This is a genomic window from Alphaproteobacteria bacterium (assembly GCA_016722515.1).
GTDB lineage: Bacteria > Pseudomonadota > Alphaproteobacteria > Rickettsiales > JADKJE01 > JADKJE01.
In genome coordinates, this window is the sequence record JADKJE010000008.1 from 1 (window position 1) to 43,141 (window position 43,141).

General features: G+C 40.1%; 50 protein-coding genes. All 50 read right to left on the reverse strand.

Features of this window, described 5'->3' with window-relative positions:
• Positions 1 to 1,064: hypothetical protein (locus tag IPP74_13420; protein MBL0320270.1), on the reverse strand; the 1,064-nt coding region annotated here is incomplete at its 3' end.
• Positions 1,065 to 1,425: 361 nt separating this feature from the next.
• The gene (locus IPP74_13425) at positions 1,426 to 1,713 is read right to left on the reverse strand and encodes a hypothetical protein (protein MBL0320271.1); all 288 of its coding nucleotides are present in this window, start codon (positions 1,711 to 1,713) and stop codon (positions 1,426 to 1,428) included.
• Entirely contained in the window at positions 1,713 to 2,663 is a 951-nt protein-coding gene (locus IPP74_13430) for a hypothetical protein (protein ID MBL0320272.1), read from the reverse strand. The genes IPP74_13425 and IPP74_13430 overlap by 1 nt, the downstream gene beginning before the upstream one ends.
• Positions 2,664 to 2,675: 12 nt before the next feature.
• Positions 2,676 to 3,482, reverse strand: a complete 807-nt coding sequence (locus IPP74_13435; protein MBL0320273.1) for a LamG domain-containing protein — start codon at positions 3,480 to 3,482, stop codon at positions 2,676 to 2,678.
• On the reverse strand, positions 3,479 to 3,904 hold the full coding sequence (locus tag IPP74_13440) for a hypothetical protein (protein ID MBL0320274.1): 426 nt from the start codon (positions 3,902 to 3,904) through the stop codon (positions 3,479 to 3,481). The genes IPP74_13435 and IPP74_13440 overlap by 4 nt, the downstream gene beginning before the upstream one ends.
• Entirely contained in the window at positions 3,904 to 6,786 is a 2,883-nt protein-coding gene (locus IPP74_13445) for a hypothetical protein (protein ID MBL0320275.1), read from the reverse strand. Before IPP74_13445 ends, IPP74_13440 begins: the two co-directional genes overlap by 1 nt.
• A complete protein-coding gene (locus tag IPP74_13450) occupies positions 6,783 to 7,283 on the reverse strand; it encodes a hypothetical protein (protein MBL0320276.1) in 501 nt (166 codons plus the stop codon). Before IPP74_13450 ends, IPP74_13445 begins: the two co-directional genes overlap by 4 nt.
• 10 nt (positions 7,284 to 7,293) lie before the next feature.
• The gene (locus tag IPP74_13455; GenBank protein MBL0320277.1) at positions 7,294 to 8,700 is read right to left on the reverse strand and encodes a hypothetical protein; all 1,407 of its coding nucleotides are present in this window, start codon (positions 8,698 to 8,700) and stop codon (positions 7,294 to 7,296) included.
• Positions 8,701 to 8,729: 29 nt separating this feature from the next.
• Positions 8,730 to 10,760 (reverse strand): hypothetical protein, encoded by a 2,031-nt coding sequence (locus IPP74_13460; GenBank protein MBL0320278.1) that lies wholly within the window; start codon positions 10,758 to 10,760, stop codon positions 8,730 to 8,732.
• Between the two features lie 56 nt (positions 10,761 to 10,816).
• Positions 10,817 to 17,938: a JAB domain-containing protein gene (locus tag IPP74_13465; GenBank protein MBL0320279.1), complete on the reverse strand. Its 7,122-nt coding sequence runs from the start codon at positions 17,936 to 17,938 to the stop codon at positions 10,817 to 10,819.
• Positions 17,935 to 19,533, reverse strand: a complete 1,599-nt coding sequence (locus IPP74_13470) for a hypothetical protein (protein MBL0320280.1) — start codon at positions 19,531 to 19,533, stop codon at positions 17,935 to 17,937. The genes IPP74_13465 and IPP74_13470 overlap by 4 nt, the downstream gene beginning before the upstream one ends.
• A gap of 11 nt (positions 19,534 to 19,544) precedes the next feature.
• Positions 19,545 to 20,096, reverse strand: coding sequence for a hypothetical protein (locus tag IPP74_13475; protein MBL0320281.1), 552 nt, complete (start codon positions 20,094 to 20,096; stop codon positions 19,545 to 19,547).
• Positions 20,097 to 20,099: 3 nt separating this feature from the next.
• Positions 20,100 to 20,582 carry a DUF2833 domain-containing protein gene (locus IPP74_13480; protein MBL0320282.1) on the reverse strand — a complete coding sequence of 161 codons (483 nt, stop codon included), beginning with the start codon at positions 20,580 to 20,582 and terminating at the stop codon, positions 20,100 to 20,102.
• The gene (locus tag IPP74_13485; GenBank protein ID MBL0320283.1) at positions 20,579 to 23,014 is read right to left on the reverse strand and encodes a hypothetical protein; all 2,436 of its coding nucleotides are present in this window, start codon (positions 23,012 to 23,014) and stop codon (positions 20,579 to 20,581) included. The genes IPP74_13480 and IPP74_13485 overlap by 4 nt, the downstream gene beginning before the upstream one ends.
• A 2-nt stretch (positions 23,015 to 23,016) precedes the next feature.
• Positions 23,017 to 23,649 (reverse strand): hypothetical protein, encoded by a 633-nt coding sequence (locus IPP74_13490; protein MBL0320284.1) that lies wholly within the window; start codon positions 23,647 to 23,649, stop codon positions 23,017 to 23,019.
• A 55-nt stretch (positions 23,650 to 23,704) separates the two neighbouring features.
• A complete protein-coding gene (locus IPP74_13495) occupies positions 23,705 to 23,929 on the reverse strand; it encodes a hypothetical protein (protein MBL0320285.1) in 225 nt (74 codons plus the stop codon).
• Between the two features lie 2 nt (positions 23,930 to 23,931).
• Positions 23,932 to 24,327 (reverse strand): hypothetical protein, encoded by a 396-nt coding sequence (locus IPP74_13500; GenBank protein ID MBL0320286.1) that lies wholly within the window; start codon positions 24,325 to 24,327, stop codon positions 23,932 to 23,934.
• Positions 24,328 to 24,343: 16 nt separating this feature from the next.
• Entirely contained in the window at positions 24,344 to 25,366 is a 1,023-nt protein-coding gene (locus IPP74_13505) for a hypothetical protein (GenBank protein ID MBL0320287.1), read from the reverse strand.
• 17 nt (positions 25,367 to 25,383) lie between these two features.
• Complete coding sequence (locus IPP74_13510; protein ID MBL0320288.1) at positions 25,384 to 26,061, reverse strand: hypothetical protein; 678 nt, start codon at positions 26,059 to 26,061, stop codon at positions 25,384 to 25,386.
• A 122-nt stretch (positions 26,062 to 26,183) separates the two neighbouring features.
• Positions 26,184 to 26,528 (reverse strand): hypothetical protein, encoded by a 345-nt coding sequence (locus IPP74_13515; protein ID MBL0320289.1) that lies wholly within the window; start codon positions 26,526 to 26,528, stop codon positions 26,184 to 26,186.
• Positions 26,525 to 28,180, reverse strand: a complete 1,656-nt coding sequence (locus IPP74_13520; GenBank protein ID MBL0320290.1) for a hypothetical protein — start codon at positions 28,178 to 28,180, stop codon at positions 26,525 to 26,527. The genes IPP74_13515 and IPP74_13520 overlap by 4 nt, the downstream gene beginning before the upstream one ends.
• Positions 28,177 to 28,497: a hypothetical protein gene (locus IPP74_13525; protein MBL0320291.1), complete on the reverse strand. Its 321-nt coding sequence runs from the start codon at positions 28,495 to 28,497 to the stop codon at positions 28,177 to 28,179. Before IPP74_13525 ends, IPP74_13520 begins: the two co-directional genes overlap by 4 nt.
• A 68-nt stretch (positions 28,498 to 28,565) precedes the next feature.
• Complete coding sequence (locus IPP74_13530) at positions 28,566 to 29,810, reverse strand: hypothetical protein (GenBank protein ID MBL0320292.1); 1,245 nt, start codon at positions 29,808 to 29,810, stop codon at positions 28,566 to 28,568.
• A 37-nt stretch (positions 29,811 to 29,847) separates the two neighbouring features.
• Positions 29,848 to 30,258 carry a hypothetical protein gene (locus IPP74_13535; GenBank protein ID MBL0320293.1) on the reverse strand — a complete coding sequence of 137 codons (411 nt, stop codon included), beginning with the start codon at positions 30,256 to 30,258 and terminating at the stop codon, positions 29,848 to 29,850.
• 40 nt (positions 30,259 to 30,298) lie between these two features.
• Positions 30,299 to 30,826 carry a hypothetical protein gene (locus IPP74_13540; protein ID MBL0320294.1) on the reverse strand — a complete coding sequence of 176 codons (528 nt, stop codon included), beginning with the start codon at positions 30,824 to 30,826 and terminating at the stop codon, positions 30,299 to 30,301.
• On the reverse strand, positions 30,801 to 31,523 hold the full coding sequence (locus IPP74_13545) for a hypothetical protein (GenBank protein MBL0320295.1): 723 nt from the start codon (positions 31,521 to 31,523) through the stop codon (positions 30,801 to 30,803). The genes IPP74_13540 and IPP74_13545 overlap by 26 nt, the downstream gene beginning before the upstream one ends.
• Before the next feature lie 128 nt (positions 31,524 to 31,651).
• Entirely contained in the window at positions 31,652 to 31,900 is a 249-nt protein-coding gene (locus tag IPP74_13550; protein ID MBL0320296.1) for a hypothetical protein, read from the reverse strand.
• Entirely contained in the window at positions 31,897 to 32,199 is a 303-nt protein-coding gene (locus IPP74_13555; GenBank protein MBL0320297.1) for a hypothetical protein, read from the reverse strand. Before IPP74_13555 ends, IPP74_13550 begins: the two co-directional genes overlap by 4 nt.
• 131 nt (positions 32,200 to 32,330) lie before the next feature.
• The gene (locus IPP74_13560; GenBank protein MBL0320298.1) at positions 32,331 to 32,657 is read right to left on the reverse strand and encodes a hypothetical protein; all 327 of its coding nucleotides are present in this window, start codon (positions 32,655 to 32,657) and stop codon (positions 32,331 to 32,333) included.
• Positions 32,647 to 32,940 carry a hypothetical protein gene (locus IPP74_13565; GenBank protein ID MBL0320299.1) on the reverse strand — a complete coding sequence of 98 codons (294 nt, stop codon included), beginning with the start codon at positions 32,938 to 32,940 and terminating at the stop codon, positions 32,647 to 32,649. The genes IPP74_13560 and IPP74_13565 overlap by 11 nt, the downstream gene beginning before the upstream one ends.
• A gap of 217 nt (positions 32,941 to 33,157) precedes the next feature.
• Positions 33,158 to 33,349: a hypothetical protein gene (locus IPP74_13570; GenBank protein MBL0320300.1), complete on the reverse strand. Its 192-nt coding sequence runs from the start codon at positions 33,347 to 33,349 to the stop codon at positions 33,158 to 33,160.
• On the reverse strand, positions 33,327 to 33,554 hold the full coding sequence (locus IPP74_13575; protein MBL0320301.1) for a hypothetical protein: 228 nt from the start codon (positions 33,552 to 33,554) through the stop codon (positions 33,327 to 33,329). The genes IPP74_13570 and IPP74_13575 overlap by 23 nt, the downstream gene beginning before the upstream one ends.
• A gap of 11 nt (positions 33,555 to 33,565) precedes the next feature.
• The gene (locus IPP74_13580; GenBank protein MBL0320302.1) at positions 33,566 to 34,333 is read right to left on the reverse strand and encodes a MucR family transcriptional regulator; all 768 of its coding nucleotides are present in this window, start codon (positions 34,331 to 34,333) and stop codon (positions 33,566 to 33,568) included.
• Between the two features lie 234 nt (positions 34,334 to 34,567).
• On the reverse strand, positions 34,568 to 35,137 hold the full coding sequence (locus IPP74_13585) for a hypothetical protein (protein MBL0320303.1): 570 nt from the start codon (positions 35,135 to 35,137) through the stop codon (positions 34,568 to 34,570).
• Between the two features lie 23 nt (positions 35,138 to 35,160).
• The gene (locus IPP74_13590; protein ID MBL0320304.1) at positions 35,161 to 35,403 is read right to left on the reverse strand and encodes a hypothetical protein; all 243 of its coding nucleotides are present in this window, start codon (positions 35,401 to 35,403) and stop codon (positions 35,161 to 35,163) included.
• 138 nt (positions 35,404 to 35,541) lie between these two features.
• The gene (locus IPP74_13595; protein MBL0320305.1) at positions 35,542 to 35,766 is read right to left on the reverse strand and encodes a hypothetical protein; all 225 of its coding nucleotides are present in this window, start codon (positions 35,764 to 35,766) and stop codon (positions 35,542 to 35,544) included.
• 31 nt (positions 35,767 to 35,797) lie between these two features.
• A complete protein-coding gene (locus IPP74_13600) occupies positions 35,798 to 35,980 on the reverse strand; it encodes a hypothetical protein (protein MBL0320306.1) in 183 nt (60 codons plus the stop codon).
• 35 nt (positions 35,981 to 36,015) lie between these two features.
• Positions 36,016 to 36,309 carry a hypothetical protein gene (locus IPP74_13605; protein MBL0320307.1) on the reverse strand — a complete coding sequence of 98 codons (294 nt, stop codon included), beginning with the start codon at positions 36,307 to 36,309 and terminating at the stop codon, positions 36,016 to 36,018.
• Positions 36,306 to 37,214, reverse strand: coding sequence for a recombinase RecT (locus IPP74_13610; protein MBL0320308.1), 909 nt, complete (start codon positions 37,212 to 37,214; stop codon positions 36,306 to 36,308). The genes IPP74_13605 and IPP74_13610 overlap by 4 nt, the downstream gene beginning before the upstream one ends.
• Positions 37,215 to 37,218: 4 nt before the next feature.
• Positions 37,219 to 37,428, reverse strand: a complete 210-nt coding sequence (locus IPP74_13615) for a hypothetical protein (GenBank protein ID MBL0320309.1) — start codon at positions 37,426 to 37,428, stop codon at positions 37,219 to 37,221.
• Positions 37,425 to 38,336 carry a YqaJ viral recombinase family protein gene (locus IPP74_13620; protein MBL0320310.1) on the reverse strand — a complete coding sequence of 304 codons (912 nt, stop codon included), beginning with the start codon at positions 38,334 to 38,336 and terminating at the stop codon, positions 37,425 to 37,427. Before IPP74_13620 ends, IPP74_13615 begins: the two co-directional genes overlap by 4 nt.
• A gap of 413 nt (positions 38,337 to 38,749) precedes the next feature.
• Positions 38,750 to 39,106 carry a hypothetical protein gene (locus IPP74_13625; protein MBL0320311.1) on the reverse strand — a complete coding sequence of 119 codons (357 nt, stop codon included), beginning with the start codon at positions 39,104 to 39,106 and terminating at the stop codon, positions 38,750 to 38,752.
• 1 nt (position 39,107) lies between these two features.
• Positions 39,108 to 39,515 (reverse strand): DUF1353 domain-containing protein, encoded by a 408-nt coding sequence (locus tag IPP74_13630; GenBank protein MBL0320312.1) that lies wholly within the window; start codon positions 39,513 to 39,515, stop codon positions 39,108 to 39,110.
• Positions 39,516 to 39,526: 11 nt separating this feature from the next.
• On the reverse strand, positions 39,527 to 40,012 hold the full coding sequence (locus tag IPP74_13635; protein ID MBL0320313.1) for a hypothetical protein: 486 nt from the start codon (positions 40,010 to 40,012) through the stop codon (positions 39,527 to 39,529).
• A 134-nt stretch (positions 40,013 to 40,146) separates the two neighbouring features.
• Positions 40,147 to 40,407 (reverse strand): hypothetical protein, encoded by a 261-nt coding sequence (locus IPP74_13640; protein MBL0320314.1) that lies wholly within the window; start codon positions 40,405 to 40,407, stop codon positions 40,147 to 40,149.
• Positions 40,408 to 40,444: 37 nt separating this feature from the next.
• Positions 40,445 to 40,789, reverse strand: coding sequence for a hypothetical protein (locus IPP74_13645; protein MBL0320315.1), 345 nt, complete (start codon positions 40,787 to 40,789; stop codon positions 40,445 to 40,447).
• A 34-nt stretch (positions 40,790 to 40,823) separates the two neighbouring features.
• Complete coding sequence (locus tag IPP74_13650) at positions 40,824 to 41,249, reverse strand: hypothetical protein (protein ID MBL0320316.1); 426 nt, start codon at positions 41,247 to 41,249, stop codon at positions 40,824 to 40,826.
• Positions 41,246 to 41,671 (reverse strand): hypothetical protein, encoded by a 426-nt coding sequence (locus tag IPP74_13655; GenBank protein ID MBL0320317.1) that lies wholly within the window; start codon positions 41,669 to 41,671, stop codon positions 41,246 to 41,248. The genes IPP74_13650 and IPP74_13655 overlap by 4 nt, the downstream gene beginning before the upstream one ends.
• 106 nt (positions 41,672 to 41,777) lie before the next feature.
• Positions 41,778 to 42,038, reverse strand: coding sequence for a hypothetical protein (locus IPP74_13660; GenBank protein MBL0320318.1), 261 nt, complete (start codon positions 42,036 to 42,038; stop codon positions 41,778 to 41,780).
• Positions 42,028 to 42,450 carry a hypothetical protein gene (locus IPP74_13665; GenBank protein MBL0320319.1) on the reverse strand — a complete coding sequence of 141 codons (423 nt, stop codon included), beginning with the start codon at positions 42,448 to 42,450 and terminating at the stop codon, positions 42,028 to 42,030. Before IPP74_13665 ends, IPP74_13660 begins: the two co-directional genes overlap by 11 nt.
• Positions 42,451 to 43,141: the final 691 nt, after the last annotated feature.

Sequence of the window (43,141 nt, forward strand, 5' to 3'; positions counted from 1 at the left end):
ACTTCATAGGGAATAATAGAATCCTCTGCGAAAACAGCGGTATCAAAGACGGCTTCGTCGAATGTCGCACCACTACCAGAAACATCGATTGTTTTGTCAGTTTTTCTTACGCCGTCAACCCATATTCTTACCGTCAATGTCGAGTTGGCTTGTGATGAAACCTTCAAGCCCATGGATCTAAAATGCTTCCACATCCGAGACGCGCCCATATTAATCTTTCGTGTTTTTACGCTAGACTCATAGGATAAAGCATTATCCGATTTTGTGCTTTGTTCTAAATTCCAAATCTCACCAGAAAAGTCACCTGTTGAAACAATATAAGTCCCCGTAGCTGTTCTTATCTCTGCCGATATAGAAGCATTATAACCAGAAGAATTTTCTGAATTATCATGGATAACCCATGCGATTTCTGGCGATCTATCAATGAAATATGTCAAACCTGTGTTTGTGTTTGAGCCTGTTACTTGGACAAAATATTTAATTGCTCTTAGTTTTCGGTCATAGCAAGCATGGAAATTCTCAATATTGTTTAAGCTGACCTTTTCCCTTAGCCAACGATCAATATGAGCCGGTTTGTTAATGGCGGCCTGTTCATAATCCCCTGACGATTGAACCGCCGCGATTGAATAGATAAGTCCGTCGTCCATCATCAAATAGATATTATTCCCAGCTTTGGTAATAAGCCGCCAATGGGCCGCGCCACCTTCCCAAATGGCTTCTTTATATCCCCACTCTGCCGTGTCGGATGAGGTGTCATCAATGATATAGGCTTTTGTTTTACTGAAAACAAACAATGTTCCGTTAAAATCAAGTCCACCAACGAGGCCGCTATCTGAATAAACAGGGATCTTTTTTACACTAGCATCTGAGAAGTCATCCCCGTCACCATTGGCACTTGCATAAACAGCATCGGATCTAATCGCCCATTGACGAGCATTTGCCCCACGGGAATGGAATAATCTGAAATGGGTAATTGGAACTGCCTGACCAATCCGTTGCAATACCAGAGATATTGCTTGTTGACGGGTTTGACCCATTCCAAACTTGGGGGGTTGTCGCCCCATCTGAAATATAAACCTCATCCGAAAATGTTGAAAAATGAAACTTATTGCTTAAAGACATTCCACTCTTAAGCAAATTAACCTCAAGAGTATGGTAAACCTTGCCATCCTCCGTGGCCCACATACGATACGAGTTACCATTTTGTTTTCTGAAATCGTACAGTCCCGTAATCGCCGGGGCACCTGATATAGCGGAAACCAAATATTTCGTAGACCCACCACGTTTGCCCACTCCGCCTTCGTGAAAGTTAATATTCTTCGTCCCGTCGACAAGGGCCGTTTCTGTTAATAAATCAGTATTTCGATTAAATTGAAAACCGGCCAGGTTAAACGGAAATTGATAAATATTGCCAACGTATCCCATTTATTCGTCCCTCGCTTCTTGTTGATTAACCCATGTTGAAGTGACGTTTGATCCATTCTTCCAATTCGATGAAGCAAACTGGTTCTGAGTCCATGATGCTGTATTCGCATCATAAGAAGGAACCCAAAATGTCGTCGATATAAACTGAGGATCAATGCCAGCATAATAAAGCCCAGAATGCCGACGATCTGATATAGAAATCGCACTATCTGGACTTGGCCGAATACCAAGCCCAGGTATTTTGTGCGATACGCAAGATCGTCTTTTGTTTTCTGAATCAATAGCCATTATGGCGCACCGTATTGACCTTTCGTAAATTCCGTCCCGTTATCTGACAAGGTAGCCTTTGTAAGAATCGTACCAGCATTATTCCTAACTTTAGACTCGCTAGTTGATTCTGTCGTCTGATTTCTCCATGTACAATAGAGATACATCAATAGTGATGCAATGGCCGGAGTTGCAGAAGGCGCACCGGCTGACGGTTCAGAAAGCGCGTCAACCCGTAAAGCATCTGACATTTCAGAAGCAACCTGATTTACGGCTGTTGTCCCAAGTGTATTCACTGTGCCAATCGTCACCCCTGTTTGGCTCGAATTAAGATTGACATTGTTGGTCGATTCGTCGAAGTCTGAAATCGTACCAGAAGGCAATTTATCGTCAATAGCTTTTACCCGTTCTGCGCCAGAATCAGCCGTAGCATGGCTACCATCAAGCACTTCATCCCATACAGCATCAGCAATTTGTGCCGCTGTTGGCCCACCGCCGCCAGCATCAGTTATGGCTTCAAGTGAATCCGTTGTTGGATCAAATGTCTGTCCACCGTTCTTATTCAAAACTTTATCGAGGAAAGATCCCACTGTTGGGGCTGACGGGCTAGCCGATGATAAAACAAGGTCATCAAGCCGATATGCTTCAAGAATAGATCCAATGGTTTGTTCCTCAATCGTCCCATTCCAGTAAATTTGACCGCCGCCAATAATATAATCGCCAGAAGAAGGGCTACCCCCTAATTGTTGGTGAACCATAAAAGAGTATTTCCCGGTTGTAATGGCCGCCGGGAATGTGGCAACATAATACCCTGATCCCGATTGTTCCGTCATTGCCACGTCATAAGTGGCCCAATTGGATACATTGTAAGTTTCAAAAGATGACCCATTCCAAACAGAACCACCCGAATTTCTGATAATCGAGTAAAGTGTTAAACCGCTTTGTGTACCAACTTCAATTATTCCTGCCATTGTTTTTACCCTCTAATTAAAGATATATCCTCTTGATTTTGGTGTTGCCGATCCACCGCTAGAAGTGAAATCGTCGTAAGATAAACCGTTGCCAGAATTATAAAGCTCGGCTCTTTCGTCAGCTGTGAGAACTCGCTTCCAAAATCCTACTTCGTCAATCATCCCGTCAAAAAAATGAGCAGTAGAATGCGGGAAACGGCCAATCTCCATTGCTGATACACCCCCAGAGTACGTACCATTAGACCATGCTACTTCCGCAGGAGTAGCGTCTCCATCGAGCTGTATGTATAATTTATTAGACGTTTTATCATGCCAAGCCAATACATGATGCCAAACACCTGTTGAGGTCGGAGTCATCGGTTCTTCAACGGTTGTAGCTGTTACCCCATTCCCTACAGTAAATCTCCATTTGTTATTTGGATCGGTCCCAATGTAGTAATAATATAGTAGATACTCGCAGGTCGAAGCAGATGCCGTACATTTACAGAAAACTGGTCTGTAATTATATCCAGCGTATGATTCTCCATTTACCCAAAGGCTTATTGTAAAATCCTCATCTGATCCCAAACTAAGCTCATCACTATCTGCATGGGACAAATATTCACTATTTGACCATTCAACATCAGCCGCATTTGAAATTTTTCCTGTTCCATATGACACCGTATTGTTGTCAGTTAAATCCTGTGTCCCATGAATATCTTCCCTTGTTCCGCTTGTCTCGTCCATCTTCCAATAAGAAATAAGACTATCAAGTAGCCCAGCAGAACATTGGCTGGAAGTAAAAAAAATAGAAAAAATAACGATAAATGTTTTTTTCATAATTCTTGAGATAATCCCTCTTTTTCTATTACCCAATTTTTATCTCTACTTCTTTCAGGCCCATAATTAATAACTCTGGTGTATAAAACACCTTCATATTTAAAAAACAAGACAATCTCGTAGCCATCACCTTCTGGTGATTTATAAGTATTACATGTGACAGAAGCGGCCAACGGTGTTTCTCCAATTGTTGCCATGAAGTCTTGCCATTTATCGCCCTCTGTTGTGGCCGCTGTTAGCCTGTCGGCGGTTGTATCGCCAGCTCTATCACTACGTTGATCTGGAACTTCTGAATGGGTTGATAACCCCTGCCAATATCTTTTATGAGCAGAAAAAAACGCATCCTGTTTCTTAGTAAATTCAACCTCGAACCCACTAAACCAATGATCTACTTTTTCTGTTAATTCGTTTAAGCTTCCCATTATTGTTTAAACGCCTTTAATGATATTGTCACTCTTGTTGTCGTTGTTGCCGCATCGACATTGAATCTCAGAATATCGCCAGCCGCGATTGATTTTGTCCATCCTGTTAGAGTTGTATCTTGTGCTTTTGTTCCACTTGTGATTGTTGGTTTAGCCGAGGCTGTGATTGTATCGGCCACAGTTGGCGGGAAATTCGCATAGGTATCTTTCCAAATATCAACGGTAATTGATCCGCTTTCATTGGCAATAGCTGTTACACGGTCAAGTGTGCAAGCAAACGGAATTTCTAAATCACCCTTGATACCGTCGGCAATTTCGGTTCCACTACCATCAATAATAAATTCTATTGCCGTGGCACTAGAAACACCTGTTGTTGCTGATGTTATCCTTCCCGTTGCGTCTACTGTAATGTTCGCATTGAGATAACTACCAGCCGTAACCCCCGTTGCCGTCAATGATGAAGCCATAACCAACGCACCTAATGAACCTGATGCAATATTGGCCGCCGGGACACCTGAACCAACCTTTGACCCTGTTAATGATCCATCTGCCAAATCATCTAAATCGGCATCCCAAGCTTGAACATTGGTTCCGATAGCTAAGCCAAGATTTGTTCTTATTTGGGCTTGATTATAAAAAGCAGATATTGAAACGGATGAAACAAGAACATTGCTCCCTAGATTTCCCGCTGATATGCTCGCCGCTGGAATATTTGGGCCATAAAGGGTAACGGATGAAGTATTTAATGCAATTAACCCCTCTCCGCCACTGTTGGTAACAACAAATTGCGTACCGGTAAAATCAAAGGTTGACGTATCGACAACAAACGAGCCGCCATCTTCGACGCGCATTGATGCAATGCCACCGCCGCCACCGGTTGCGTCTGTTTTCCAGTAAAGTGTCCGAGCCCCTGTAACGCGCTGTTCTCTTATTGCAAGTACCTGATCAACTGTTCCGTATGCGTTTGGCAGTATATAGTCTTGACTGCTCGTCAATGATTCCGAGGAACTAATTGACACATAGTCATTGGGAGTGAGAGTTTCATACATTTTTAAATATGCAGTATTAGACACGCCGTCTAAAACTGATGGTAAAGAAACACTAAGGGCCCCATCGACGACAACACTACCGTTATTAATTTCTAATACTGAATATTCTATTGGAGTAGGTAAGCCAGCTATATATTTAAATTCAGCAATTGGAGTTGACGGGCTATCATTAGCATCATTTACAAATTCAAATGTAGCTGAGTCTGAAATATAATAAATATCATTGTCATCACTTATATTCGACGATAAAAATGAAACCTGATTATTAAATGTCTGTGTTGAAGTATATGTTTTTGTCCCTGTTATTCTCTGGTTAGATGTATTATATGTTACCGTTGAAGGCAAATTTAATTCAGGTAATATCCCGGTAACTTCTGTTAATAAATTAATTTGAGCCTGAGAAGATAAGCGTTTGTTTGCGTCTGTTTTTACAAATTGGCTTGCGGTAAGATTATTGACTGTCACGCTCCCCGCCGTGACCCCATAAGTAACACTGGCCCCATTTGCCCCCAATACTGTAATTGAGGAAATAATTGTTGCCGTGTTCGCATTTAGGAATTGGGGGTATGCCGTCGCCCCTGTCTGCAATGAATTTGATACCTGGATATAATTGGTATTCCCACCAATAAGCTTGACCGTCCCTGTTGAAGTCCCACCAAGTGTGATATCCCAATAATTTCCGGAGAAGTTTATTTGCGAAGTTGGGCTTGAAACTTGGACACCGTTTTTAAATACCCCCAATGGCGACGTGCTACTTCCACCACTTATAATAGTAGTACCGCCAATTCCACCGGTTGCGGAAACAATTAATTGGGCATCTGATACTGAAAACCCTTGTCCTGTAGGGGTATCGACATATCCGCATAATGAAACTGAATCGCCTGTATTCAGAGACAATATTCCAGTTATTGATACAGGGAAATGGGCTGTAGCACTATAGCTTGGATCAAAAGACTGAGAAAAATTCGATGGCACATCATTTACGCAAATATAATATCTAAGACGATTTGCAGATATGAAGAAATCCGTTGACGTAAAAACTGCGTAGACGTTGAAAACCCCTGTTGTTGCAACGGTTATCGTGTCGGTTGTGGCATTCGATACCGCATGAGTTGAAATCCCGGCTGATGAGAAAAACGACAATTTAGTCAATGTGGTCGTTATGCCGGTTTGATTAATTGCTCCACTTGAGGTGTACAAAGTCCCGTATGCTGTTGAACCAATTGAACTACCACCGCCACCACTTACAGTCGTCCCGCCAATACCACCAGCAGAAGAAACGACAAATTGAGAATCAACGATTGATAATCCAATTCCGGCAGGTTCGTTTGAGAAGCCGCACAACGTAACAACATCCCCCACGCTTAAAGATAGAATCCCGGTTATTGACGACGGGATATAATAATTTATTGGATTAAATGAACCGGAAAAATTAGACGGTATTCCATTGACGCAAATAGAGTAATGCAAGTTAGCCGACCCGTAATTATCAGAAGTAACAAATACAGCATACACATTGAAAATTCCGGTTGTTGCCACGGTAACACTATCAGTCGTGGCGTTGGAAACGGCATGGGTTGAAATCCCCGCATTACTAAAAAATGTCAAAGTAACAGTTGAAGCCGATATCCCGGCCTGGTTTGCTGCGCCATTTTTTGTGTAAAGTGATCCATACGCTGACGGGCCAGAGCTACCAGTCCCGCCGCCTGCTCCAAATGCGGCACTTGTTTGCGTTGTCCCGTCAACAGTAAAATATACCGCGTCTGTTTTTAGTCCAGAATAACAGATAGACGAAGCGAATAAAGAGGCCGTAAGTATCAATATTTTCTTCATGGAGTTACCGCCCCTTTTTCTGACCAGTTGCCAGACTCAAGCCTTTGAAATGACAAATTTCCGTTCGATATCACAATCCGCCATGAGCCATTTGTCGATTGATCGCCCAACGCTATCACGGTCGTTACTGATTCCGTGTTTGTTTGTAGCTGTTGGCAGATCATTGTCATTTTATCTAACGCCGTCTCTACGTCTTCCGCTGAAAATGTTCCCTGTTCCGTAAGGTCAAGCTCCTGTGTAACCGGAACAATCCGTTCAAGGGTAATTGTCCAACCTGTCGGCAACGGATCAAGGCCCGAAGCCGGTGTTGGATAAATTACCCTTGAATTGAATGTGTCAACCTCATAATTCGATGTTAATGTTGTCTTGACATATTCCGGGCTCGTTATCGAAACCGTAATATCTGTCGTTTCAATTATTTTGAATGTATACGCCCAATATATATTTGAATCGTCGCCGTTGTATATGTGGCTTAATACGTCAGAAGTTATAGTCAAATTATTTCCTTTACGGGTTATTTTTACCGCGAATAATTATGTTTGTATTTACTCCGCCCCTGTTCGCTGCGGGAGCTGAAAATAAGAATCTTATATACCGCGTATATAAATCACCAAATTTCAATAGATTCGATGTCTGCGGGAATGGAGTTGCGTATGTAAATGCCGCATTCGTCGTGGTCGTGCCGATTGTTACAACCATTTGATGATAATTTACTCCGTCATTTGACTCCTGGAATACCAGCGAGAATGTGCCCGTAATCGCCAACGGTGTTAATGCGAAGGTTCCATTTCCGGCCTGTGTTTGCGTTGACAGGGTTAGCTTTAACCCGGCTATCGCTCCGGTTGCAGTATCAACCAAACTGAATGATGTCGGCGTGATATTCGACGCGTAATATGTGGCATTATTTGTTAAAGAAGCGAATGAACCGCTTGTTTGCGTAAATAATACAGCTTGGCCAGCTCCCCAATTCGTAGGCTTGTATATCGCATTTGATGGTGAAATATACGGGCTCTGTGTTAGCTGAAATACGCTGTTTTGGTTTGGGGCTGTATTCGATGAAACATTCAAAACAATATCGCTATCTGTTCCGGTTACTAATGTTGACCCTGACAAAGTTAAAACCGCCTGGCTTGATGTTGCCATATCGTACCTTGTTAGATATCCAGTAAATGTGCTTGTTGCTCGGACAACATTTGTGGTCGATTGCGCCCTAACCATCTTGTTTAATGTTCCGTTTGAATTTATCGCATTTGCAATAGCTGTGGCTGCGGTTGTAGTTGTGCCGCCAGGGAAAAAATCTATATTTGCCTGTAGTGTTATGCCAGCGATAGTTATTGACGCATTATCATATCCGCCTGTGAAAGTCGGTTTTGATATTGATACGGCTGCTGGGGTAGAGCTGGTCAATGTCCAACTATTAGGCGTTACCCCCGTAACTGTCGCGGTGCAAGTTACAACGGCAGACGGGGCATTTGTGGAGCAAAAAACGATATCGGAATAATAAGTGTTAAAGAAATTCCGAATATTTACCGCTGTCCCGGTTGCCGTGGTTGTTACTTTGTCAATCAGATTTATCGGATATCCCCTAAAATACAAATATTGATCTGAAAGCCCACTGGTTGAAATTACCGTTATACTGTTGTTGGCGTATGTCGTTGTTAGACCTGTTAGTGAAGTTACAGTAATTGAACCGGTCGAAGGTTTTCCGTCTATAAATGTGACGGTGTTTGGTGATGCAGAAGAATAAACAATTTGGGCAGATAATTGGTCAATTCGTGTCTGATTCGTATCAACAACAAACGATCTGGTTGAAGTTAAAACTTCATTTACCATGATTGTTGATACCGTTATGTCACTGGCCTCCGCGAAAGACGCCAGCCCTACTACTATTGCGGCCAGTAATATTTTTTTCATTTTTTAACTCCTTGTATTTTTTCCATAAATTATGCGGCTGCAATTGTTGTAACAGTCCCGGACGATCCGCGCCACTTTAATGCTCCGGATTCTGAATACATTATTCCTCCGGCTGTCGGGTTTGTTGTCGGTGCCGAGCTTCTATCTGGTATAAATACCACTTTTGAACCACCGCCATAACTTCCGTCCGTTTCTCCTAAACAAATATTCCCTCCGCCGCCATACAGATTTAATCCTTTTGTTGAATCACCTTGAACAACGAAATTATTAATTATGTAACCAATAAGAGAATTTTGAGATGCTCCGCTATTCTGAAATAGGCACTTTGAACCCTTAAAACTTACAAATGAAGTCGTCGTGATTATCATTCCAGAAGAACTGATTGAGATATCCGGCGAGGCGGGGTTTGAGCCTATCGCAAGGCCGTATGTGGAGCCAGTATATCTTCCGAGAGTAACTTGTATCGTATTTCCAGAATCTTTTATTTCAAGAATATTCCCGGAAAGTGTCATTTTTCCATCAGCCGAAGCTATTGTTACGAGACTTGCATCAATTGTTCCGGCTGTTATTTTATCGGCTGATAAATTCGCTATTTTTACGTTGGTTATTGTTGCATCAACGATATTGCTTGCAATAATAGCCAAATTCGATATTGTCATTGCGCTAACCGTTGCCGAATCTATCGTATGCGAGCTAACGCTGGCATTTTCTATGTTCGTCGATGTTATTGTTCCGCTTGCTATATTTACACCCGCTATGGTCGCGTTAGCAATCTGCGTTCCGGTTATCGTTGCATTGGCTATTTTTGCCGCCGTGACAGCTTGATCCGCCAGTGTCGAGGTCGTTACCGATCCCGCCGCATTGCTATTGTTAAAAGCAAGATCGTGCGTCCCTGATGCATTTGTGGCTATAAGAAAATCGGAGTCTGTTAATGATGGAAAGGTGTCTGACCCGGAAAAAACCGTTGGGGCTGAAGATTGCCAGTATATGTACTTTTTATTTGAATTTCCTGATGTTATTGTGTTCGTTGTCCCGGCATAAACAAGGGAGCCCGTTGACCATGCCACGTATCCGGCTGAAGGCGAGTTATCAGTCCACGTGAACCCCTGCATGATTATGCCAAGAATGTTTAACCTAGAAACATTTATCAATCCGGCAGTAATTTTTGAAGCGTCCATGTCATTTATCAATGCATTGGTTATTTGAAGTAAACCGATTTTATTTGTTGTTATTGTGAGGTCAGCGATTTCGTTGGCAGTTATAACGCCGGTTCCTATATTGTCGGCAACGATTGTTCCAGAGGCAATTTCGTTGCTTGTTATTGTTCCACTGGCTATGTTTGCGGCTGTTATTGTTGTCGAGGCAATGTTATCGCCTATAATTGTCGCGTTGGCTATCTGTGTCCCGGTTATTGTGGCGGTGAGGATATTATCCGCCGTTATTGTCCCGTTGGCTATTTTATCACCGGTTATCGTAGCATTATCAATTTTTGCGGCAGTAACGGCCAAATTGGCTATGTTTGTGCTTTCTATTGTCAGCGAGTCTATTTTGTCGCCCGTAATCGTCGCGTCGGCAATTTTATCGGCTGTTATTGTTAAATTGGCTAATTTTGAGGCAGTTACCGCCAAATTTGCCAGTTTTGAGGTTGTTATAGATCCGTCTGCGATATCGCCAACTGATGTTAATGCAACGCCGGTAATGTCTCTTTGGAGCTCTTGGGATAACATTGTCAGCTTATCGATGGCGAGTTCAACATCCTCAGCCGAGAATGTCCCTTGAACAATCAGGTCAAGGTCTTGATCTTGTTGTGTTACTCTTTTAATTTTTATTTTTTCGCCGGTTTGTAAAAGTGGGAGCGATAGGGCGGGATATGGATAAACAAGCGAAGTTCTTCCGGCATTTATGGAATACCCGCTTGTTAATTGAGTTTCATTTTCAGAATTATCAATTATCCAAACTTCGATATCTGATTTTTCTATAGAATCAAAAGGGATGGCCCATGTGTCAACAATCCCATCACCGTCATACGTTACTTCTGTCGGTACGGCCGCAACAGTCATTTCGGCCTCCTTTTGAATATCGTTAATGATAGCAATATTTTATTTTTTTTCAAAAACTATTCCCTTATTTCTAATGCCAGCCGACCGCTTATAATTTCGTCCTCATACAAAGAATCGACGTAATCATTGAATTTTTCCATGTTGGCATATGTTTGTTTCGCCTTTTCGAGTATCGCCATTTTTTCTTCGTTGCTTGTCGCCCTATTTAATGCTGATATCCACGGATCTGACGTATAGCCTTTCTTTAACAATTCATAGGAATTTTTCATCTTCTTCGCCATTTTTTCATTTTCTGCTTTTTCTATAAAATCCTCAACCGGAATACCCATTCTGATTGCTTTTCTTGCCATGTTTTTAATGTCTATATTCTCTCTGGCTATTTTTGACCTGACCTCACCAGACGCATTTCTGGCAATTTCTGATTCACCAGCCCGTCCAACACGGATAAATCTATTTAGAATTGGAGTAAAGCCAAGCATTTTTTTATATAAAGGCTCATCTTTTAATCTGTCCCGGATATCAAGCCGAACCCATCCAGACTGATTCATTGTCCATCTTGCCATCGGCTCAAATGCGTATTTTCCTCCGGCCTCCTGTTCTTGATCCGTCAAAATATTTCCGCCCCTGAATGTATCCGTCGGGTTTTTTCCAGAAAGGTATTGAGCCCATGCTTTTGATATTGATATCGCCGGAGACATGCTAGGAACCGCGCCTTCGCCAAACGCAAATAAATCTGATAAATTTTGTTTTACATTCCCCTTGGAATTGATCATTTTCCAGAATATCCCGCCGACCAATCGACCAGCCTCGTCCTGTGGTATTGTTATAGATATCCCGTTTCCGTTCTCATCTACTCCCATAGGAATAACTATATAATTCGTCTTCATATATTCTGAATTTTTATCCATAACTTCTTTTGCTTTTTTGCCAAAGTACCCGGCCGCTATCATCCCCATCAATATTTTTGGAAATATTGCCGATTCAAATGTTTTTGACCAGTATGTTTTTCTGGTGTCTTTGGATGTTGCCAATTCGATCATGTTCCTTATTCCTTCTTTGGCAATATTCGAGAACATGAAAAATGAGTTTGTTACCGGCGTTGCCGTTCCGGTTCGCTTCGTGCTTGGGGTTCCAATATAATTTCTTACATAATACGCGCGTTTTTCCTCTGGCATATTTTCTAAGCTTTTCCAACCGGCTACTTTCGGAAGCGTTTCAATAACGTCCCCTGTGTACCTTATGAAATCCATTATCTGTGATAATTGTTTTATCACTGGAATACCCTTGTATTTATTTTCAGGATTATCCAATTTCCCGTATCTCATTAAATGCCTTTCTATTTCGTTATCCTCGGCATTTTTTCCTAAAATTAAATTATTGTATGTAATGTTTAGTGCGCCCGATTTTTCCATTTGATTAATCAATTCGCTGTATTCGCCGGAAACCCTCTTTTTTGCTTCTGGCAATGAGTTCGCATACAGTTTTAATGCTTGGGAAATTGTCATGTCCGGTACAGCTTTCCATGTTGCAATAAAATCACGTATAAGGTTTACGGATTGGAAACTCGTATTAAATGTTATGAACATATTCCTAAACGCTTTATTGAGCAGTATCGAATTAATCGCGCTTGACAAATTCTGAATGTTTTCAGATGACTTATTATTGAAAATGTCCGAAATGTATTTGTCTGTATGATACCCCATCCACTTCCCGTTTGATTTATAAAGTATCGTTCCCATGTTCTTGTTTGGCGGATTGTTCACGTTGAAAGTTCCCGGATAATTCTTTATTTCTGCTGGAACCATCGTGATGCCGGATTTAAGCAATGTATTTTCAACAATGTTTTTTATTATTCGATTTCTTTCTATCGCTACAAGCTGAGACGTTCCTTTTAACAATATGTTGGTCATTGGATCGGAGCTGTCTTTGAACGTCCCGAATTGTTTGTTAAATCCGGCAGATATATAATCCTTCATGTATTCGATAATTCTTAATGGAGCATATTTATCACTCTGCTGAATTAATGCCAATTGTTCCGGTGTATAGAAATCGTTAGCCCCTTCAATTTTCGAGATATCGGACAACCATTTTCTTGAATCCTCTGCAAACTTTTCGGCCTGCGCGTATTTTTCCGGGTTGGTTTTTTTTAGGTATTCGAGCGCGTCTTTGGCTGTCTCTGGTGTATGCCCTTTCGGATTGGCAACCTCCGACCTATCACCCGATTTTATTCGGTCAAGAAATAATATTAATTTTGTCGCTTTAAGTGTTTCTGGATCGCTTGAGGCTGGGCCATATATTTGATTATCGAATTTATCAAGAAATGATTTCACAAATGAAGCTGTCATCGAATATTTTTCAACGAGGTATTTGGCGTCATTTTCAGGAGGAAGACTTTCATTTTTGGCAAGCTTGTTTCTTTCATCCAGAAGCATCGAGTTTTTATCAATAAACAATGTTCTTAATTTATCGTATGAAGATTTTTTCGCGTTCTCGTTGTCAATTGCAATTTTTCTTGAAGCCTGTTCTCCTTTTTCAAACATATCAATTAAATCATCAACTCTAATTTTCTGTAAATCATCGTCGGAGCCTTGTACAAGCGATTGAAGTTCTAAATATTGCTTCATCGCCTCTGGCTTATTTTGCAAGTAGTTAAAAAATGCTTCATATGTTTTTGGTGCAATCTCTAATGCTTTTCTTGGGGCATTTAGAATTACACTGATAAAATCAGCGTACAGCTCAGGGGATGAAAATCTATATTTTCTATAGGAAGTGTTCGTTTGGTCAAATGGTTTCCAATATTGCGATAAATTCTGCATTTCCTCCCTTATTACTTCTTCTTCCCATAACTTTCTTTTCTGTATCTCTTTTTTAAGAATATCACGGTAAATGTCCGCAACACTCTTTAAGTTTGTTCCAGCATCTTTGTTGAATTTATTTACGTCGTAAACTGTTATTTTCTCGCCTTTTTTAAGAGCTTGCATTGCGCTTTTTATTAATTCTTTTTTAGCGTTAGCATCAATGCCCTTGATATAGTTTATTAGTTCCGGGTCTACGTTAGGAGTTACAGCATTCCAAACATCTAAAATCATTTGAGGATCAAATTTGTTGTCTGGCTCATTTTTTATTGAGCCGCCAGATTTTTCACCTTTCGATATTTTTTCCGCTTGTGCCCTAAATTTTCTCCTGTCTTCGTCTGTCAATATTGATTCTTTTGATTCTGGCGATTCTGGCAATAGGCTTTTTCTGTATTTTTTGAGAGTCGCTATTCTTCCGAGGACGTTTCCTCTTTTCATAGTTTTGTCAGGGTTGAAATCGAGCGCGTGACCTATTTCGTGGGCAAGAACCGCTTCCCATTCTTTAGGATCTTTAAAAATATCTTTAAATAAGGCTATCTCATTGCTGCTCGGCTTAAAATATCCAAGAGAATGCATTACCCTTTTTATGGTCGGAACGTCTCCGGTTAAAAACTTGGCTAATTTAACGAGTTCCGGGCCCTGCAATTTCTTGACATATTCAATCCCGCCAAACTTCTTTTTCAATTCCGAAATAATATCCTCTTTTGTCCCATAATTTCTTTGACCTGTTCTTGTTGATTTAAATTTTTCTTCAAATAAATCTTGCTCTCCTTCTCGTCCTTTCCCAAAGCTTGATACTCCTCCGGGCTGTGAAAATTCTTGTTGCGTCGGTTTATTCGCGGTATTGTCGTTTCCCTGCGGTTGGCGAAGCTTTTCTTTTGCCCATTTTGCCGCTTGAGATGGATTCATCCCATTTGACAATGCAATTGATCGAAGCCTTTCATATCGGCTTGAAATATTCTCATTTTCAATATTGAAAAGATCTTGATTTTCTTTAGCAGAATATTTGCTCTTTGTTTCCCCGAAGTATTCCCGTTTTGATTTATAGGAGTTTGGCTCTGAAATTTCTATATCATCCATTAACCTAACATCAACATTTATTAAATCCGATTTTAACTCGTTGTATTTTCTCGCATCAATACCGGTGTTTAGCGTAACGATTGACGATGCTCTGTATGACGTGGCTAACTTCGCAAGCAAAGCCGAGGTTATTGCATTTTTTGGAATAACAATGCCATTCAGTAGCTTATTCTGCGTATTTAAAAGATACACAACCGCTTCGCTTTCGCCTGTTTGTATTCCTTTAAATATTTCAAATGCTGAATTTGGAGATGTTATGCTCGGATTTTTCGATATGTCCGATTTTGACATGCTCCATTCAAAATACTTTCTTAACACCGGGATATCTTTTGTTGATTTTCCAAACGCTGCCAGTTCTTCTTCTGTCATTTCTCCAATTGATTTATTGTGTTGCATTATCTCCCAAGCATCGGCGTCAGGATTGTTGTATCCAAATTTCGTATCGTTAATTATTACATGTCCTAAGTATTTTTTACCTTGCCCTGTAATTGCTTTTTTCAGATTTCGCGTTAATCTCTTGTCGTCCTCTGAAGGAGAAACCTCTCCGCTTGGATGATTATGAACAACAAAATAGGAATCCGCATCTTGATCGTTTATAAAATTAAGTGTTTCATACGGATAGACCGCCACTTGATCAATTGTCCCGAATCCGAGGTGTTCTATTGAAATAAGCTCATTATCTTTTACAGCGGCAATATAAAAATTTTCCTGAGCTTCATTTTTTAGCTCTTTAAATGCATAAGCTAAATCTGCGGGAGTCTGAATTTTCCTGTTTGGAATAATTATTGATCCCACCTTTTTAAATTCAACTTTTAAATGCGGTTTATTTAATGCCCTGAATCCGTCAACGGTAGAAGGCTCTGAAGCCTCTTTGGCGGTCGTAGGATTTTCGTACGGGCTTTCGCTTTGGACGTTTTCAGTAAAAGAACCCTGCGAAGCGAAATCTGCCTTTCTTTCACCAATGGGGGAATAGAATGAATCAACGGAATTTTCGTCAGGGTTTACGTACTCCCTGGATTTTACCGTCCTTCCATTTTCATTTATCTCATCAAAAAATATTCTTTTTGGCTTATTTTCTATTATTGCGTTTTTTACTTGATCTTTTATTTCATTGCTCGGTATCCCGACGGTCTGAACCATTAAATCATTAAAATTGTAGCTTATCCTCGCTGCGCCACTTTTATTTAAAAATTCAATAACGGAATCAAACCCTTGTTTTTCTGTTCCTGTAAATTCAGTGGCTTTAATGATATTCGTGTGATCGTAATATCTGTTTCCAAGTATTTTTTTTCCAGAATCATCACCTTTTCCAGAAAAATCAACCATATCACCGTTATCAAGTATAAATCCGGCCTTGGAAATGTCGTTTGTTTTTCCGAAGTTTTTATAAACCGAATCAATTATTTGCGCTTTTTCGCTTGGGTAGTATTTCCCCGGCTTTTCAAAAAATACGCCCGGTTCAACTTCCACTTCCTTGTTTGTTGGCTCCACACCAGAAAACGGCCTTTCGTCCACATTTTCTATTTTCCCGTAATCTGAATACATTCCCTCAAGCTCGTTTATTGCCCTGTCGTAGTATTGAGAAATATTGTTTTTATCGGAAATTGCCCTTTTCTGCGCTTTCTCGTATACGTCGTTAATTGTTATCTCGGTTCCTTCTGGTATTCCGTAATCTAGTGGAGATTCGTTTATTCTCTGGACTATCTGCGATGGAGTAAGCCCATTTTTTAAATCTTTTACATGAAGTGGAAGATCTTTAAATTCCCCTAATTGATCCGGGCCTTCTGGCTTTAGTTTTACTCTAAATATTAAATCCCTGACCGGATCGGATTCTTTGGCTAAAAGCATTTCATTTTCAGAATCCATCAATGCTTCGGCTTCGTTCACGGCCATTTGATGAGTTATTTCTATTTTTTCGCCATTCGGAGCCGTTATTTCCTTAACAACAAAATTGGGCTCCCTCTCCGGTATGCCATTTTTCCCAATCTTAACCGTTTCTTCATTTCCACGTGGAACAATTATCGCCTTTTCTTCTGTTGCTGGGATAATCTCACTTTTCGGAGGTATGCCAGCCTCCTGTTTTGGCTTTACTCCAAGCAAAGGCTGTTCTACTGCCATAGGCTGCTTTATTTCAACTTTCCCCTGACTAACTACCTGATTGATGTTCTCGATTGCCTGCAATGTTCCCTTTTGGCTTTTTAACACCTCATCAACGCCTCCAATCTTTTTAAATTGCTGATCAACAATTGTTTTCGCTATTGCGTCGGATGTTTCCTTTGGTATTGGCTTTCCTTCAACCTCAAATTTTGGCTGTATATATTCGCTTATTGTTTTTTCGAGATTTTCTTTTGCTTTTACTCTTAATTTATACTCCCTTCCATGGGAGCCAACAAGCTCGAAAGTGGCCCATATTGCGGAATTAAGCAATGCTTCACGATGATCTGCGCCTTCTGATTTTGAATACAGATACCCTATTCCAGCCGCCGACGAGACTGCCGTATAAACATTAGTAAGACCGGAAATTGATCCTAGGATAGACCCAACGGCTGTTTCCTTTAGTATTGAAGATCCGTATTCGACCGGATCAATTCGGCCCTCCTGAAGCGATTCAACCGTTTTTTCAATAAATTTCTTTGTTCCAAGCGTCGCGCCCTGCATAATTGCTGGTGGCAAAAAACGCGGGAATTTGGCTGTTATGTTGCCCAAAGTACTACCAATTTGCCCGATTTTCGTTGATTCTTGAGCCAATTTTGCTGATTTTGCCCCTAATCCAAGAAAATTCAGGGCTCCGTATGTTGACAAAAGACTTCCAACTCCACCGACAACGCTTCCGACATCCGACGCCACAGGGTGGTTTTTATAGTCCGCAGAAAGCCTTTCATCTAACAATGGCTTTGTTAATCCAAACGTAAACTGTTCAAGTGCTTTTCCTGTGTATGCCCTGCCTGTTCCGGTTGTAATCATTTTTTCTGTTGAGGCCAATATTGGGTTTGCGGCAAATTTTAAAATATCAGTTCCGGATATCCTTGATTTAAAAAAATCGGGAACCCATTTTCTTCCAGGCTGGTTGATGCTTTCTGTTTTATTTGTATTTCCTATTTCGGCGGATTGCTTTACTTGGCTTGGGCTTGCTGGTTCGGCAACCATCGAATCGAAATTTTTATCTATTTCTTCAAGGTCTTTGTCTCCGATATCGTCAGGAACCTCAATCGGAACACCTCTTTTTTCAAGATAAACAATCATTTATTATCGCTCGATCGAATAAATTTAAATTTTGTTTTAGTTTTTGAAGTTCCTGGATCAAATATTTTTTTGGATTGATTGTTTGCCGTCCAAATAACATCAGGAAGTTCTTCTAGGTTTCCTACTTCTGGGTGACGCTTTTTAATAAATCTGTCCTGAACCTCTTTTCTTATTTCAGATATTCTTTTTCCTGTGGCTTTCTCTTGATCCACTTGACGTATAAAAGCGTTCACCATCTCTTCTGATTGCGCGTCTTTTGCTGATAACTTAACTTTATTGTTTTGCGAATCCGTAACTTCTTTTGTTCCAGTGAATCTCTCTATGAGAGAAACCGGATTGTCAGAAAAATATCTTTCTGCAAATTTTCTAACGGTGTCAACATTCGACGAAATTTCTTGATCTATCGGAGATTGGTTCGCTGATTTTGTCTGCGACATTAAATAGTTTGCGTCCTCTTTGTTTAATCTTTTTTCGGATAATGCCGACGCTATTTTTCTCGTTATTTGGCCGGGCGATAAATCTTGATTCAACTGGTTCTCTCTTATTTCGTTAAAAATTTCATGGTCAGGCGGATTCTGCCCATACATTCTGCGTTGCATAAATTTATAGTCGTCTGCGCCCATTATTCTTTGAGCCGTATGTAGGTCAGATAATTTTATTTGATCGTTTTTGTATAGTCTCTCTGCCTCTGAAATTGTCATCTTTCCGTTTATCATGGAAAGCGTCATATCTCTCATGTTGTCGTCGTATTCAATTTCTTTCTGGTGTTTTTTAAGTTCCTCAAATTGCTTGGCCTGAACCATTATATGCTTCTTCATTTTCATTGAATCGGTAGGACTTAAAACGTCTTTTATTTCGTCAAAACGCATCATAGCCTCAGAAGGGTTTCTTTCTATTATTGGCGTTAAATAGTTTTCGACCATTCTCGTTGCCACTTCGCTTTCTTTTTCTGGAACCATATTGGCGAATCCCATCGGAGCAAATACGGAATAAATATCTTTTGACGCATTCTTGATAGATTCTTTCAATATTTCAGGATTGGAAATTAAGGCCGAATCCTCCACCCTCTGATTTAAAACTGAATCTAAAGTGCTTTTCTTAAGCTCCCGATCCTGTGTCGCCTCATGCCTGATAACCGCTTCTCTTGCGCTTAGAATATGGGAACCTAGCGAACGAGATAGCTCGTCTTTTTGCCATTGATTTTGAAATTGATCTATATATTTTTTTCTTAATTCTTCCGATTGTTTATCGAATGAGATTGTTGAACCGAGCGAATTGCTCCCTGTTCTATTGAAAATTCCTATTGGAACGCCGTCAATGTCGCTGTCATTGCTTGTCAAAATTCCTTGTAATTCTTTCCTCGCGTCGTTGTCGGCCGCAAGCACGTCATTCAGCGCGTTTTGTTTCTTTTTTTCGATAATATGCTCAGAAAGCCTATTGGCTATCGAAGAAACAACCTCGCCGGTTTGCTCTGTTCTTCTTGCTAATTCCTGACCAAATGCGGCTTCTGGTACGGTATTTAAGTTTGGGACATCCGGAGATTGACCTGTCCGCTGGTCAACTTGCTGAGAATATTTCGGTACTGTTAGGGCCATATTTACACCCCTTATTTAACCTTTGGCTTATACTGATTGCCAAGATACCACGTTTGGGCCATTTGGGAAGCTCCGCCAAGCAAAGAATTAAACGCGCCTAATTTCCCGGCTGATTTTGCTTGTTTTCCGGCTATCCTGTACCCTGCTGCCGAATTTTTTAGCTCAAAGTCTCTTAATTTAGCGTCTTCTTTTGCTTTCCATGAAGCCATATCCGCATTGTATTTTATGCTCAATTCATCGAGCTTTTGTTTATTAAATGTGTCTGTTGCAATATTTTCAGAAACAACCGATCCGGGCCCAACATTCGCCCCGGCTATCGCTTTTTGAGTTCCTTCAAGCTCTTTTGCGTTATTTCTTTGAATTTTGCTTTCAAATGATCCCTTGTCTTGTTCAAATTGGGCTTGCTGCTCTCCTCTTTGCAGTTCAAGTGCGCCCTGTTTTTCAGCATTTGAGGCAAGATAATCATAATATCTATTTTGAGAAATTCCTTGTACATATGAGCCGTAAGCAGAATTGACCGAGCTTACCCCCTGTAAAGCCATTGCTGCCCCTATAGTACACATGAATTAGCTCCTTTTGAACAGAAACGGATGAAACGGATAGCCATACGGCCCGTATTTTTCCGCTGGCCCTATTTCTGCCCCACACCATTTAAGCCATTTAATTGATTGCGAATACCTAGCATCCACATAGTTTGTTAAATATGGGTACATTTCAAGCAAATAATTTATTATTTTCTTACTTAAAATCATGAATTTCTTTTTAATCTTCAGAACGTCTGGCGTTGTGAGCATCCACACAACAGATTTTTGTCCGATCAAAGAAATTGGCAAATGACCGAACATTGCAATTGGTTTTCCTTTATAAATAGCCGTGTAACACGCTTGACTATTATTGTATCCAAATAATAACGCCTCCAATGTTGTCATGCCGTCCGACGCTTTAACTTCGTCGATTTCCTCTTTCCTTAGGTTTGGAGCCATTTCTATTGCGTCAATTATGGTCGAATGCCTTATTGTTAAGTCTCCATCAAAATATTTGATTGTCATTTTTCACCCGGATCTATTATAGGCAATATTGATGCTATGGTTACGGGAAGCGGATCTGTCTGTCTGTACATTACATGGCCATAAGAATCGTAATTTTGCTTTAAATTCTGCCTACTGAAGCCCGTTTGCAATGTCTCATGTTGGGAAAGATCACCGCTTGTCGTTTTCTGTATTATCGCCTTTAAATTGTCTTCATCCATCCCGCAAAATCCACCACGTGAGTTTATGAAGTAAAAAACAACTCTTGCTATATGATATTTGCGCCCCTGCATCGTCCCGTTCTGTTGTGGCATATCAAAGCCGATTGTTTCAACGTCCGAAATATATTTTAAGCCAACATGAATTTTTGAATAACTTGCGCCCAACGATACGGCACCGCCAACAACTGTTTTATTTTTTATAACGTATCCATCGGCCAATATCGAAACAGTTTTGCCTTCAAGATGGTCAAGGCCGGATACGCTTGAAGCTGGTGAACCGGAATAAGTTAATCCGCAATCGACAAAATATTGATCATCCGTATCGAGTGAAACAGTACGTATTTTCATTCTTTCTATTGTGCGAACCGAATCTCTTAGCACAGAGAACCATACCTCGTCGGATTCTTCGCCCGGTATAACGCAGACATCCTCATATTCTCCATCCGTGTCATGCCTTGAAAATGCGTAAACTTCCTGTTCCGGCACATACGTCAACGCGATCAATGCCCCATCATCTCTCACCATCCATATTTGACTATCCGGTTCCTGTTGGTACGCCATCGAAGTGATGGAATATCCTTCAAACAAATGGGCAGACATTAACGAAATATTATCACCTGAAAATGTATCGCTTGAAAACTGAAATATAAGATTTCTTATTGATGAGCTTGCCGGAGATATATAAATACACTGGTTTCCGGCAACAATCGGATCAACGCCAGACGACCCACGTTGACCGTGATTTTTAGTGAAAACTGTTGATGGTGTTACGGGCCCGCCGTTTGTTGAGCCAATAGACCATTCGCCAACAGAGGTAAACCCCATAATGTAATTATTGAATGACAATATGCTCTTAATTGTGTTGACTTGCCTATCCTGAATATTCACCGATATCGCGTCAGAATCAACAAGCGGTATCGACGTTCCAAAATCAACATAATTCGCTGTTTTTGAAATCCAAACTGTGCCCGGCTCTGTCTCCGAAGAAGCCATAGCCAGCCTATCTTGGAAAAATGTTACACAGGCAGGCCAACCTCTCCGAGAAGACCATGAACCCTCGGCCCAATCTGCGGTATATTTTCCCCTTATCGGGCTTTCAGATACCTTTGTGCATAATATGGAATGTCCGTCACCGCCCGGCCAAGAGCTTGCTTGTACAACGCTTTGGACAATAAACGGATCACGCGTAAGAGTATAATTTACGGATGATCCGGAAATGGCGGTACAATTAAGCCTTATAAGAAATGGATCACCACCATTGTCAATTGAACCGTATGTGTTTACCGATCCCATAACATCCGTAAATGTGCCCACAATTTCCCACGTCGTCCCGTTATCTGTTGATTTCTCTAGGTTAATTGTGAAGGTTCCACTAGAATCCGATATTACGAGTTTCCAATCACCTCCACACTGAATTGATCCTGTTGCGGATACGGTTGACAGGCTTGAATTTAAGCTTGACGATTCAATATCGTGCGTTAATTTGTAAAGGGAGCCAACATTGGCCGCGGTAAAAGTTCCTGGTACGTCAGATCCGGCCTTGTTGCTGGCGATCAAATACATTGGATTGCTAACGGATAAAACGAGCCTTACTTCTTCGTCCGTATTTGACGGCATAAATGGGCCATTCTTAAAAGCGAAATCAGATAAAACCCAATTTTGCTGCCCATATCTTTTAAGTGTTGCTGGTTCGTGATCCGGGTGTGTTATGTATAAGGTGTCTGCCGATTGCGTATATTTTAATTCAAATAACTCTGATTCAATATATGTCGTCGACACTTCATAATATTCATCGTTTCCGTCCCATAGCGTCCAATATGTCGGCTCTGTTACAGGGTCTTTGTTCGTGCTTGCTGATATTGCGAAATAAAGGTTTCCCGACGCTGTTACTGTGTCGCCATGAGCGTATGCCGTTGAGCTTGACCATTCTCCCCTATTCGATGAAACATAACCACCATTCTGAAAAAATCTGATTTTACCCTCTGAAAATTCGAGAACGTAGGATTGTTCTCTTGAAAATATGAATGGAATAAGCCTTGATTTTTTATCGTTATATTTTGTTTCCGAAACGAAGTAAGTTCCGGGCCTGTTGTATATGGGCCCCAACGGGCTAACAAGAAAATTTCTTAATGTCCGAAGTCCGGATTTCCATTTCTGTATATCAATACGTTGAAATAATTTTGGCGAAAACTCACCACCAGAAAACGAGGATTGAATATCATGTATTGGCAATTTTATCTCGCATCAATATACGCCGATTTTTTAACTCTTGGAATATTCGATTCATTTTGACTTGTAGCCATTGCTTCAGATATGGCAAGCCTATACAATTCAAAATTTCTTTTGGCTGATTCTTGGCTGCCTTCCAGATAATTCGCAAGCTCCGAAGCAAGCTTAAATGACATCGCCTTAACAAATAGAGAGTCCCACACACCCGGATCGGTGACTTGATACGTGTATTCCGCGTATGCGGGAGATATGTTGCAAACGAGCACCTTTAAATTTCTTGTCGGATTAAAGACCACCTTGAAGCTTTCATCTAAATAAAGATTGGGAAGCTGGGACATATTCGACGTTAAATCAATAATGTTCTGATTGTAATCTGAATATATCTTTCTGATAAACAAGCATTTCGGAGGGTACGCATAGACATAATCCCATCCAGTAACAGTATCGTCTGAATATTCATTCAATGCGGCGATAACCGTCGAAAAACTCCATGGGCAAGCTCTTAAAACCTCGTCCCTGCACCCATCCCATATCAATTTAGATTTAATGGCGTTATCTGAATCTGAATCAATAGATGCTACGCTTTCTTGACCAAGATGAGTTAAAGCCATGTTCACAATTTCTGTCTGAGATGGCATGTATAAACCTCCAGCGTATCAGGGGAGGGGCTTTTAACTTCCCCTCCCCTGTTTTTTACTTTCCTAATCTTTTATGTTTTTGCTTTTTTTCGACAATCACGTTTGTTTCAACGGTGGGTTCAACGTGTTCATCTACTTTTTCGATTTCAATTGGTTGAATTTGTTCAATTTTATCAAAATGTTCTGGCGGAATTTCGCTTCCGTCTACTTCGACAATTTGATCTTTTGACCAATATCGCCCCTTGAAACCGTAGCAATTACGAATAACCCGGTATTTCATTGTTATTTAAACAATGTCTGAGGGCTGAACGTAATGAAAGCATCAACCGCAGATCCGGTATCGTATGTTCCAACAATTGTGTAATTCGCACGAATGTAACGCTTCGCATTCAATGGAATTTTAACCGCAAGCAACGTTTTAGCAGCATTCGCGACGGCGGTCGTCAGAACAGGGCCATCGACAAGAGTCGTGACAGTTCCAAACGCCGAATCTGAATCATGTTGCAGGGTTACTTTGATTGAAGTTCCTGTCGCTAAAGTTACGGCAATAGAACAGATAAACCAACCAAACGCGCCAATCGCATCACCAGCCGCAAGTTGATCGATATAATCGGTCGATGTTGCGGTTGTGGTGACAACCTGAGCATCACTAAGAATTAAACCTTTATCTAATATCATTTTATTTCACTCCTTCTTATGAAATTGCCGATTCGGTCAATAGAATTTGGTCTACTCGACGAACGGGTACACCTTGGAACATAAGCGTAGGACGCATAATTCCGGATGGTGTCTGCCAGTCTTCAAGAGTAACCCAAGTGTTAGACTTGCTCGTAAGCTTCACGCGCAACATCGCGCGAACGGTTTGATGCATGTAGAACACCGGTTTTACTGCGCTAATATTGTAAAGATAGTCAAGAGCCATAGACATATGCTTTAAAATATTTGCAGAAGTGTCTGTGCTATCACCGGCAGTTTTCAGATCGGACACGTCAATATTCGCAATTCGCACAACGTATCGATGATCTTTAACGCATAATCCCGATTTCCATTGATAGAAAGTCCGATAACCTTCAAAACGGCCAAGGTTAGCGTCATAGATGGTAACCTGACCTTTATCTTCCATCGTTAAACCAGCCTTGGAACCTTTCGGATAAATACCGAAAACGGTTTCAGGCGACCAACCAACGAGGTAAATGGAAGTATTGTCAGAACCGCTTCCACCCGCGTCAATAACCTGATTCGCAACCGTAGAAGTCGCAACCGTCTTCGTGTAATAACGAGGGGCAAGACCGTTGAATTTCTCTGGATCGGTAGCCGTATCACCGTAAATCAAGGCCCCGGCGAATGCTTGGTTCATGCCTTCCAAGATAAGACGATCCTCGGAAGCTCTCCAAGCGGCGGTATTTCCGTTTAATTCGGCATTATCCTTGTCAATTTCAGAATAGTTGGCCAAATTTCCAACGGTTTCAACCAGTTGAGAGGTCGTTCCTTTGGTCGGGCTAATACCTTTGTTCGCTGTTCTCCATGTTGGAGCTGGAAGCGATTTAGCAATACTGATTTTATGTCCATCAGGAAGATTCCCTTCTAAGAAAGGGATATCGTCAAGAATTTCATTCCACTGACTCAACACATTTGCAACGGCAGCCGTTTGCCCGTTCGGATCTAACCTTTTAGCAACATCAAGCAATGTCGGCCAAGTCGATACTGTAGCAGCCATAATTTTTCTCCTTTAATTTATTTTGGCGGAAGATTTGGAAACATTAATTCCGCGATTGTTTTATCTTTTACTGCCGGAGATCCCTCGACGAATTTATCCTCACCAACAGATTTACCGAAATAGTTACAGAATTTCACAATTAAAGGGTGATTTCCAAGACCAGAATCATTCAGCAAAGTGCGAAATTCGGCATTTTGTTTTTGATCCTTAAAAACCGCGTCGATTGCTTTGGAACCCATCGCAAGTTCTTTTTGATAGTCTTTTCCAAGTTCTTTAATTGTTTCCTGTTTCCAGCCCTCAATTGTTTTTTTGTATTCATTGAGAGTTTTTTCCGAAAACCCTTTCAATGCCTCTGAATGTAAATCAACTAGCTCCTGATACGATTCTTGCGTTAGGTTGAGTGATTTTGCTTTCTCCTCCATCTTTTCTTTTAAAGCTGGATCGAGTACCACTCCTTCCGGCAATTTCGGATCGGAATATTTTTCAGGCGCACCAACAGGCTTTTCATCTTTTGGTGATTCAGCATCCTTCTGTTTTTCGGCTGGCTCTTTTTTATTGCCATCCTTAGCATCGGGATTTTTTACGTCAAGCAAACTTCCTTCTTCGTCAGCTCCGCCATTATCTTTAGGAGCGTCCAAATTCTCTGTATCTCCCTGTTTTTCTGCTTCTTTTTCCATTGTCGCTGTCTCTCCCATAACTTTGCTCTCCTTTTGTTACCAACAAAAAGGGCTGAACACCCATTAAGGATGTCCAGCCCTAGAAGCTGTTGGCGGTGGCTCTAGGAGCCCGAAGCGGTAGCGAGCCGCACCCGTAAATATTACTCACTTAATTTCTTTTCAAATTCAATTCGTTCTTTTTCTTCCCTTTTTCTATCAGATTCATGTTCGTTTACCATTTGAACATATTTTTCTGGAACCGAAATTATAACATCACGCCAAACCATTAACCCTAAATCTCTTTTGCCTTCGTAAAATGACATATCGCCATTATGCCTATCATAGCACGACGCGAACACTTTAGCATCTTCTAAAATCCTCCAAATGAACCGACGGCCTTCAGGAATTAACGAAATAGCTCTTATATCGCTTAATTCCCGTTCTCGTTTCCGTTTCTCGATACGGTTCGATTCTTCTTTCCTCTTTTTTGAATCTGTCTCAATCATCGGTTGCCAACCATTGCGTCAAGTGCTGAATTTCCTTCCAGTTTTGTTTCTGACAGGGTTTTTGCGCCCTTAACCATCTCTGGCATAGCTTGGGCCATTTCCTGTGCTCTGGCTTGATCTTCCTTCGCTTTTCGTAATGCCATTAGCTCTCCCTCAGTTCTTAAAATTGTCGGCGGTACGCCTTTCATTTCTGCATACTCTCTTACAGCATCGTCATAGTCGATATTATCGACCACTGAGGGGTTAATTGCCGATACTTGGCCGACAAAGTTTAAGGTTTCCTCGATTGAGGTGGTTCCAACCATTTTTTGAGCTTGGGCCAACGTGGAAATGTAGTCCACTTTCATTGGCAAGCCCTGAATTTCTTCTGGTGGTGGCGGTATAAGGCCAGCACGTTGCATAATCGAAAATGTCCTTTCGATTGTCGGATCGTGCAATTCGCTTTCAAGACGTTCTATGACAGTCCCAAGCATAAGAAGTTTTTCTTCGTATCTCTTTGCGATTTCATAGGCTGTTTTTTGTGGTGAATCTATGCTTGAAAGCATTAAAAATAAATCGTTGTAAAAAGTTTCCTTTATGGCTTGTCGGGTATCTATGATAGCCCTTTCAATTGCGCCCATGTCCGGGTTAATTTGGTACGCTGGTCTTACTCCCGCGTCTGGTGTACCTGCTGAATTTCTTGTTACACCACCCGGCATCGTGTTCACTTCAGTATGGACAGAGCCACTCACCTGCATTGGCGGATCAATTACCTTGTCTAACGCCAAAAGGCGATCATTCTGCATTTTCATCAACATTTTACAGTCGCCTAACGAATCCCACCCCGGCGATTTTCCGTAAATGTTCATGGTGTTCATTGTGTCCCATCTTGGCGCAAGGATAGGGAAATCATCAAAACCCCTATTATCCAAACACATATCGTCAGGCGAACCGTTCTCCCAATATATTGACCTGTACGATTTTCGTACAAAAGAGCCATATTCACCGGAATTTTCGCTATCTGGCTCTATGAGACAGCAAACTTGAACCCATTTATCATAGTTCTTAGTTTTATAGTCGTTTTGCGTTGATTCTGTACAGTTTTCTAACCCAAATTCTTCGACAAGCTGACCGACAGTCATTCTGAAATTTCTACCAAATGAATTTACCCGGCCATCGGATCCCTGACCTAGAAAATATTCGCCGATCGTGAATGTCCTTGCCCTAACCACATTGTCATAGTCTTCAAGCAATGCCATCGCTGCTGTCCCAAATGCTCCACATTCTTCATACATTGACGTGAAAGCACCGTAGATATTCGATTTCGAGAATACGTTCATCATCAATTTTTGTACTTGCTCAAGCCATTCCTTAACGGGCCCAAATTTGTCAAGTTCATGATCCTCGAATCCAAGCTTAAACCACGGCCTTGACGGTGATGTTAATCCAGAGGTCATTCCGGCGGCCATTGTTCTAATTGCTCGAACCGGAACGCTATCGAGCATGGTTTTATGGTCTAAAGCGATCCCCCAATTTGGTATTTGCTCAAAGAAAAACCCGCGTCCCGGCCTTACGAATCTAGCAATATCACGCCATGTCGGAACCCATGAGCTGTACTCGTTTTTCATGGCGTTGTATCTTTTGTTTATGTTTGTTCGATCTTTTATTTTCACTGACCGAGCCTTGTTTTTAGAGCTTGTGGCATTAAAGACGGGTTGGTTATGTTTGTAGGTTTGAAACCTGAAGACGTTCCGCCAATAGTAGACTGGAACCCCATTCGCATTTGAGCGAGCTTTCTTAATCTCTGTTGCTCGTTTAACTGTGGGTTTGTATTTGTTGGGCTTGGCGGTGGTGTTTGTGCTGGAATCGGTTTATTCTGTTGCTCTCTTATTGCTTCATCCGCTTTCTTTTGTTGCTTATTCTGGTAATACATTGACGCAACACTGGCGGCTGTGCTTGCTACTATAACCGGAACGGCGGCGGCACCCATTTTTCACCTCTCAAAATAAACTTGACTGATTATCACACTAAATAACCATTTTAGTCAACCGTTTTAATTCAAAACCTTCCTGAAACAGGGTTTATTTGGTTTTTCTGCTCGATACTTGAAAATGGATCGTACTCTTTTTTCCCGTTTGCAAACTCTTTTTTTTCTGTGATCATGGATTTTCTTTTTACCGGGAATGCAAATGTTAATGCTAACGCGTCAGCAATATCTGGTGATTTTCCAAGCCTTTCTTTTATCTTTTCTTTTGATTCAAGGCGTATTCTGTTTGATGGATCGTAATCGTAAGTCGGTGTGACTAAATCAGATTTCAAGTCTCTATTGTCTGGCAATGAACCACCGGCAGTTATCCACTCACGCATAAGATCCCACATTTCAGCTCGTTTGTTGACATAGTGGTTTTGTTTTGACGCAACGCCTCCGAAATTTACCTCAATGACGTTATATCCAAGCTGACGACACCGATCAATCACCCCTTCGCCCCTTCCAGCATCGACAAAAACTGCGTCGGGGTTAAAGTCGTCAATCTCTTGCGTGAGCCTTCCGACGAGAGTCATATTGTCTATTTTCGTAAATATCTTTGGCTCATAAGCTACAAGTCCTTCCCTTCTTAGAATTACGCTCCTGTCGTCTCCGAATCTTGCTGGATCAACGCCAATTATCCTTGGAGACCCCATTATTTCGTTTGGATTGAATTTTTTATTACACGCATTAATCACTTGATCTATTGTTATCAAAACATTATCGGCAGCGGCAGTAAAATCACACAAAAACTCTTGTCGATATGTCGATTCATTCAGGAGTGTCTTTAATTGCGCCAATTCTTCTTCAGGAATAACGCTGGTTTCATCGGCTCGATACAACCCACACCACCAATCAGGGTTTCCGTCTTGCATCATTTGCAAGGCTTTGTTGTAAATATCATATAGCTGGTTCTGGCCTTTCGGTGTTCCCATGAACAGTGTCCATCCGTTTCTGTCCGAAAGGGCAGGCCGGATAATTTCACCATAAACTTCTGGTTTAATTTGCGCGTATTCGTCAAGAACCACGCCATCAGCATAAGTTCCTCGGCCTGCTTCCGGGTTATCAGCTCCGAATAACCAAATTTTTGCCCCGTTAAGTAACTCTGCAAACAATTCTGATTCGTTAAATTTTATTCCCTGTATTGGCCTCGCATAATGCTTGAAGTAATCCCAGGCGATTAACTTGGCTTGTTTTAAATATGGGGCGATATAGAAATATCTTGGGCTCGGCTTTCGGTTCAGCATTGCCATTTTTATCATGTGATTAATGGCCATTACTGATTTTCCTAATCTTCGGTGGGCAATTAAAACATTAAATCGGTGGGTTTCCAGTTGTGGATGGATTTCTGTCTGTGGGTATCGTGGGCAATATGGAAGCTTTATTATCATTCGAGTCCTCCCATGAATAACAAACTGGCTCATCCTTGTCTCCAACAAGAATTTCCTTTGTTACTTTTGGTAATCCAAACCGGTCGAAAATCGTTTCTGCTAACATGTGAAAATCTTTTTTGCTCATTCTCTCTAATGCTTCTTTGTCTGTCATGATTTTATGCAGGTGAATGATCGCGGCCATTAACGCCTCATGCTTTAAAAGTCTGACATCCGGCGGAAGTTTGGGTGTACCTTTAGGATTTCCACTTTGACCGGGCTTAAATGGCCTCCCAACCGATCTTCCATCAGAAGCGCGGTACTTCCCTGTTTTTTCGTTGTTTGAATCACTCATAGATAAATTTTAGCACTATTTTTTAAAATTTCCAGTATTTTTATATTTTAACAAATGCTTTATTTCTTTTTGGTTCTTCAGAAGAAGCGTCTTTAATTCTCTTTTTTATATAAGACCATGCTTCCGGAACAGAACCATGCGAAGTTATAACCGTCCCATTCTCTGTCATTTTAATCCCCCCAGACTTTGTTTCAAGCAGCCAAGACTTTGAAACTATTGGATATGAGATAGTTACAGTTATGTTTGATAATAAATCGACAGATCTATATGTCCTTGGCTCTCTGAAATTCTTGTCCATATCCGGGATTGAGTCCCAATTGTCAAACCCTGACGTTAATGGGTATTTATTTAACCAATACTCTACTTTTTTAAGTGTTTCAGCGCATTCGACACACGTAGAATCTGAGATTAACCTAACAGAATTAGCAGATTCAGCGTAAAAGAAACATTCTCTGAGCCTATTCCAAATATCTCCACAAGCCGGGCATTTTGCGGATTTTGACATTTGTTTAATTCTTTCGATTATCTTAAGAATTTCAGTTTTAATTAAACTTTCGTTTGTTATCATAGTTTCCCTCCAGTATTTTAGTTAAGTTAGTCGGATTTAGAATCCAATCAAAGTCGGCCTTCCAAGTACTTGAAAGACCAGTTAAGAAAGAGCTTTCGTTTATTTTGGTTATCGTATTTTCCCAAAACGATTTATCCGGGAATGATGACAATCTTGCCTTGGCGTGAGCCTCCCTTGTTTTGTTCAACATCGTCACCCTTGGAAGGTTAAGATGAGCCTTTTCGTTCCACAAAGCCATTAAATCCGTAACTTTGAAGGTTTTTGTTGACGTATCTGTTAAGTCTTTATCTTCTCTTATCTTATCTTCTCTTATCTTATCTATCCGTGTACTGGCACGGTTTTGTACCGGTACTGTACCTGTACACTTGTTTTTTATGGCCTCATATTTTTCCGGATTTCTTCTGTATTTCGCTCGTAAATAGTCGCCAATGTAATCGAACCAATCATGAACCCGGAGATAGGGTTCTTGGTCTATCCAACCGGCCTCGACAAGGTTATTTGCATCAATTCCGATGGCCTTGGAAAGGGTTTCGAGGCCCCATTTTGACAGATCGCCGTCTTCTGCGTATGCCATTGTCCAGTACCAGAACCGGTGCAGTACCCCGACAGTACCGTTCCTGTCCATGGTACAAAGAGCTTCCAGCTTTAAAAGCTTCGGATGGTACTCAAGATCTTTGTGTGATTTTATCCATGACATACCATCCCCCCTTGGATCATTTCCAGTATTTGTAAAAAGGTGAAATAATCCTCCTCGTTTCTTATGTATTCGTCTTGGTCATAATCTCCCGGACAACGACAGTCTTCGTTCATATTTAACCCCTTTACTCAGCTTAAACACCGGCTATTTTCTTTAATATATTCATCAATTATTTGTTTTAAGTTTTCTTTAAAAAATATTAATGCTGAATCGTTTGCGTTTCCGTAAAATTTAAGAGTTCCATTTTCCCATGATAATTTTCCGGCATAATTTCCTCTCGAATCAGTAAACGAAATATAACTGTATTCGCTTTCTGTTTTGTCGGCATTTGCGAACGAATAAAGAAAAATAAAAATCAAAAAAAATGTAACTTTCATACAAATTCCCCCTGTCCGTTTTCTGTAAATTTTATTGTTGTTGGCTTAATTATTTGGTATGAATACAGCCCGTTTTTTCTGTCTCCGACCACTTTTCTATTTACTGTGTATGAGCCCATTTTTTGTTTTCTTAGGTTTCTAAGTTGCGCCGAAATGCTTGATTCTGGAAATCCCGTCAATTCTCTCAATTGGGATAATGTTCTCCATTCGCCATCAATCATTATTTCCCTGATTTCATCCAACTGACTAAGCAGCCTTTTGTAATCGTTTTCTTTTTCATACGTGTTTCCGTCGAACATAACCACCTCCAAATAAAAAAGGCGCAGAGCTATGCGAGATCCGGCGGGATACACAACATAGATGCGCCAAAATTTTATTTTCAATGTGATTGCCGGATCTCATTTTATTTATTCTATTTTATTTTTCTTATTTATTCATTATTAATTTCACGGGAAATAGCTTCTATTACCCATGACGCCACTAGGCCGTCGTCGAATTGCTCTGTTGTGCCTCGAATTATTTTCCATCCAAGTATTGCAGCATGTGAGTATTTTTCACAATCGTTTTTAAAGCCTTGTGGCCTATTGTGCCTCCCATATGCCCACGTTCCACCCTCTTTTTCAATAGCAATCTTGTATTGCGGATAGGCGTAATCGAACCGCCATTTTCGTGTTGGGTGAAATTTATACTCTCTTTCAGGGAACGGTAGACCATACTGGTGAACCGTATGCATAAAAATATCAATGTCATTTGACATTTGTTAATGCCCTTTTTGCGATATTGATATCCATTTGTTTTGCGTATGCGAGTGTAGCCACTTCTCTAATGAATTTAAGCTCTTGAATATCCAATGCACAGAAATTTCTAGTTTTTAAAGAATTTAAGAAACTGACAACACAGGATTCAAACTTTCCATTTCTGAATTTTATCTTGCATATTGAATTTGTAAACCTGTCTTCGATCACTATCGTATCGCCGTCATTTTTTTCTTCTTTTACGCTTATCACTAGCTCCCCCGCTTTTGTATAATACTTTCCCAAATTCGTCACATTTCCAGCATTTTTTTGGTATTGATGGCGACCAGCCCTTGATGTAACCTGTCCCGTTACACGATAAACACTTAATTTTTTTCATCTAATTTAACAACCTTCCTGTCGATAGGATTATCGCCGTTTCTTCCCGATCCCGACATAAGATCAAAAACAACGAATGTATAAAGTGACGCCAATATTAATACGAATACGAATGTTGATAATTTCATTTTTTAACTCCTGGTAATGTATTTAGGTTTGATGGATTTCCAAATTCTGATTTTTTATTATCGCAAACTATCCAAGCAATGTACAACAAAACCAAAAGCGAGGCAGTAACACACATAACCATCATTATGTTTTTTAATATGTCCCACAAAATACCACACACTGTATCAGGCACTTTTACTGTTTTCATTTTTAAACATCCCCCTTATGTCTGTGAAGTTTTTATCTATAAAAAGATCCCAGTTATTAACCGCTATTCCCATGTGAAGACTTTTCCCATGCTTAGAATACTTCCCATATTTGTTTATTGAATCCTTTAAATCCTCTCCAAGGGAAACCATTTCGCTACATAGATATAAAAGTTCCTTAAACTGTCTATCTTTCTTGATTCTCATTTTTAACCTCCTTAACGTATAAATCCGGCTATCTTTAACGAACGATTCCAACTTCCAAAATGGTCAATAAATGTTTTTGTTGTTGGTGTCAGGGATCTAAAGTCTCTACTTGTTGGTACTCGTCTGTATTTTTTATAAAAAATTCTTAACGCATTGATACAAGAATCATCTGATATTCCATTAACTGGCCTATTTGGTTCTACAACTTCAAAGCCGTTTTGTTCTCTGAACAGATTAAGAGATTTATAACGATTCTTTATTAATTTAACAATTTTACTATCATGCTTTAGTAAATCCCTATATGTCGGATTTCTGCCAACATAATCACTGACCAACATATATCTTTGCCTTAACTGTTCCGGACAGGCGCCCACTATATTGTCATTACCTAATCGTTTATAAATGTAATCCCATCTTTTCTTATTATTTAAGGGCGAAAATTTACGTGCATAATCCGGGTTTCTATGTTTAGCCAAATTTTCCAGTGATATTTTACGATTTGCATTATCAGAATGTGATTTTGATATTGATCTACCTACCAATGGGAATTTGTATGGAAGTTTGTAATTATCCCTATAATCATCGCAAGATATTTTATGAGAAAATATTACATGATGAGACAAAGCTTTAAACCAATTTCCGCAAATATGGCATTGAAGCGTGTCCGTTAATTTATTTCTTAACAATACGCCATCATACCCATGACCATTATCTAATTTCTCTATCGGCGGTTCACATTTAAATATTGTTTCAACGTTATTATCAAAAAACATATCCATAATTTTCACCTCTTAAATTCGCATCTAGGTTGGAGTCGAACCAACTTCAAGGTATATCACCGCCCGCAGAGTTATTTCATCGTGTCGAGGCAAGATCGCTACTCTGATCTGTTTTCACTAGGTTCCTTGCGTCCGTTTAGTAGGCGTTTCACCGTCAACGCCGCTAGATGCTTAAATCTTGTTACTCCATATATAAAGCATTATTATTATAGTGTCTAAATACAGTTAATCCAATTATGGATTCGCTTCAAAAAATGCTTTTGAAAAATTTATTGGGCACATACTTCTTTCATGCATAGTGTGTTTTGTAGATTCTCCCTTTTGACCAATGGTATAACCTGGAGGAAGTGGGTTATAGAGTATTGGGCGCTTCGGATGATTGAAAAATCCCCACAGTCCAGTTCTTTTACTGAGCATCCCTCCATATTCGACATGAGAATAAACAAAATTAGGATTTCCCATAAACCATTTAAGAAGTCCTGTCGCGGGATTTTCCATACACCAAAATTTTAATGGAGAAGTTCTATTTGCTCCCTGTTCTTTGTATTGGCACTCCCATATTATCCTCAAACATTCCTTAACCAATCTCATTCCTTCCCTCAAATCTCGTGGAGTCTTTGCATTTGTTCTGGCAATACTAAACATAGTACAAGGTGGATTTGCAATAATTCCGTAAACATCTTGGGGAGGATGGTAATTCTCAACCCCAATATCCGAACCAACTAAAATGACGTTATACCCTGCATCTCGATAAGGTTGTGAATCGCTACCAATATCAGCGCATAAATGAAGAATAGTTTTCATTGTTGACACTCCCAGCCTTTCATTTATTTTTCCCCCTTAACTTTTAAACTCAAAATTAAATTTCTTGATATCGTTAACTCTTCTTCCCATCCCGTAATTGGCTCTTCATGCCCCCTATGATCAACTATTTCAGCGCATTTCTCAATCGCCTGATTCCATCCTTCGATGAATCCTCTAGACATTGAAATCAGAGAGGCCGAAGGCAAGTCTTTTGATATATCCTTTGGATTTAAAATATTTTTCGCGTTCTCAATTGTTAGGCTCATTCAAACCTTCCTTTACGTTTTAAAATAATTACAACAATGGCTATGTAAGCCACCAATAGAGAAGCCACTTGGAAAACTTTTGAGTAAGATAAAGTTACAAAAATGTCCACTTATTCCCACCACGCTTCCAATATATTCTCAATTGTTAGGTTCATTTTTTACCACCTGATAGATATACCCAATCCCCTTATTTATTCTCAAACTAATACAATTAAGGTGAATTTGCTCACACTCAACCAAACCGTCATCTTCGGTTCCATCAATAGGAACCAGGATTGTTTTTTCATCGTCATTCGTTAAGCATATGGGGCATTTATTTCCACCTGATTTATTGAAATGAGGAAATGCTTTAAGAAGTTTCATTTATTCCCATCCGCTTTTAACCGCCTCTCAATCATAATATCAGCCATAATGTCGTCCCTGCGTAACGGTCTATTAATTCGATGTTATTCATAATGAATTTTGTTTGATCTTTCGTCGTAGCAACATCGCCCATGGATATCTCCACATTCTTTGCACCTAAAAAAACCAGCATCGCCAAGCCTTTCACCGCATTCGCAATAACAATTATGAGCATTTTCCATCGTCATTTCTGGAATGCTTGTTTTCCAGTCATCTATTGACGCCATTTTTATTCGCCTCCATATCGTTATAATGTTTTGAACATAAGTAATATGATTGAATTTTATGCAGCGACCTATTTTCCGGACACAACAAGCAATGCGATATGCCTCTGTTTTCAAGCCATTTTATGCATATAAGGTTTGCCAACTTTTTTGCTTCGTCTTTAAGTATCTTATTTGGCAAAGAGCCCTCTTTTTGCATTAAAACGGACAACTTAAATTCTGTTCTTAAATCACTCCAATCCCTATATCTATTTCTTATATCTTTTAATATGTTTTTCATTTTTCAACGCCTTTTTCATAATTTCCATCAATTAAATTGCCTGATTTTTCATGGTAATCATTAGGAGGTTCTATTGCGTCGTTTTCCATTTCTTCTGTTTTTGGTGTATCCGTGTTTTTGTTTTCTTCTTTTGCTGGCTCTAAAGAATCAGATCCGTCCGGATATATAACTTGAGCCTGAATATCAGCGGAAGACTCTACTGGGCTATCAATAACGCCTTGATCTAGCGTGATCGCAGACTGCATTTCTATTGAAAGAATCGCATATTTTGACAAAATCATTTTTAAAACTGTTTTTAATGCCATCGCGTCAAAATTAATCTGCCAAGGAGTACCGGGCCTAGAATATGACTTTGAATACCTTGACGCATGTTTTTTGACTTGATCAACAGTCATGTATAAATATTTCTCAAAACCTGTTTTCAATTTAAAATAAGCAACATAGGCAACAATTTTATCGGATTTCTTTTTTGACTCGTCAATAACGATTTCTCCGGTTATCCTGTTATTTGATATAAGCTCCCCTTCGTATAATTCTGCTGCGTTCATCGTTTGATAAAGACCCGTTCTTATTGCCAATTGGACAAACCCCTTCCAGCCCATTTGGAATGAGGCCACCTTTCCATATGGAACAATGTACGCAAAACCAAGATTGGGGTTTATTGGTAAGTCAAGCGTTGCCGCTATCATGGCCGCTGAAATAACCGTTTTCGGATCTGCCGCCTTAAGTTCTGGCTTTGCATTTGTGAGAGAAAGCAAAGACGATATAAATTGAGGAGCTTTCTTTCCAAGAACCTCGTCGAATCTCTTTTTAATTTTCTCATTTGAAACCAACTCATTTAATGTCGTCGCGTTTGTTAGTTTTGACTGCTCGATCCTTGTTGTGATATCTTTTACATTTGCCATATATTTACTCTCCCTTTTTTAATTTATCTTTTAAGAAGTTAATTTCTTCGTCCATATCCTCAATTTCTCTTTCCATTAAATCAATTCTCTTATTTAACATTCTGATTTCTGTTTCCTTCTCATCAACAAGGAGCATGATACTGCACAGCGGACAACTCCTTGAATCGACAACGATTGTTTCATGTGAATTTTCGCAAATGCTTAACATTGTCATTCCCCCAATTTCTTATAAGAAAATTTTCTAATTTCTTTCTCAGTTTTAATTTGTTCGTATATCTCCGGAAATTCAGACCTTAATTTTTTCTGGTCAATACCGGCCCATTTTGAATTTTTCCATGAGACAGAATATTCATTTGTAACGCCCGATTCGGAATCCTTGAGAATATTTTTTACATTGTTTTTATTTATCTCAATTTCAGATTCCAGCATTTTTATTGTTCTCACACATTCCTCTATTCTTTTTATTTGCACATTGATTTCATCTGGAAGGTTTAGAGCTGTTTTATTTAATGCGGTCGGGTAAAGATTTTTAAGAATTTCAGAATCGTTTTCGATTAAGATTTCGGGTTGAATTTTTGGAATTACATATTTATTCCAAAACTCAACTTCCTTATCTGTAACCATTTGCAACAATTTCTCATCATAGGGAATTTGCTTTATTTTTAATGATGAATTTCCAATAAGACAGCAAATTTCAGCCTTTTTTCCGGTTACGGCCATTTGATGATATACTTGAATTATGTATTCTTGCGGAATTTCTTCATCATCCCATTCCATTTTTTTGTATTCCGACGCTGTTTTTATTTCAAGAATTGTTTCTTCTCCGACAATATATCTGTCAAGATTACAGGCTATAAACGGATATTTTTTATAATATATTGTTTCGTTTACTTTCCTGAGCTTTTTGCCTGTCTCCTCCTCATAGAGTTCGGCGACAATTTGCTCCATCTTTGTGCCAATTCTTACGTTAAGCCTATCCCCGATATCCTCCGGAGCCAATACTCCTGTTTTTTCGCACCATACTTTTAAAGGCGAAGAATATCTCGACATGCCAAGAATGCCGGGCGCGTCTGTCGAACCAATATAATTGATTCTTTCCGATCTTTGCTTGTCTGTTATCATAGACGACCATTCCTTTCGTCATTATCGTTTAAATGGACGGCGACGATGGCAAGGACGACCGACACTATTAATGTAACCCAGAAATACGCCGTTGCGTAGTAATTCCTTAATCCGAAGTAAGCATCATTCATAAATAACCTCCCAATTATTTTTTGAAAATTACCAATTACTTTTTAATTGATTGCTTCTTTTTTAACCAAACGTGATTATTATTATAAGAACGGCATTTTCTAGAGCAATAAATTTTTCGGCTGTCTTTCGTCGAGAAATCATTGCTGCAGAATTTACATTTTTTAATCATGGGTAGATCCTATCATGATATCATGAGAGTGTCAAGATAAAAAAATAGGCCCGTGGAAGCATGGGAGAATGCTTGTCGCTCTTTTGGAGCTATCCACGGAATTATCGGAGGGTTATTCGGTGAGTATGCTTCCGAGGGATCTAATCGCCGACGGGCTGATGCTCACGTCGCTTAATTCTTTTAAATTTATTTGAGAAAATTCAAGGTCAACCTTCGTATTCAGTAATTCATCAATTTCCTTCCTGAATTTATCAATGTTTTCTTCCCTTATTTTATATGTTCCGTCGTCTTGTTTGTCGCCAAGTTCTTCGGCCTTTTTGATTTTTGCCTGATTAAATAACTCAATTTCTTTGGCAATAATATTTATCACCTTCGCCACCTTAAAAGACGTTCGCGCTGGTAATTTACAATTGTTCAATTCGACCAACCCATGCTCCGACTCCGCTAAAGCTTTTAATCTTAATTCCATATCAATCTCCCTTCATTTCCTTTAATTTCTTATTCTCTTTCTTATGGTTGTTCCATGGCAGCCACCCGCCAACCCTCACCCCGTTATATATCAAAAATCGCTGCAGCCAATTAACGCCGAGTATTTCAAGGGCCTCCAATAGTATCGCATCCGATACCAGCCTTGAGCGTTCCTGTGTCATATATAGATAATCATGCAACACAAATGCCGCTGTTGCTTTCCCAATTGGGCTTACAATATTCCAAAATATTTTAGGTATTGATCCGAAGTCTGTCAGAAATCCTTCCGGGACGACAATCTTTTCGTTCCCTCCGAGCTCTCCAACGTCATATGTAAACTCTCTTTCAAGCCTCCACATAATACCGTCTTTTTCAGGTGAAACTATCAGTTTTTCTGTAAACGATGACATAATTTACTCCATTAATTTACTGTGTCCATTAGGTGTAAAACCCTGTATGACCAATTTAATGAATATTTTAACAGGTTTATGTTTGTTGCCATAATTCGCGCATATTCAGCAAGCCTTAGAGCAAGATACTTTCTTACCCTCGACCGCCCAGCTCTGGAGGCCGCTGATAGCGTTTCGCTTCCTATGATCCCGTCAACCTCAACATCTAAAGCCATTTGGAGCATCCTCTTGGCTTTCCCTGTGCCCATATTAACGGCTGTATCAAAAACACATACTGCAAACGCAGTAGGCAGGTCGTCACAATTGCATGGTATCCAATAATCTCGCAGATAAATGGCTTTTGCTTCGTCAATAGTTAAGGATTTTATGTTTATTGAAGGGTACGCCTTCTTTGATATTCCGTACATTGTTTCACCGCCAGGGTCGTCCGGATCAAGAGTATATTCCCCTTCCATTTTTAGAACAAATTCTATTGCCTTATCCCAATCGGTTCTCATGATTTTTATCCTTGTATATTGATTTTTGTCTTTATTCCATTCATACGATATTCCGCAAATTGGACATGAATATTCATCATTAAATTCGCCCGGCCAAACGGGGCTAAGTTCAAAATTACAGTCCTCGCATGGGATCATCGAGAACGTCTATTCAATTCCTTAACATCCTGTTGGATGTCTTTAATCATTTTCGACATTTCCTCCAACCGGGTTATTTTTTCATTATACAGTTTATGATCTATGGCGTTTTCGGATAGCTGTTTATCATGCGCGTCAAGTTCGCTTTTCATTCCAGAAAAGAATGTGAATATTGATGCTAGGGCAATTATTATCGGCCAGAATATTTTCGCTACTTTTATTATTGGAATGTCTTCAAACCTTTGGCTATGTGTCATGTTGCCTGTCCTTTATTCCCGCCATTGTTTTTCCCCTCTAATTAAAGATATATCCTCTTGATTTCGGTGTCGCCGATCCACCGCTAGCGGTGAAATCGTCGTAAGATAAACCGTTGCCAGAGTTGTAAAGCTCGGCTCTTTCGTCAGATGTGAGAACTCGCTTCCAAAAACCAACCTCGTCAATCATCCCGTCAAAAAAATGAGTAGTAGAATGCGGGAAACGGCCAATCTCCATTGCTGATACACCCCCAGAGCACGTAACATTAGACCATGCTACTTCCGCAGGAGTAGCGTCTCCATCGAGCTGTATGTATAATTTATTAGACGTTTTATCATGCCAAGCCAATACATGATGCCAAACACCTGTTGAGGTCGGAGTCATCGGTTCTTCAACGGTTGTAGCTGTTACCCCATTCTCACAGTAAATCCCATTTGTTATTTGGATCGGTCCTAATGTAGTAATAATATAGTAGATACTCGCAGGTCGAAGCAGATGCCTGGCATTTACAGAAAACTGGTCTGTAATTATATCCAGCGTATGATTCTCCATTTACCCAAAGGCTTATTGTAAAATCCTCATCTGATCCCAAACTAAGCTCATCACTATCTGCATGGGACAAATATTCACTATTTGACCATTCAACATCTGCCGCATTTGAAATTTTACCAGTCCCATAGCCAACCGTATTATTATCCGTTAAATCCTGTGTTCCATGAATATCTTCCCTTGTACCGCTTGTTTCATCCATTTTCCAATAAGAAATAAGGCTATCCAATAACTGCGCGGAACACTGATTAACAATAAAAATAAGACAATAAATTATGATAAATAATTTTTTCATATGCTTTGAGATAACCCTTCTTTTTCTATAACCCAGCCCTTATCTCTATGCTTTTCAGGCCCATAATTAATAACTCTTGTGTACAAAACACCTTCATATTTAAAAAATAAAACTATTTCGTACCCGTCACCTTCTGTTGATTTATAGGTATTGCATGTAACAGAAGCGGCCAATGGTGTTTCTCCAATTGTTGACATGAAGTCTTGCCATTTATCGCCTTCTGTTGTGGCCGCATTCAATCTGTCAGCCGTGGTATCACCAGCCCTATCACTACGTTGATCTGGTACTTCTGAATGCGTCGATAATCCCTGCCAATACCTTTTATGAGCAGAAAAAAACGCATCCTGTTTCTTAGTAAATTCAACCTCGAACCCACTAAACCAATGATCTACTTTTTCTGTTAATTCGTTTAAGCTTCCCATTATTGTTTAAACGCCTTTAATGATATTGTCACTCTTGTTGTCGTTGTTGCCGCATCGACATTGAATCTCAGAATATCGCCAGCCGCGATTGATTTTGTCCATCCTGTTAGAGTTGTATCTTGTGCTTTTGTTCCACTTGTGATTGTTGGTTTAGCCGAGGCTGTGATTGTATCGGCCACAGTTGGCGGAAATTCGCATAGGTATCTTTCCAAATATCAACGGTAATTGATCCGCTTTCATTGGCAATAGCTGTTACACGGTCAAGTGTGCAAGCAAATGGAATTTCCAAGTCACCCTTGATTCCGTCGGCAATTTCGGTTCCACTACCATCAATAATAAATTCTATTGCCGCGGCACTAGAAAACACCTGTTGTTGCTGATGTTATCCTTCCCGTTGCGTCTACTGTAATGTTCGCATTGAGATAACTACCAGCCGTAACACCCGTTGCCGTCAATGATGAAGCCATAACCAACGCACCTAATGAACCTGATGACATGACGCTGCACAATCCGGAACCAACCTTGACCCCTGTTAATGATCCATCTGCTAAATCATCTAAATCCGCATCCCATGCCTGAACATTAGTTCCAATAGCTAAGCCAAGATTTGTTCTTATTTGGGCTTGATTATAAAAAGCCGATATTGAAACGGATGAGACGAGAACATTGCTTCCTAGATTACCAGCGGATATGCTCGCCGCTGGAATATTTGGGCCATATAGTGTCACGATGAAGTATTTAAGGCGATTAGTCCTCACCTCCATGGCTGGTAACGACAAATTGTGCCCCGAATGAAATCAAAGGTTGAGTATCGACAACAACGAACCACCATCTCTGACGTGCATGATGCAACACCACCACCGCCTACCGATGTGCGTCTGTTTTCCAGTAAAGTGTCCGAGCCTCTGTAACGCGCCTGTTCTTCTATTGAAAGTACCTGATCAACTGTTCCGCATGCGTTTGGCAGCAGTATATGGTCTTGACTGCTCGTCAATGATTCCGAGGAACTAATTGACACATAGTCATTGGGAGTGAGAGTTTCATACATTTTAAATATGCAGTATTAGACACGCCGTCAAAAACTGATGGTAAAGAAACACTAAGGGCCCCATCGACGACAACACTACTGTTATTAATTCTAACACTGTAACATTCTATTCGAGCAGGTAAGCCAGTCATATATTTAAATTCAGCAATTGGGCTGACGGGCTATCATTAGCATCATTTATAAATTCAATGTGGTTGAGTCTGAAATATAATAAATATCATTGTCATCACTTATATCTGACGATAAAAATGAAATCTGATTAAATGTCTGTAAGTTGAAGTATATGTTTTTGTCCCTGCTATTCTCTCTGGTTAGATGTATTATATGTTACTGTTGAAGGCAAATTTAATTCTTAAAATATCCCTGCAATCCTTGTTAACAAATTAATTTGAGCCCGAGAAGATAAGCGTTTGTTTGCGTCT

What these genes read in the sequence shown, in the direction of transcription:
- IPP74_13615 (MBL0320309.1), bottom strand. Translation starts at nt 37,428, where the DNA reads ATGACAATGTTAAGCATTTGCGAAAATTCACATGAAACAATCGTTGTC.
- IPP74_13510 (MBL0320288.1), bottom strand. Translation starts at nt 26,061, where the DNA reads ATGGGAGAGACAGCGACAATGGAAAAAGAAGCAGAAAAACAGGGAGAT.
- IPP74_13440 (MBL0320274.1), bottom strand. Translation starts at nt 3,904, where the DNA reads ATGGGAAGCTTAAACGAATTAACAGAAAAAGTAGATCATTGGTTTAGT.
- IPP74_13540 (MBL0320294.1), bottom strand. Translation starts at nt 30,826, where the DNA reads ATGATAACAAACGAAAGTTTAATTAAAACTGAAATTCTTAAGATAATC.
- IPP74_13610 (MBL0320308.1), bottom strand. Translation starts at nt 37,214, where the DNA reads ATGGCAAATGTAAAAGATATCACAACAAGGATCGAGCAGTCAAAACTA.
- IPP74_13530 (MBL0320292.1), bottom strand. Translation starts at nt 29,810, where the DNA reads ATGGCCATTAATCACATGATAAAAATGGCAATGCTGAACCGAAAGCCG.
- IPP74_13505 (MBL0320287.1), bottom strand. Translation starts at nt 25,366, where the DNA reads ATGGCTGCTACAGTATCGACTTGGCCGACATTGCTTGATGTTGCTAAA.
- IPP74_13585 (MBL0320303.1), bottom strand. Translation starts at nt 35,137, where the DNA reads ATGAAAACTATTCTTCATTTATGCGCTGATATTGGTAGCGATTCACAA.
- IPP74_13435 (MBL0320273.1), bottom strand. Translation starts at nt 3,482, where the DNA reads ATGAAAAAAACATTTATCGTTATTTTTTCTATTTTTTTTACTTCCAGC.
- IPP74_13625 (MBL0320311.1), bottom strand. Translation starts at nt 39,106, where the DNA reads ATGGAATTAAGATTAAAAGCTTTAGCGGAGTCGGAGCATGGGTTGGTC.
- IPP74_13545 (MBL0320295.1), bottom strand. Translation starts at nt 31,523, where the DNA reads ATGTCATGGATAAAATCACACAAAGATCTTGAGTACCATCCGAAGCTT.
- IPP74_13555 (MBL0320297.1), bottom strand. Translation starts at nt 32,199, where the DNA reads ATGTTCGACGGAAACACGTATGAAAAAGAAAACGATTACAAAAGGCTG.
- IPP74_13490 (MBL0320284.1), bottom strand. Translation starts at nt 23,649, where the DNA reads ATGCCATCTCAGACAGAAATTGTGAACATGGCTTTAACTCATCTTGGT.
- IPP74_13500 (MBL0320286.1), bottom strand. Translation starts at nt 24,327, where the DNA reads ATGATATTAGATAAAGGTTTAATTCTTAGTGATGCTCAGGTTGTCACC.
- IPP74_13550 (MBL0320296.1), bottom strand. Translation starts at nt 31,900, where the DNA reads ATGAAAGTTACATTTTTTTTGATTTTTATTTTTCTTTATTCGTTCGCA.
- IPP74_13630 (MBL0320312.1), bottom strand. Translation starts at nt 39,515, where the DNA reads ATGTCATCGTTTACAGAAAAACTGATAGTTTCACCTGAAAAAGACGGT.
- IPP74_13580 (MBL0320302.1), bottom strand. Translation starts at nt 34,333, where the DNA reads ATGGATATGTTTTTTGATAATAACGTTGAAACAATATTTAAATGTGAA.
- IPP74_13635 (MBL0320313.1), bottom strand. Translation starts at nt 40,012, where the DNA reads ATGAGAACCGATTGGGATAAGGCAATAGAATTTGTTCTAAAAATGGAA.
- IPP74_13515 (MBL0320289.1), bottom strand. Translation starts at nt 26,528, where the DNA reads ATGATTGAGACAGATTCAAAAAAGAGGAAAGAAGAATCGAACCGTATC.
- IPP74_13455 (MBL0320277.1), bottom strand. Translation starts at nt 8,700, where the DNA reads ATGAAAAAAATATTACTGGCCGCAATAGTAGTAGGGCTGGCGTCTTTC.
- IPP74_13495 (MBL0320285.1), bottom strand. Translation starts at nt 23,929, where the DNA reads ATGAAATACCGGGTTATTCGTAATTGCTACGGTTTCAAGGGGCGATAT.
- IPP74_13465 (MBL0320279.1), bottom strand. Translation starts at nt 17,938, where the DNA reads ATGATTGTTTATCTTGAAAAAAGAGGTGTTCCGATTGAGGTTCCTGAC.
- IPP74_13460 (MBL0320278.1), bottom strand. Translation starts at nt 10,760, where the DNA reads ATGACTGTTGCGGCCGTACCGACAGAAGTAACGTATGACGGTGATGGG.
- IPP74_13640 (MBL0320314.1), bottom strand. Translation starts at nt 40,407, where the DNA reads ATGACACATAGCCAAAGGTTTGAAGACATTCCAATAATAAAAGTAGCG.
- IPP74_13470 (MBL0320280.1), bottom strand. Translation starts at nt 19,533, where the DNA reads ATGGCCCTAACAGTACCGAAATATTCTCAGCAAGTTGACCAGCGGACA.
- IPP74_13655 (MBL0320317.1), bottom strand. Translation starts at nt 41,671, where the DNA reads ATGGGAAGCTTAAACGAATTAACAGAAAAAGTAGATCATTGGTTTAGT.
- IPP74_13590 (MBL0320304.1), bottom strand. Translation starts at nt 35,403, where the DNA reads ATGAGCCTAACAATTGAGAACGCGAAAAATATTTTAAATCCAAAGGAT.
- IPP74_13650 (MBL0320316.1), bottom strand. Translation starts at nt 41,249, where the DNA reads ATGAAAAAATTATTTATCATAATTTATTGTCTTATTTTTATTGTTAAT.
- IPP74_13605 (MBL0320307.1), bottom strand. Translation starts at nt 36,309, where the DNA reads ATGAAAAACATATTAAAAGATATAAGAAATAGATATAGGGATTGGAGT.
- IPP74_13595 (MBL0320305.1), bottom strand. Translation starts at nt 35,766, where the DNA reads ATGAAACTTCTTAAAGCATTTCCTCATTTCAATAAATCAGGTGGAAAT.
- IPP74_13525 (MBL0320291.1), bottom strand. Translation starts at nt 28,497, where the DNA reads ATGGGTGCCGCCGCCGTTCCGGTTATAGTAGCAAGCACAGCCGCCAGT.
- IPP74_13535 (MBL0320293.1), bottom strand. Translation starts at nt 30,258, where the DNA reads ATGAGTGATTCAAACAACGAAAAAACAGGGAAGTACCGCGCTTCTGAT.
- IPP74_13425 (MBL0320271.1), bottom strand. Translation starts at nt 1,713, where the DNA reads ATGGCTATTGATTCAGAAAACAAAAGACGATCTTGCGTATCGCACAAA.
- IPP74_13620 (MBL0320310.1), bottom strand. Translation starts at nt 38,336, where the DNA reads ATGATAACAGACAAGCAAAGATCGGAAAGAATCAATTATATTGGTTCG.
- IPP74_13570 (MBL0320300.1), bottom strand. Translation starts at nt 33,349, where the DNA reads ATGAAAACAGTAAAAGTGCCTGATACAGTGTGTGGTATTTTGTGGGAC.
- IPP74_13575 (MBL0320301.1), bottom strand. Translation starts at nt 33,554, where the DNA reads ATGAGAATCAAGAAAGATAGACAGTTTAAGGAACTTTTATATCTATGT.
- IPP74_13480 (MBL0320282.1), bottom strand. Translation starts at nt 20,582, where the DNA reads ATGACAATCAAATATTTTGATGGAGACTTAACAATAAGGCATTCGACC.
- IPP74_13560 (MBL0320298.1), bottom strand. Translation starts at nt 32,657, where the DNA reads ATGTCAAATGACATTGATATTTTTATGCATACGGTTCACCAGTATGGT.
- IPP74_13445 (MBL0320275.1), bottom strand. Translation starts at nt 6,786, where the DNA reads ATGAAGAAAATATTGATACTTACGGCCTCTTTATTCGCTTCGTCTATC.
- IPP74_13645 (MBL0320315.1), bottom strand. Translation starts at nt 40,789, where the DNA reads ATGACTCCGACCTCAACAGGTGTTTGGCATCATGTATTGGCTTGGCAT.
- IPP74_13430 (MBL0320272.1), bottom strand. Translation starts at nt 2,663, where the DNA reads ATGGCAGGAATAATTGAAGTTGGTACACAAAGCGGTTTAACACTTTAC.
- IPP74_13475 (MBL0320281.1), bottom strand. Translation starts at nt 20,096, where the DNA reads ATGTGTACTATAGGGGCAGCAATGGCTTTACAGGGGGTAAGCTCGGTC.
- IPP74_13600 (MBL0320306.1), bottom strand. Translation starts at nt 35,980, where the DNA reads ATGCTCATAATTGTTATTGCGAATGCGGTGAAAGGCTTGGCGATGCTG.